At 36.5% G+C, this 57,671-nt stretch carries 56 protein-coding genes and 1 pseudogene (2 of these 57 only partly in view); 15 read left to right on the forward strand and 42 right to left on the reverse strand.

The features are described 5' to 3' along the window. The 8 genes from LF886_RS12785 to LF886_RS12820 form a co-directional block, all read right to left on the reverse strand. Positions 1–1,084, reverse strand: the 5' portion of a protein-coding gene (locus LF886_RS12785) for a TonB-dependent receptor (RefSeq protein WP_236854311.1). 317 nt of this gene lie to the left of the window's left edge; the window shows 1,084 of its 1,401 coding nt (coding positions 1–1,084); its start codon is at positions 1,082–1,084; its stop codon lies beyond the left edge, outside the window. Positions 1,085–1,359: 275 nt separating this feature from the next. Further along, entirely contained in the window at positions 1,360–2,166 is an 807-nt protein-coding gene (locus LF886_RS12790) for a GLPGLI family protein (protein ID WP_236849928.1), read from the reverse strand. 35 nt (positions 2,167–2,201) lie between these two features. Beyond that, positions 2,202–3,200, reverse strand: a complete 999-nt coding sequence (locus tag LF886_RS12795) for a hypothetical protein (RefSeq protein WP_236849929.1) — start codon at positions 3,198–3,200, stop codon at positions 2,202–2,204. Between the two features lie 168 nt (positions 3,201–3,368). Beyond that, entirely contained in the window at positions 3,369–4,055 is a 687-nt protein-coding gene (gwsG, locus tag LF886_RS12800) for a grasp-with-spasm system ATP-grasp peptide maturase (RefSeq protein WP_317207672.1), read from the reverse strand. After that, a complete protein-coding gene (locus tag LF886_RS12805; protein WP_236849930.1) occupies positions 3,998–4,333 on the reverse strand; it encodes an MvdC/MvdD family ATP grasp protein in 336 nt (111 codons plus the stop codon). Before LF886_RS12805 ends, gwsG begins: the two co-directional genes overlap by 58 nt. Before the next feature lie 1,324 nt (positions 4,334–5,657). Continuing rightward, a complete protein-coding gene (locus tag LF886_RS12810) occupies positions 5,658–6,044 on the reverse strand; it encodes a methyltransferase domain-containing protein (RefSeq protein WP_236849931.1) in 387 nt (128 codons plus the stop codon). 216 nt (positions 6,045–6,260) lie between these two features. Continuing rightward, complete coding sequence (locus LF886_RS12815) at positions 6,261–6,776, reverse strand: RidA family protein (protein ID WP_236849932.1); 516 nt, start codon at positions 6,774–6,776, stop codon at positions 6,261–6,263. A 184-nt stretch (positions 6,777–6,960) separates the two neighbouring features. Continuing rightward, positions 6,961–7,227 (reverse strand): hypothetical protein, encoded by a 267-nt coding sequence (locus LF886_RS12820; protein WP_236849933.1) that lies wholly within the window; start codon positions 7,225–7,227, stop codon positions 6,961–6,963. A 465-nt stretch (positions 7,228–7,692) separates the two neighbouring features. Between LF886_RS12820 and LF886_RS12825 the strand changes: the two genes are divergently transcribed. After that, positions 7,693–8,481, forward strand: a complete 789-nt coding sequence (locus LF886_RS12825; RefSeq protein ID WP_236849934.1) for an XRE family transcriptional regulator — start codon at positions 7,693–7,695, stop codon at positions 8,479–8,481. 200 nt (positions 8,482–8,681) lie between these two features. On the opposite strand, the gene LF886_RS12830 is transcribed toward LF886_RS12825, so the two are convergent. The 4 genes from LF886_RS12830 to msrB all read right to left on the reverse strand — a co-directional run bounded on the left by LF886_RS12830 (position 8,682) and on the right by msrB (position 11,514). Then, positions 8,682–9,494, reverse strand: a complete 813-nt coding sequence (locus LF886_RS12830) for a ferritin-like domain-containing protein (protein ID WP_236849935.1) — start codon at positions 9,492–9,494, stop codon at positions 8,682–8,684. Between the two features lie 23 nt (positions 9,495–9,517). Beyond that, on the reverse strand, positions 9,518–10,228 hold the full coding sequence (locus tag LF886_RS12835; RefSeq protein ID WP_236849936.1) for a ferritin-like domain-containing protein: 711 nt from the start codon (positions 10,226–10,228) through the stop codon (positions 9,518–9,520). 82 nt (positions 10,229–10,310) lie between these two features. Then, on the reverse strand, positions 10,311–10,880 hold the full coding sequence (locus tag LF886_RS12840; RefSeq protein WP_236849937.1) for a fasciclin domain-containing protein: 570 nt from the start codon (positions 10,878–10,880) through the stop codon (positions 10,311–10,313). Positions 10,881–10,998: 118 nt separating this feature from the next. Then, positions 10,999–11,514, reverse strand: a complete 516-nt coding sequence (msrB, locus tag LF886_RS12845) for a peptide-methionine (R)-S-oxide reductase MsrB (protein WP_236849938.1) — start codon at positions 11,512–11,514, stop codon at positions 10,999–11,001. 90 nt (positions 11,515–11,604) lie between these two features. Between msrB and LF886_RS12850 the strand changes: the two genes are divergently transcribed. Continuing rightward, the gene (locus LF886_RS12850) at positions 11,605–12,174 is read left to right on the forward strand and encodes an RNA polymerase sigma factor (RefSeq protein ID WP_236849939.1); all 570 of its coding nucleotides are present in this window, start codon (positions 11,605–11,607) and stop codon (positions 12,172–12,174) included. A gap of 1 nt (position 12,175) precedes the next feature. Next, complete coding sequence (locus LF886_RS12855) at positions 12,176–13,000, forward strand: anti-sigma factor domain-containing protein (RefSeq protein ID WP_236849940.1); 825 nt, start codon at positions 12,176–12,178, stop codon at positions 12,998–13,000. Positions 13,001–13,094: 94 nt separating this feature from the next. Here LF886_RS12855 and LF886_RS24125 read toward each other — a convergent pair. The 4 genes and pseudogenes from LF886_RS24125 to LF886_RS12875 all read right to left on the reverse strand — a co-directional run. Beyond that, positions 13,095–13,209 (reverse strand): annotated as a pseudogene (locus LF886_RS24125) (ABC transporter permease); the annotation flags it as partial. 89 nt (positions 13,210–13,298) lie between these two features. Next, on the reverse strand, positions 13,299–14,696 hold the full coding sequence (locus tag LF886_RS12865) for an alkaline phosphatase (RefSeq protein ID WP_236849941.1): 1,398 nt from the start codon (positions 14,694–14,696) through the stop codon (positions 13,299–13,301). Positions 14,697–14,774: 78 nt separating this feature from the next. After that, positions 14,775–15,977: a GTP-binding protein gene (locus LF886_RS12870; protein WP_236849942.1), complete on the reverse strand. Its 1,203-nt coding sequence runs from the start codon at positions 15,975–15,977 to the stop codon at positions 14,775–14,777. Between the two features lie 5 nt (positions 15,978–15,982). Continuing rightward, positions 15,983–16,321, reverse strand: coding sequence for a MerC domain-containing protein (locus LF886_RS12875; protein ID WP_236849943.1), 339 nt, complete (start codon positions 16,319–16,321; stop codon positions 15,983–15,985). Positions 16,322–16,408: 87 nt separating this feature from the next. Between LF886_RS12875 and LF886_RS12880 the strand changes: the two genes are divergently transcribed. Then, a complete protein-coding gene (locus LF886_RS12880; RefSeq protein ID WP_236849944.1) occupies positions 16,409–16,798 on the forward strand; it encodes a Fur family transcriptional regulator in 390 nt (129 codons plus the stop codon). Between the two features lie 67 nt (positions 16,799–16,865). On the opposite strand, the gene LF886_RS12885 is transcribed toward LF886_RS12880, so the two are convergent. Next, the gene (locus LF886_RS12885; RefSeq protein ID WP_236849945.1) at positions 16,866–17,351 is read right to left on the reverse strand and encodes a hypothetical protein; all 486 of its coding nucleotides are present in this window, start codon (positions 17,349–17,351) and stop codon (positions 16,866–16,868) included. A gap of 353 nt (positions 17,352–17,704) precedes the next feature. Then, complete coding sequence (locus LF886_RS12890; RefSeq protein ID WP_236849946.1) at positions 17,705–18,919, reverse strand: hypothetical protein; 1,215 nt, start codon at positions 18,917–18,919, stop codon at positions 17,705–17,707. A 214-nt stretch (positions 18,920–19,133) separates the two neighbouring features. Between LF886_RS12890 and LF886_RS12895 the strand changes: the two genes are divergently transcribed. Next, complete coding sequence (locus LF886_RS12895; RefSeq protein WP_236849947.1) at positions 19,134–19,625, forward strand: hypothetical protein; 492 nt, start codon at positions 19,134–19,136, stop codon at positions 19,623–19,625. A 34-nt stretch (positions 19,626–19,659) separates the two neighbouring features. On the opposite strand, the gene LF886_RS12900 is transcribed toward LF886_RS12895, so the two are convergent. Continuing rightward, positions 19,660–20,514: an AraC family transcriptional regulator gene (locus tag LF886_RS12900; RefSeq protein WP_236849948.1), complete on the reverse strand. Its 855-nt coding sequence runs from the start codon at positions 20,512–20,514 to the stop codon at positions 19,660–19,662. A gap of 90 nt (positions 20,515–20,604) precedes the next feature. Here LF886_RS12900 and LF886_RS12905 point away from each other — a divergent pair, with 90 nt between their 5' ends. The 3 genes from LF886_RS12905 to LF886_RS12915 all read left to right on the forward strand — a co-directional run bounded on the left by LF886_RS12905 (position 20,605) and on the right by LF886_RS12915 (position 23,152). Then, entirely contained in the window at positions 20,605–21,588 is a 984-nt protein-coding gene (locus LF886_RS12905; protein WP_236849949.1) for a polysaccharide deacetylase family protein, read from the forward strand. A gap of 106 nt (positions 21,589–21,694) precedes the next feature. Then, entirely contained in the window at positions 21,695–22,084 is a 390-nt protein-coding gene (locus LF886_RS12910) for a DoxX family protein (RefSeq protein ID WP_236849950.1), read from the forward strand. A 573-nt stretch (positions 22,085–22,657) separates the two neighbouring features. Next, on the forward strand, positions 22,658–23,152 hold the full coding sequence (locus LF886_RS12915; protein ID WP_236849951.1) for a DoxX family protein: 495 nt from the start codon (positions 22,658–22,660) through the stop codon (positions 23,150–23,152). Between the two features lie 655 nt (positions 23,153–23,807). On the opposite strand, the gene LF886_RS12920 is transcribed toward LF886_RS12915, so the two are convergent. From LF886_RS12920 to LF886_RS12975, 12 genes are all read right to left on the reverse strand, one after another. Next, positions 23,808–25,325: a TSUP family transporter gene (locus tag LF886_RS12920; RefSeq protein WP_236849952.1), complete on the reverse strand. Its 1,518-nt coding sequence runs from the start codon at positions 25,323–25,325 to the stop codon at positions 23,808–23,810. A gap of 5 nt (positions 25,326–25,330) precedes the next feature. After that, entirely contained in the window at positions 25,331–28,207 is a 2,877-nt protein-coding gene (locus tag LF886_RS12925) for a TonB-dependent receptor (RefSeq protein ID WP_236849953.1), read from the reverse strand. A gap of 386 nt (positions 28,208–28,593) precedes the next feature. Beyond that, the gene (locus tag LF886_RS12930; RefSeq protein WP_236849954.1) at positions 28,594–30,270 is read right to left on the reverse strand and encodes an NADPH-dependent assimilatory sulfite reductase hemoprotein subunit; all 1,677 of its coding nucleotides are present in this window, start codon (positions 30,268–30,270) and stop codon (positions 28,594–28,596) included. Positions 30,271–30,305: 35 nt separating this feature from the next. Continuing rightward, the gene (locus tag LF886_RS12935) at positions 30,306–32,018 is read right to left on the reverse strand and encodes a sulfite reductase flavoprotein subunit alpha (protein WP_236849955.1); all 1,713 of its coding nucleotides are present in this window, start codon (positions 32,016–32,018) and stop codon (positions 30,306–30,308) included. Further along, positions 32,008–32,853 carry a uroporphyrinogen-III C-methyltransferase gene (gene cobA, locus LF886_RS12940; RefSeq protein ID WP_236849956.1) on the reverse strand — a complete coding sequence of 282 codons (846 nt, stop codon included), beginning with the start codon at positions 32,851–32,853 and terminating at the stop codon, positions 32,008–32,010. Before cobA ends, LF886_RS12935 begins: the two co-directional genes overlap by 11 nt. A gap of 23 nt (positions 32,854–32,876) precedes the next feature. After that, the gene (gene cysK, locus LF886_RS12945) at positions 32,877–33,788 is read right to left on the reverse strand and encodes a cysteine synthase A (RefSeq protein ID WP_236849957.1); all 912 of its coding nucleotides are present in this window, start codon (positions 33,786–33,788) and stop codon (positions 32,877–32,879) included. A 30-nt stretch (positions 33,789–33,818) separates the two neighbouring features. Further along, positions 33,819–34,649, reverse strand: coding sequence for a serine O-acetyltransferase EpsC (gene epsC, locus LF886_RS12950; RefSeq protein WP_236849958.1), 831 nt, complete (start codon positions 34,647–34,649; stop codon positions 33,819–33,821). Between the two features lie 4 nt (positions 34,650–34,653). Beyond that, entirely contained in the window at positions 34,654–35,892 is a 1,239-nt protein-coding gene (locus LF886_RS12955; protein ID WP_236849959.1) for a sulfate adenylyltransferase subunit 1, read from the reverse strand. Positions 35,893–35,985: 93 nt separating this feature from the next. Further along, complete coding sequence (gene cysD, locus LF886_RS12960) at positions 35,986–36,894, reverse strand: sulfate adenylyltransferase subunit CysD (protein ID WP_236849960.1); 909 nt, start codon at positions 36,892–36,894, stop codon at positions 35,986–35,988. Between the two features lie 12 nt (positions 36,895–36,906). Next, the gene (locus LF886_RS12965; protein WP_236849961.1) at positions 36,907–37,620 is read right to left on the reverse strand and encodes a phosphoadenylyl-sulfate reductase; all 714 of its coding nucleotides are present in this window, start codon (positions 37,618–37,620) and stop codon (positions 36,907–36,909) included. Positions 37,621–37,702: 82 nt separating this feature from the next. Further along, entirely contained in the window at positions 37,703–38,119 is a 417-nt protein-coding gene (locus tag LF886_RS12970) for an RrF2 family transcriptional regulator (RefSeq protein WP_103234505.1), read from the reverse strand. Positions 38,120–38,409: 290 nt separating this feature from the next. Continuing rightward, positions 38,410–38,904, reverse strand: coding sequence for a GNAT family N-acetyltransferase (locus tag LF886_RS12975; RefSeq protein WP_236849962.1), 495 nt, complete (start codon positions 38,902–38,904; stop codon positions 38,410–38,412). 148 nt (positions 38,905–39,052) lie between these two features. Between LF886_RS12975 and LF886_RS12980 the strand changes: the two genes are divergently transcribed. From LF886_RS12980 to LF886_RS12990, 3 genes are all read left to right on the forward strand, one after another. Further along, positions 39,053–40,447, forward strand: coding sequence for an aminopeptidase P family protein (locus LF886_RS12980; RefSeq protein WP_236849963.1), 1,395 nt, complete (start codon positions 39,053–39,055; stop codon positions 40,445–40,447). Positions 40,448–40,461: 14 nt separating this feature from the next. Next, complete coding sequence (locus LF886_RS12985) at positions 40,462–42,633, forward strand: S9 family peptidase (RefSeq protein ID WP_236849964.1); 2,172 nt, start codon at positions 40,462–40,464, stop codon at positions 42,631–42,633. Positions 42,634–42,903: 270 nt separating this feature from the next. Then, entirely contained in the window at positions 42,904–43,509 is a 606-nt protein-coding gene (locus LF886_RS12990) for a DNA-3-methyladenine glycosylase (RefSeq protein ID WP_236849965.1), read from the forward strand. Between the two features lie 3 nt (positions 43,510–43,512). Here the strand turns inward: LF886_RS12990 and mug are convergent, their stop codons facing one another. Continuing rightward, the gene (mug, locus tag LF886_RS12995) at positions 43,513–44,016 is read right to left on the reverse strand and encodes a G/U mismatch-specific DNA glycosylase (protein ID WP_236849966.1); all 504 of its coding nucleotides are present in this window, start codon (positions 44,014–44,016) and stop codon (positions 43,513–43,515) included. A 276-nt stretch (positions 44,017–44,292) separates the two neighbouring features. Between mug and LF886_RS13000 the strand changes: the two genes are divergently transcribed. Beyond that, positions 44,293–44,610: a DMT family transporter gene (locus LF886_RS13000; RefSeq protein ID WP_103234005.1), complete on the forward strand. Its 318-nt coding sequence runs from the start codon at positions 44,293–44,295 to the stop codon at positions 44,608–44,610. 189 nt (positions 44,611–44,799) lie between these two features. Here LF886_RS13000 and LF886_RS13005 read toward each other — a convergent pair whose 3' ends face one another. The 6 genes from LF886_RS13005 to LF886_RS13030 form a co-directional block, all read right to left on the reverse strand. Further along, on the reverse strand, positions 44,800–45,501 hold the full coding sequence (locus tag LF886_RS13005; protein ID WP_236849967.1) for a LytR/AlgR family response regulator transcription factor: 702 nt from the start codon (positions 45,499–45,501) through the stop codon (positions 44,800–44,802). Beyond that, positions 45,482–46,555, reverse strand: coding sequence for a sensor histidine kinase (locus LF886_RS13010; protein ID WP_236849968.1), 1,074 nt, complete (start codon positions 46,553–46,555; stop codon positions 45,482–45,484). The genes LF886_RS13005 and LF886_RS13010 overlap by 20 nt, the downstream gene beginning before the upstream one ends. A gap of 151 nt (positions 46,556–46,706) precedes the next feature. Beyond that, positions 46,707–47,102 (reverse strand): DoxX family protein, encoded by a 396-nt coding sequence (locus tag LF886_RS13015; protein ID WP_236849969.1) that lies wholly within the window; start codon positions 47,100–47,102, stop codon positions 46,707–46,709. Between the two features lie 423 nt (positions 47,103–47,525). Beyond that, positions 47,526–48,029: a TlpA family protein disulfide reductase gene (locus tag LF886_RS13020; RefSeq protein ID WP_236849970.1), complete on the reverse strand. Its 504-nt coding sequence runs from the start codon at positions 48,027–48,029 to the stop codon at positions 47,526–47,528. A gap of 1 nt (position 48,030) precedes the next feature. Beyond that, entirely contained in the window at positions 48,031–48,459 is a 429-nt protein-coding gene (locus LF886_RS13025) for a rhodanese-like domain-containing protein (protein WP_236849971.1), read from the reverse strand. Positions 48,460–48,549: 90 nt separating this feature from the next. Next, complete coding sequence (locus LF886_RS13030) at positions 48,550–48,816, reverse strand: hypothetical protein (protein ID WP_236849972.1); 267 nt, start codon at positions 48,814–48,816, stop codon at positions 48,550–48,552. Positions 48,817–48,966: 150 nt separating this feature from the next. Between LF886_RS13030 and LF886_RS13035 the strand changes: the two genes are divergently transcribed. The 3 genes from LF886_RS13035 to LF886_RS13045 all read left to right on the forward strand — a co-directional run bounded on the left by LF886_RS13035 (position 48,967) and on the right by LF886_RS13045 (position 52,665). Beyond that, entirely contained in the window at positions 48,967–50,079 is a 1,113-nt protein-coding gene (locus LF886_RS13035) for a hypothetical protein (protein WP_236849973.1), read from the forward strand. 103 nt (positions 50,080–50,182) lie between these two features. Beyond that, positions 50,183–51,844, forward strand: coding sequence for an FAD-binding dehydrogenase (locus LF886_RS13040; RefSeq protein WP_236849974.1), 1,662 nt, complete (start codon positions 50,183–50,185; stop codon positions 51,842–51,844). Positions 51,845–51,861: 17 nt separating this feature from the next. After that, entirely contained in the window at positions 51,862–52,665 is an 804-nt protein-coding gene (locus LF886_RS13045; RefSeq protein ID WP_236849975.1) for an SDR family oxidoreductase, read from the forward strand. An 85-nt stretch (positions 52,666–52,750) separates the two neighbouring features. Here the strand turns inward: LF886_RS13045 and LF886_RS13050 are convergent, their stop codons facing one another. The 4 genes from LF886_RS13050 to LF886_RS13065 all read right to left on the reverse strand — a co-directional run. Continuing rightward, a complete protein-coding gene (locus LF886_RS13050) occupies positions 52,751–53,527 on the reverse strand; it encodes a phosphatase PAP2 family protein (protein WP_236849976.1) in 777 nt (258 codons plus the stop codon). 66 nt (positions 53,528–53,593) lie between these two features. Continuing rightward, positions 53,594–56,014 (reverse strand): TonB-dependent receptor domain-containing protein, encoded by a 2,421-nt coding sequence (locus tag LF886_RS13055; protein WP_236849977.1) that lies wholly within the window; start codon positions 56,012–56,014, stop codon positions 53,594–53,596. Positions 56,015–56,060: 46 nt separating this feature from the next. Beyond that, on the reverse strand, positions 56,061–56,816 hold the full coding sequence (locus LF886_RS13060) for a hypothetical protein (protein WP_236849978.1): 756 nt from the start codon (positions 56,814–56,816) through the stop codon (positions 56,061–56,063). Between the two features lie 25 nt (positions 56,817–56,841). Next, positions 56,842–57,671 carry the 3' portion of a sulfite exporter TauE/SafE family protein gene (locus LF886_RS13065; RefSeq protein WP_236849979.1) on the reverse strand. Its footprint extends 205 nt past the window's final position, so 830 of the gene's 1,035 nt are visible here — the last part of the coding sequence; its start codon lies beyond the right edge, outside the window; the stop codon is at positions 56,842–56,844.

Genomic DNA, 57,671 nt, shown 5'->3' on the forward strand with positions numbered 1-57,671 from the left:
GAGTATGTGTGGGTATTTTGGGTATTGCATACCCTGGGACTCCAAAATAGGAATAAGAGTTTTGATACGCCCCTCCTGCATAAAATGATTTCCCTATATAGCTGGTTCCGATATAAAATGAATTGCTTTCCGAATGACTGTTGGGGATTACTCCGTCTTTTGTCTCTACATAATCCCTGATTCCGTTTACTTCACTTTTATAACGGTCTTTCGAAGGATCCTGGCCGGGAACGTACAAATCATTCTTTGGATTGGGATAATTTTTACCGTCAGCAGGATTATAATAGGTAGAACTGAAGGTATAAAGATCATCTTCTGACAGTTCATAATCTATCATATGATCTTTAGCAAACTGACTGATGAATGGGAAAAGACTTTTGTTCAACACACGTCTTGAATCCACATCTACCTGACATAGTGACTGCAAAATACTGTTGAAGCCTACCAATGCAGGATCATAACATCTATCGTCTTTAGATTTTCCAGGAATTGTGACCCTATCCTGCTTATGATTGCTTCCTCCTACGGCCCATACCCAGTTTTTAGCAATAATTCCCCGGGCTGAAAATGCTTGTTTCTGTCCACTGTTGCTTCCCCCTTCAAGAAGTCCTCTTACATTTAGCTTTTTATCCGGTAGTTGTCTGGCGATATAATCAGTTTCAATATCAATAGCGCCTCCAATAGCCTTTCCTCCATATAAAACTGATGCAGAATTCTTGTAAACAGTAATGCTCTGAACATTGTTCATCTCTATATCCGTATTAAAATCGGGGCTTATCCCGGAAAGATCATTCACTGCCGTTCCATTTTCCAGTATTTTTACCCGGTTTCCACTCAGACTTCGGATAACAGGAGCTCCGGAATTGGGACCATATCCCGAATTTTGTATCCCGGGAATTTTACTCAATGTTTCTCCTAATGTATTGGATTGAATAAAATCCAGCTTTTTTCTTGAAATGTTTACAGAACTGTAATTGGTTTTCCCCTGTATCTGGATAGATTCTATGTCTTTTACGGTTTTTTTTTCAGGAGTGAGTTTCTGCGCCTTCAGAATGGATGAGGAATACATCAGCGTGCTTCCCATCAAAAATAAACGGTCTTTTTCATGTGCATATACTTTAATGATCCGGCAAAGCTAGATAATTAAATCTATTAATGCAACAATGTTGCTTTATTGGTTTGATTTGGAAACCGTGTAATTCAATTTAATGTATTGAATTACAGTGATTTATTTTTAATTCTCAGACTCTATGTTTTCTGTAAAAGCATAAAAAACCGCTCTTTCTAGAGCGGTTTTTTAAACCAATGCTTATGTATATCAATCTTTGTCGTCTGGTTTGTAAAGTTTTTAAACTTACATTATTTCGGATATTTTATAGCCTCCGACACCTCTATTGGGTTGTTGTATTGTTTCAAACGAGACTGGATTGTTTTTGTCATTTCTCTGAAATCAGGCTTTACCTCTTTACCTTTTTCATCTATAAATTTTGCTTGCACATTTTGTGATTTCATTTCTCTTAAAGGATCATTGTAATAATCTAAAAATACCTTCTGTAACTGCTTTTGTGGGATAGTAAGGGCTTCTTTATACATATTCTCAAAATCTAAAATATCAGATCTTTTCTTTATTGAATATAGGTTAAACTTATAAGAACCAGTAGAATCTTCCATCTGGACAATTAATCCGGGTAAATTTCTGAATATATATGGCCCTGCCTGAATGGGCACATCCTGAGTGTACCACGCCTCCCAAGTTCTTCCTTTGTATTTTAAAATAGCTTTTCTACATAAGTAAGTACCTATTTTTTTTGTTTCGGATTTTAATTCCCAATTTAGTTTTACCAATTCTTTTATTTTGTATACATCACTAATAAAAAAATAATATTTAAAACTTAAATTTTCCTCATAATTAATCACTGAAAAACTATTATCTCCTATAGCAGGTTCTTTAGATCCTGTACTTCGAAGTGAATCCACCTGGTATTGTTTTTCAGCCAAAAATTTAGATTTACCTCCCTGAACAAAAAGGATCATATTTTTATGGGTTGTCTCGGAACTTAAGGAATCTTCTTTATAAGTAAGCTGATAATCAATCCGGAAATTTTGGGCATAAAAACTAGAAGACAAAAAGATGAGTACTAAACTTTTTAAAACTTTATAATGCATAATAAATAGAGATTTATTATTTAATTTTTGATCTTTTAATTAAATTCTGTGGTGTAGGGATTATAATTGCAATCCACTGTATATCCGGTTTTACCTTTCACCGGAATATAAGTTGTTGTACAGCAATACCTGAATTCACAAACATTGCATGGCTCAATCTCCTCTCTTTTAATACTCCATAATTTTGATAATTTTTTCACAGTGTCTGTTCTTATTTTTTCAAAATCATCCAAAATATTTCCGTAGCTGTTTTTATCTGAAAAATTGTATTTTATATTTCCTTTTTCATCAATAAAAATAGTCTTAAACAATGCTAAATTGTAATTTTTTGCCACATTGTAGGCATTAATACCTATGGCGATATCGTACAGATTGAACCGTGTTAAAAATAATTTAGAATCATCACAGGTGATATAATTTTTAATAATATCATTATTTTTTAGAGATCGTTTTTTGGGAGAATTAAATAGGGTAATAGAGGTGATCCTTTTATTTTCATACACTTTCTTATTTATCTTTTGGTACGGAAAAGACAATGATATATTAGATACCCGCGAATATTCCAGGGATGATAATACTGTCATTAATTGTTCCATACAATTATCATTATCAATATGGAGATGCAGCCTTTTAATCCCTAATTGTTGAATGTTTTTCGAAAATACATCTATATTATCATAAATATGTTGTGATAATATAACCGTTGTAAAAAGGATCTCGGATGTATCTTCATTGTTGCTTATATCAGATAAATCGGGAAAAGATGAGTTGCTGGAATAAAAAATAAATTCTTTTTTTTCTAAAAAAGTCAAATATTCTTTTGCCGTTTTATGTCCTTGATATTCTTCCAAAACATCACTTACTTTTCTTCCTCTGATATCTTCTACAAAATCTATCAAGGTATTGGGTATGAATTCTATAGTTTCTCTTTGGATATCATATATAGTACTTCTCTCAAAACCCCTTACCAATATACAACAGGAAAAGAAGTGAATATATTTGTCTTTATTGTTCTGTATATAAATTGATCCCATCTTTGTATATTCTTAAACAGTGTATTTCTGATTGATGAATAGATGTCGTGATTTGTCTACTCAGATTATTTCTTCTTGCCTTTCTGGTATTGGGAAAAGGAAAGATATTTGAAAAAACAACAGGAAAGAATTCCTTTTTATGTTTTAATTCTTTTATTAAACTTTTTTTCATGTATTCATAGTTTTGAGACAATGAGCGACTTCATAATGAAGATTATAATTACAAGGTAATGAAGTCATTCTAAACTGACCGGAAGGATTCACTTCCAAAAAATAATACTCGCCGTCATCGGCTTTTATCATGTCTACAGAACCTGTATTCAATCCTATTTTTTTCATCAAAGCAGATATTTTTTTATCTACAGGATCTGGAAGACTATAAGACACATATCTGTTAGGACTCTCGTAGTTGACTTGTCTGTAATCTGTTTTTGTTTGAGCATCATTTTGAGAAAAGATAGCCATACTGTAATTCTTCCCGTTCAGGTGGAAAATCCTAAGCTCATATTCTTTGTTTATCATTTCCTGAAATAAACTTGGAAAGAAATTTTTATAGCTTTTGATTTTTTTCTCGCTTAATTGAGTGGTGAAAAAAAAGAAAGCTTTATCATCAATACCGATGACTGATCCTTCATTGATCGATTTAGTAATATAAGGCTGGTCGTAGTTTAAATTATCTGAATTGTTGGTTATATACGTTTTAGGAATTTTAATGCCTATTTCATGTGCCGCCATTAAAGTTCCTATTTTAGTCATTGACTCTAGCTTTTGATAATGATTAAGCCATTTTTTATCTTTTAAAAATTCAAAAAAATATTTAATGTTGATATATATTCTGATTCCAGATAATTTAATAGTTCTATATTTTTTTCTGTTTTTATATTTTCTTTATACCTGTTAAAGAAACCGAATTTCCTAAACCAAACACATTTGACTTCTGACATGTCCACTTTTCCAAAAAAATTATTCTCTACAATCAGTTTAGGATGTGGCTGTAATTCAACATACATTTTTGTTTTTCCGTTAAATAAATCTAAATCGTTGATTCTTATATGCTTTTCGCCAAGAATAGACAAATGTTCCATTACCCAATTCGTATCATCATCATTGGGAGTAGATAAAATTAAAATCATGTTATAATAATTTGAAAAAACTATTTGGGAAGTAAATTAGTTGGATTGAGATTGGCCCATTTGAAAAAGACCCTTCCCTATGGAATACAAAAAAAGACAAAAAAAGTCACCTCAATACATTTGAGGTGACCATTTTTAGCTTGTTACTACTTACGATCCCAAGATGAATCATCAGCTGTACCACCATTATAAATAAGGGTAATACATTTTGCCATTTCAGCATCTAGAACAGCTTGGTTTTGTAATCCTGCATAAACAGTTTTTAAATCACCCAATTTTTTACCTTTTAAGGATTCTAGGGATTTTTAGAATTTTGATTTTCTTTTTTCATGGTTAAAATGTTAAAGATTAGATTTCAAATGTATAGAAAAAAATATACTAACTCTAATAAAGTGTGATCTTTTTTATTATGTTAAATCCTTTTACACAAGGGTTTTGCGGGATAATTCAAAAATAAGTGATCTTTTTTATCAAAGTTTAAAATGGATGTTTAGACACCAAAAAGTGTGTTATAATAAGGGTTAAACACAAAATACGATCATGTGAAAATACTTCGTTTTTTAGATTAATTTTCTATTAGTAAAAGCTAATAACTGGATAAAAAAATTTCATAAACAAAGTATTTTTTCCATTTTTATTGTTATTCTTTAGTAATAAATGCTCAGAATTTTAAATGTAAATCTGCATATATTGGAAAATTTCAGGTAAATAATAGCGAATATGGAATTACAGTCATTGAAAGAAACAGTATATTCCAGATTGAGACTAACAAAAATGGGTTTTAAAGCACGATATAACATCAGCTGGGTTAATGACTGTAGTACAAATCAAGAAACAGAAAAGTTATAAATGGCAAATCCCATGAAGGAAGTGCTCCTGATAATATATTAATAGCTAAAACCCTTAAAGTTGTGAATGAAAAGGTTTTCTTAAGACTTAGTTCGAATTTTTCTGACGAAGTAATGGAATGTGAGATGGTTAAAATTAAATAATGTAGATTCTTACATTTAAAACCTTTCGGGTTTGTTTCAATATTAAATTTTTTTGAATAAAATGAAATTTGCTAAATGAAGAAATGTTTAGAAATGGGGGTTATTTCTTTTTTAATTATAGAGGAGGTTCTATTTTTCCCAAAAGTTTAATAATCCATTACAGTCTGTTGCAATTAGATTAAAACTACTTGGAATTTCATCCCATTTGCTCCAATACGTTACTAAACGTGTGCCTGCAGGTGTTTTGTCGAGCTGTTCTTTTACATACTCTGAATAAGCAAAATATAAATCTTTGTCCGTAGTTACTGTATTATCAATTACAGATAACGTATCTATATTTTCGTAAAAAGAATTAAAAAATAGAATGCATCGTAGTCGGAAAAAGAGATTTCATTGATATTGGAGTGTATAAATTCTACATTAGTAATTTTATGTTTGTCTGCAATTTTTTTTGATATTTTGGTAAGAGATGCCCTTTGCTCTACTCCAAAAAACATTCCTTTTGTAGAAGCCGCTCCAATCAGACAAAATTTTCCGACACCAGAGCCAATATCCAGTATTTTACTATTAGGCTTCTCCGCAAGATACTCAGCTGCCATTTTTGCTATGGCAATTGGAGTCCAATGCTGGCCTGCCAGTTCTTTGATGTGTACGGGATATAGGTCATTAAAGGTACTGTCTTTAACATCAATATTTAATTTGATATCATTAAAAATCATGTGATAAGGTATATATATTCTTCATTGGTAGAAAATTCATTGGTATGAATCAAAAAACATACAATCCCATGAAATCTATTGTATAGAATTCAAAAAGAATTATAATAGGCAAAGTTACTCTAAAATATTACAAAGCCTTGAGATCTAAGAATTTTTCAGAATAACTTATGGTATATACACTACAGATCTCTCTCTTTCGAGATTTTATATAAGCGCTTATTCTGTTTTGTCTTTTTTCATAAAAGCTACAGCATCTACTTCTATCAACATATTATCCAGTGCTAATTTTGGAACCGGAATTAAGGTACTTGCCGGAAATTGATGACCCTTCCATACTTTATGAATTTCTTCTGACCATATTGTAAGTTTTTCCTGGTTATGATCTACAATCAGAATGGTAATTTTCAGTACGTCTTTCACTTCTAATCCATAGTCAGCCAGTACCGTTTTTAAGTTCTGCAGTGAGATTTTAACCTGGGTTCTGAAATCTTTAGACAGATGATGATTCAAGCCTTCACCTCCGCTTTGTCCGGATATGAATACATATTTTCCTTCACATTCAGCAGGTGCTGCAGAGTGAGAAAAAGCATAAGGTGTCGGATCAAAAAGAGTTTTGGGATTTTTGTATTGGATTGTATTCATATTGGTTTGCTGAGTGTTGTTGACTGTATTTTGTGAAAATGCCAGAAAACTCATACAGAGCGCCGGCAGACTTAATACTATAGATTTCATTGTATTTCTCTTAAAATTATTAAAGCAAAAGTAGACTGCTAAATTGTAAGAAACCTTTACATATGTTGATAGTATTTATTTTTAAGGAAAGTAAATTTGCAGATTTTCATAGTATGTACTAGCTGTACATAAAAATACCGCTCTTTTCAGAGCGGTAGAATTTTTTAATGTCAAAACTTACTGATTAGCAAGTAGAACCACACTCAAGTAATTTGATGTGGATTACACCATTCACAACACATTGTGTTTGGCATAAAGCGTTAGTTACGATAGTGCTTACACCACCTACTACTCCACCTACTGTAGAACCTACACCGCCAACAACACCGCCAACGACTGTTCCTACACCTCCTACTACACCTCCGATAACACCACCTAGTCCACCTAGTAGTCCACCGATTGGATCTAGTAATCCGTTACCTGAAATAGTTTTTAATTCGTTTCTGTCCAATTTTTTTAAGTTTTTCATAACTATAATTTTATATGATTATTACATCACGAATATATGAATAATAAATATATGATTGCAAGTTTTTTTGAATAAATTAATTAAATATTTATATAATTTAATATTTCATTAATATAAAGTATTTTTAATGAAAATATCATTTTTATTTATATCTGATTGATTTTCTAAATGTTAAAAATAATAACTCAATTTGTGAAATTTAGAGTTATTATTTTTGCATCATATTCTATTTATTTGTGCTTATTATTTAAATTTTACAATACCCTCTTTATTTACCCAAAAACAAGATTCCTGTGCCTTGAAAATTGATTGTATGAAGCCCTTAAATTCTCTTTTTTTGAAAAACGGGAACAATGAAGTTAAATTTCTTTACTTATGATGGTAAAACCTGTCATAGTTATTGATAACGAATTCAAATTTTGTATTTTTGCTGACATACTTTTTTCAATGTCAATTTTTTCAAATAATATACGCTTTTTAAGAGCTAAGAGAAAGCTCTCTCAACAGAATGTAGCTGACGAACTGTTGATCTCAAGAGTCCGTTATTCCAAATATGAGAACGGGATATCAGAACCGCCTATCGAACTGCTGGTAAAAATTTCCAAATATTTTCATGTAAGTATTGATCTTATGCTGTCTGTAGATATTCAGAAATATCCGATAGATGAAATGCTGAAACTTCCGGATAACAGAATCGTTCTTCCTGTGGCTGTAGATACTCATGGGAATGATACCATAGAAATTATTCCTCAAAAAGCTTCCATGGGATATCTTGAGGGGTACAGTGATGTAGATTATATTGAGAGCCTGCAACGTATTGCCCTTCCCTTTCTTAACAATGGGAAATATAGAGCTTTCCCTGCAGATGGAGACTCTATGCCGCCATTCAGAAATGGTTCCTATATTGTAGGAAAATATGTAGAAGGAATCAACGAACTGAAACCGGGTAAAACCTATGTTTTTGTAACCCTGAATGATGGTATTACTTATAAACGTTTTAAGGAAACAAAAGAAAATACAATCTCTGTAAGCGCTGATAACTCTTTCTATGAGCCTTATGATATTCCTTTTGAAGAAGTGGTGGAAATCTGGCAATATGCTTCAGGAATTTTCCCGGAAGACTTTGAGCCTGGTGATTATGAAAGTTATAATTTTAAAGAAATGTTCCGTGAACTGAGACAGGATATCAAAGATCTTGATAAAAAAGTTTCAGGCCGCCGCCGTAAGCAGTCTTAATATTGATATAAATCTTACTTACTTATATAATAAAAAAAGTACCGTATCATCAGATACGGTACTTTAAGTATGAATTCGGGTGAATTGAAGTAGTTAATGATGTGTTTTTTTAAGGCCTGACGAATGATTTTTTTTGAAAAGTCCATTTCCGGGGGCATCTCCGGAAATGGACACACCACTTTACATCATCCAAATCACAACTAAACTATGAACAGGGAAGCGATAGTTTGTGCATCGCTACCACTTAAAACTTCGTCGTATGCTGCAGAACCTGCTGCTGCGCCAAATAAAGTTGATGTATTGTAACCTGCTTGGTTTACAATGTCTTCTCCGGCGTAAACCGGATTGGTGGCTGAAGGCATATTTCCTCCATCGGCAAGCTCAATCCATCCTTTATTAGCTCTCATTCTTCTTACCTGTGAAGCATGTCTTGCTTCAACGGAATGAATCTGTAATGCAGCCTGAAGCACTACTTTATTGGACATAACGTTTCCGGCCTGTCCTTTATAAGCTCTTACTCCGGTATCTTCAAAAGCCTGAGCAAGAATAAGAAATTGATTATAACTTGTAAAAGGGGTAAAATTTCCGCCTGCTGTAAAATCGAAAGTAGGTTTATTCCCCGGAGTTGTTCCTAAAGAAGTGAGGGTGCTTTTCAGGAAGCTGACATGAGCTGATTCATGTTTTGAGATCTGCATAAAGACAGTTCTGTCACCGTTGGGAATCAATCCCGGTGTAGATAATCCTATGCTGTAATATTCATTTTCAAGATATTCCAGTACCAATGCTAATTGTAAAGCATCTGTCAGTGTACTTTTTAGTGCAGCACTTGTTAATGTTTTCGTAGTTTCTGCTTTGGCAGGAGTAGCCATCAGCGCTCCCAATCCAAGGGGTACCGCTGCTGTAGCTGCTTTTTTTCCGAATAATGACATATTCGTAATGGTTTCCAGCCTTGAAGCTTCTGTTGTGAAAAACTTATCATAAGAAAGTTTATCCAGTAATCTAAGAATATTCATAATGTGAGTTTTAAGGTGAATGATTAGTTGATCCCTCTTTCTTTCCAGGTAAAAGGTGTTTTGATAAATGCTCCGGCAGCCATTACAATGTCTTTAGGCTCTTTCGCCAGATCAAGTCCGTTGGCATCAATGACATCATCTCCTGAGAAGTCAGCAGATCCGGGATTGATTAGATTTCTGATTGCAGAAGCATGTCTTGCTTCCACTGAAACTATTTTACCGGCAATGACAAGGTAAGCGGGATTGGTAATGTATTTTCCAGCACCATTATAGGCTGCAACCCCTGTATCTTCTAATGCTTTTGCAGTAGCCAGTACCGAGTTTCGGTCATTAAAATTCACATTAGGATATTGGAATTCCAGCTTAGGCAGCACATGATCTGTAGCTCCGCTTATCGCTGCTTTGAAAAAATCCCTGTGTATCACTTCATGATGATAGAGATCTGTAAAAACTTCTTTTTCAATGCTGGAAATTCCGGTGTAAAAATTATTCACCACTTTCGTGTAGAAATCCGCTTCCAGCTGCTCAAGGGCGTAGGCATAATTTAAAATTCCTACATCTCCTGTTCCAAGATCATACTTGGATTCTTCTATAATCTGAAAATCATCATTGTCATCACAGCCTATTAAAGTCAGACCTGCGACAGCCAATCCTACTCCACTTAGTTTTAAAAAGTTTCTTCTGCTGGTATCGAGAGTTACTCCCTGATTAGAAACCTGAATTGGTTTTTTCATAATATTAATTTTTTAGTGTTAGGATAAATAAAAGAAAGAAAAACAGCATATTGAAATATGCTGTTTGAAATCTTACAAATTGTTATGGCATTAAAACTGTATCTATTACATGAATAACCCCATTAGATTGGTTCACATCAGCAATGGTTACTTTTGCGCTGTTTCCTTTGGCATCTTTTATATAAAGATCTTTTCCTTTTGTCCAGAAAGTAAGCTCCTCACCCTGTACTGTTTTCATCATGCTTTTTCCGTTTCCTGCTTTTACAGCAGCCCATATATCTTTAGCATTGTATTTTCCAGACAAAACATGATACGTTAGTATGGAAGTAAGCATTGCTTTATTTTCCGGTTTTACAAGGTTTTCAACCGTTCCTTTCGGAAGTTTTGCAAAGGCAGCATCTGTAGGTGCCAATACCGTAAAAGGTCCTGCTCCCTGTAATGTTTCTACCAGACCGGCAGCTTTTACTGCAGCGACAAGAGTTTTGTGATCCTTGGAGTTGACAGCATTTTCAATGATATTTTTAGAAGGATACATAGGAGCTCCTCCTACCATTACTGTTTTTTCTTTCATCGTTTGTGCAGTTACCTTTCCGCTGAAAGCAAATGATAAAGCTACCATTGCTAAAACTGTGATTTTTGATTGTGTGTTCATTGTGTGATTATTTTTTAATTAATATATTTAGTTGTGCTTTTAATGTCATTTACGAGGTTGGTTTTGTTTTAGATTGAAAAAAAGCAAAATTTATTTTAAACATCTGTAAATCAGTCTATTATTTTTTACCGGGAACAAATTCAAGACAAACAGAATTCATACAGAAACGTTTTCCTGTGGGTTTTGGACCATCATCGAAAACATGTCCGAGATGAGAATCACATCTGCCACACAGAACCTCTGTACGTTCCATATGATAAGAAGTATCTTTTCTGTATTTGACACTATTTTTACGAATAGGCTGATAAAAAGAAGGCCATCCGCAGGTGGTTGCAAATTTGGAAGTCGAAATAAATAGAGCATTTCCACACACGGCGCAATAATAAGTGCCTTTTTCATCAAATTCATTATATTTCCCGGTAAAAGCCGTTTCTGTGGCTCCTTCTCTGGCGACCTGATAGAGTTCGGGTTTTAAAATCTTTTTCCATTCACTATTGCTTACTTTCAGCGTGTTTTCTGCGGTACGTGAGTAATAGGGATTTTTAATTTTAAAAAGGTTGCTTTGTGCTTTGTAGGTCGCTAAGGATAATGTAAGACAAAAAGCAAGTATGGTTTTTGAAACGAATGTTTTCATATTGACTATTTTTTAATTATTTTCTTAAAATCATGTACGAAATAAAAGTTGATATAGATTTTTTTGGGAATATGTTTTATTTTATTACATTTGGAAAGAAAAATAAACGCTATTAAAACAACCTATTCTGAAGAAGAACTTATCGTTTTACTAAAAGAAAAAAACGAAAATGGTTTTCATTACCTGTATGACCACTATTCTGGTGCGCTGTACGGGATTATTCTTCGAATCGTTCAGTCTAAAGAATATACAGAAGAAATTATTCAGGATGTTTTTGTTAAAATATGGAACTCTATTCATCAGTACGATGCTTCTAAAGGAAGATTTTATACCTGGATGATCAATATTGCAAGGAATACAGCCATCGATTATTTAAAATCGAAAGCATTCCAGAATGAACTTAAAAACCAATCACTTCCCGATTTCGTATATAATACTGCAGAGCTTTCAACAACTAATAATTCTTCCGATTATATCGGATTCAATAATGTACTTGAAGGCCTTGAAGTAGACAAGCAGGAGCTTATAAATCTTGCTTATTATCAGGGATATACCCAACATGAAATATCCGAAAAACTGAAAATACCGCTGGGAACGGTAAAAACGAAAATGCGTAATGCATTGATAAAATTAAAAGATTTGTTAAAAGATTATCAATAAATTGAACACTAAAGAATACATATCATCCGGAATTATAGAATCTTATATTCTAGGCCATGCTTCTCCTGAGGAAGCAGGGATTTTGGAGTGTGTGATGAAGAATAATGCTGAAGTAAAGGCGGCTTTTGAAGAAGCACAGAAAACTTTGGAAAGTCTTGCTACAGCACAGGCTGTAACACCTCCAAGCGATTTGAAATCTAAGATTTGGAATAAAATTCAACAGGAACAAACTGTTGAAGAAGTACCTCCTGTTCTTTCGGCGGATATTACTGAGGCAAAAGATCAGACAGAAATTAGCACAGACAGGCAGAATATTCAGGGAAATACCCATTGGAAAACCTATGCAATAGCGGCTTCCGTATTGTTCCTTTTGAGTGTTGCCGGAAATTTATTCTGGATGAATACTCAATCTGACAATCAAAAGGAAATGTCTCTGCTGGTTGCAGATAAACAAGCTAAGGATCAGGAAATGCAAAAAATGAATCAGAAGCTTGATATGTTCTCCAATCCTGATATGCAGATGGTGATGCTGAAAGGAGTAGAAAAGCATACGGATGCAAAAGCAATGGTTTTCTGGGATAAAAAAACAAAAGAAGTCTATCTGAATGCAGAAAAGCTTCCTAAAGCTCCTACTGGAATGCAGTATCAGCTTTGGGCTATTGAAGATGGAAAACCGGTAAGTGCAGGAATGTACACTGAGGATAAAGACAGTAGGATTGCTTTGGCCAGTATATCAAAAGCTCAGGCTTTTGCAATTACTCTTGAAAAAGAAGGCGGAAGTACAGTACCTACTATGGAAAATATGTTTGTAATGGGTGGAATTTAATTCCACCCATTTTAATTTGTCTTTCTGTAATTATAGATCGCAAGACTGTTCAGAACAACTGCAAAGCCAATCAGGTAGAAGAATTCAATAACAGTCATACCAACAATCCAGAACGGAATCAGTTTGCCCAGGATCAACTGCCGTTTCTTCATAGGATTCACATTGATTTGCTCAATAGTTCCTATTTCTTTCTCTTTTACATTTGTTAATATAAAATAAAGCAGAGTGAATAAAATTCACTCTGCTTCCTCAACCTGTTAAAAATGTAAAATATGAATATGAAAAAATATTGTATCGTTTATATTGGAGACGCCTTCAGCATCAAATCATGCAAATCTGTATTTTTAATAAAGGGCTGTAAAAGTTCATTTCCAGGACCATAGGCTACTACTTCCACATAATCTCCGGAATGATCCATACTGATCCATCCTACAGAATTTCTGCTTTTCTGTATTTCTGAATAGAGTTTGAAAGGCAGTTTTTTATAATTATACAGCCCTGCGTCTTCTTTTTCAAGACCGTTGTAAAAACTCATCAGATGCTTGGCTTCATCATCATTCAAAATAATTTTATTGCCCTCATAAATCCAGTCTTTAATATCTTTCATCGAATACTCTTTCTGAATCTTATTCAGAATATATTCATTGGTGTATTGATAATCTGAAATGCTGTTAAAATTCTTTGTAGCATCGTTTCCGTAGATGGTTCCCGGATTGGCATTTCCATGATCTGTCGTGATGATTACCAGGGTGTTTCCATCTTTTTCTGCAAAATCAATTACCGCTTTTACGGCTTCATCAAATGCCAACTGATCATGGATGAGTGCGGCTACATCATTAGCATGTGCAGACCAGTCTACTTTTCCGCCTTCTACCTGAAGAACAAAGCCATTGGGGTGTTCTTTCATCTGATCAATGGCTGTTTTTGCCATTTCAGCAAGAGTGGGTGTATTTTTATATTCCGGAAGATGAGCTCTGTCAATACTATAAGGTAAAGCACCTGTGTTAAAAATTCCTAAAAGCTTCTCCCCTTTTTTGATCTCTTTCAAGTCATTTTGTGTTTTCAGAACCCTGTATCCTTTTTTACTGTAGACAGAATAAAGATCTTTTTTGTCTTCTCTTTTTGCGGGATTAAAGAATTCATCTCCACCTCCTAACAAAACATCCAGTTCCAGTTCGGCATACATTTCTGCTATTTGAGGTTCTGCATTTCTTTTGGCAGAATTTATACAGAAACCTGCAGGAGTGGCATGGGTAATGGTTACTGTGGTCACACAGCCTGCTTTTTTCCCTGCTTTTTTATATTTCTGCCATATGGGAAGGTGCTTTTCGCCATTGACTCCCATGTTCAGAACTCCGTTTTTAACTCTTATTCCGCCGCCGAAAGCTGAACTTGCCGCCGCAGAATCTGTGACAATAGAGCTGGCTGAGGCTGTGTCCATCAGAGCACGTGTCACTTTTTTCTCATGATACAGATTCATCCAGTTACTTCCTTTTCCCAAAATATTACGGGAATACAAATCTGCCATAGAGAGGGTCCCGAGACTCATCCCGTCACTTACCATAAAGATGATGTTCTTTGCTTTTCCGGTATGCGGTTTTTCAATATTCCTCCCAAAACTCCAGAGATCTGATGGTGATAAGGTCAATAATCCTGAAAGTAATGCTGAACCTTTTAGAAATTTTCTTCTGTCCATATTGCTGTAAAAATAATGCGGTAAGTTATGGTATTTAGATTTTTATCGTAACATTGTTGCATTAATTAAAGGTTAATTTTAAATATTCTCTGGAAATGGATCTTCAAAATCCTGTTTCTTATCAAACTGCTCTTTTTCCTGATCATTAATAAGGCAGCTTTGAAGGTCGGATAACATTTGATCTTTATCCAGATTCTGACCAATAAATACAAGTTCATTGATTCTATCCCCCCAATTTTTATCCCATCTGCTTTCAATGAATTTCTGATTTTCTTCAAAAGAAGAATACTGTACTCTCTGATGCATCGGCATACTGCTCCACCAGACACCTGCCTTTTCCAGACGGAAAGAACCTCCTGCCTGAGAAAAATTCAAGGCATCATCGGGTCTCGACGCCAGCCAAAACAAGCCTTTCGCTCTGATGGCCCCTTCCGGATAATGATGAGTAAGATATTGCCATAGTCTAACCGGATGAAAAGGTTTTTTGTCCCTGAATACAAAAGAACTTATGCCATACTCTTCTGTTTCAGGAGTATGATGATCAGCCTGTAATTCCTTTTGCCAGCCGGCAGAAGATTGTGCTTTATCAAAATCAAAGAGCTGGGTATTTAAAATCTGCTGTGGATTGATCTTGCCAAATTCCGAATGAAGAATAGCAGCATCTGGATTTAATTTCTTTATAGCAGCTGTTAAAAAGCCAAGTGTTTCAACATTGATAAGATCTGTTTTGTTTAAAATAATAACATTGGCAAACTCTATCTGATCTGTAAGAAGATTGACAATTGTTCTGTAATCTCCCTCCATATCAGTAAGGTCACGATCTGTCAGAAGTTCATTAGAACCAAAATCTTTCATAAAGTTGAAACAATCAACCACCGTAACCATCGTATCTACATAGCTGAAACGGGAAAGATCAATACCGCTTTCTTCGTCGATATAAGTAAAGGTTTGGGCAACCGGAATGGGTTCACTTATTCCGGTACTTTCAATCAGAAGATAATCAAAACGATTTTCGTGAGCGAGACGTTCTACTTCCACCATCAGGTCTTCCCGAAGTGTACAGCAGATGCATCCGTTGCTCATTTCTACCAGCTTTTCTTCTGTTCTTGAAAGCGTGTTTTGATTTTCAATAAGACGTGCATCAATATTGACCTCACTCATGTCATTCACAATCACAGCTACTTTTAAGCCTTGCTTATTATGCAGGATGTGGTTCAGTAATGTGGTTTTACCAGCTCCCAAAAAGCCACTGAGTACCGTTACAGGTAGTTTCTTAGTCATGTATCTTAATGTTTATGATGTTTAAAATTGATGATATGACCTGCAATTAAACCAGCAGCTCCCACATAAATCAGAGGAATATGAATCTCAAATATCAGATCTGTGAGTACAGAGATGGAGATAAGGCTCACAGATATCCAGAATAAAAATTTCAACCAGCGGCTTTCCATTTTTTTAGTTACCCGGAATACAACCACAGCACCTATACAAAGGAAAGTCAGATCAATGTAAGGATTATGCGATATTCCCAAAGGAACAATCAGTAATAATGGAAAGACAATACAATGAATCAGGCATAAAACGGCAGCGGAGATTCCTACAGCATCAAGAATTTTTGATTTCATAATAGTATGGGATTAATTTTCTTATCGTAACTTTGTTGCAAAAGTATAGATAAAAATTTAAATAACGCAACTTTGTTGCATTAAAATATGAAACAGGTCAGAAACACCCATGCTAAAACTGAGATTTTAAACCTTATTAATGGTTCAGATATAGCGCTTACCCACTCTGATATTCAGAAAAAATTGGGAGATCTCTGCAATAGAGTAACCATTTACAGAGTATTAGAAAGGCTTGAAAATGAAGGGGCTATACATAAGATCGTCAATATTGACGGAGTGGTGAATTTTGCAAAATGCAGTGGGAAATGTACACATGAAAAGCATTTTCACAATCATGTTCATTTCAATTGTAAGGAATGTCACTCTGTAACATGCATAGAAAATGCGATTCCAGAAATCAGCTTACCTGAGCATTTTATTGCGCAGGAGTATAACTTTATTATCAGCGGAATTTGTCCGAAGTGTGCTGATGCTTAGAGATATAAAAAGTAAAAAGGCAGAAAAGCGAATTTGCTGATCTGTCTTTTTACTTTTTAGACTCTTGTTATAAAGAAGAGATGTATACTTCTATTTTGGTACCGTCATAAGTGAAAGTGCCGTCAGAATTCTTTTTACCTAATACCCATTTCATATCTACGGGTACAGACCATGCAGATCCTAATGAAAATCCATTAACAGATCTTATTTCATTTCCGTTTCCTGTGGTAATTGCTGAATGAAAAAAAGTTTTATCGATAAGTCTGTAGAAACCAATCGCTTTTCCTGCAGGAATAGGTGAATATCCGTCCCATTTTTCTCCTGCCGGATAATTAAATAAGGTTAACCATTTTTGTCCGGCTGATTCTGCCAGTTGAGAAGGACTTATCCTGGCTCCACGCATATACAAAGCGTAGGCAACCACGTCATGACATACTCCACTGTTATATTTCGAGATATTCTCTGCTCCTGAGAGAACGGCATGAGCAACGGGTGCTCTTTCGGCAAGGGATAGCTGAGCCTTCCTGGCTCCTTCCGGTGTTATAAATGACATATTGTAATATTTTGTTTGGTAGTGTAAAGATACAGCTTTAAAATTTAATCACGATTGTAGGAAAATTATACCTGTCTATTAAGTTTTGGCTAAAGCTTTTGTTGTGAACAATAATAAAAATAAACGGGTTGAAGCCCGTCTCTATTGATATATAAATAATCTGAAAATTTTACTCTTAATAATTGTAAATATTCAATAGGAATGAGCTTTAGCCCGTTTTAATAATAAGAATAAAATCCTATGGCTTCAGCCAAAACTTAATACCTGCTAAGTAGTGGTTAAAGTCTTTATTGAAAACAAAAAATAAGCGGGCTAACGCCCGCTTCTATTGATAAGGATGATTAAAAATTTATTTAACAATAAAACATGCATTCGTAGCTGAAAAGCTTTCCATCTTTAAAAGTGAAAATAAAGAGTCCTGCATCCCCATTCTGAATCTGATATTCGTGTGGGGAGGAAATCCATCGGGCAGAAAGCATATCACCAAAACGGGTTACAAAATTCTTTTCATCATAATTGGAATCCATACGCTCATTTCCCAAAACCAAAGCTTCCCCATTGCTGAAGGACATTTTGTAAATACTCCCGGAAACTTTCCCTTTATATTCTTCAAAAGCAACAATGATATTAGGGTTCTTATAAAAATATTGAGGTTCCCAGCCGCATTCCGGCATATTGGGAATATCTTTAGCTTTCTGCATCTCCAGCTGTTTCATCTGTGCATCCGTGATTTTCCCATCAAAGAGTTGGGTATCCTTCCATATGAAATGCATATTCAAGGCTTTCAGCTTTTTTTCATAAGCTTCTGTTCCAGGCTTTTTTGCAAATTGATCTGCCAGAAGAAGTTCAAAGTCAATATCTATTTTGGGATTTTCTACCCCTGCATTTGCATAAGATTCTTTCCAATATTGCAAGGCTTGTTTAAGGTTTTTCTCTTCCAGCCATGCAATTTCACGCAATCTTCCAACCTGAGTGAGTTCCTTTTCTTTGTTTTTGCCTTTCGCTGCCAGATATTCTTTCAGAACTTTATCGTAAGTAAGTTCACTACCCAGATATTTCATTTGGATATATTCAGGATTTTCGTGGAAATGATCTCCAATATAGACCCAGCCATCCTGATATAATGGAACATAATCTATACAGGCCATTTCATTTAAAGCAGCCCTCCGTGTTGCTGTACTTTCGGTTGTAGGGGCTTTCCGTACACGAAGTTCAGACACTTGTATATAAAAATGCGGACATTGCTGTCCTTGTGATCCACGATAGAAATACTGAACCGGTTCACTGGAAGATTTTTTGCCACGCATGGTCTTTTGCAAAGGCTGGCGGTCTATAAAGCCAATATCACCATTACTTACCTGCACTTTGTATTGTGTTTGGGTAGAATCTAATAGGTAAACAGGAGCCTCGGTAGAAAATATTCCTAAGAGATCCTTATTATTTCCATTTTCGCGATAGAGATGTCCCCATTCTGAGGTATAGACCGGATGTGCTCCGGCACTCTGAGCCTTGATATTGTAAAAGCAGCACTGAATAATACCGGCTGCCAATAGTATCTTATTCAACATATTGTAATTTGTATTCGCGAAAAATTTCATGTCTTTCGCAGGTGGATTTGTTATTGTTTGTATGGTTATTCCTTCAAAAATACTGAAAAAAGAGAGCTTGTCCTAAAGTTATCGTTATTCAGAATGGGTATAAATTCCATCCTATTCACTGGCTTCCGTTGGGTAACGCAAATAAAAATACTATTTTTATCGGCCAAAAAAGGAAATACTAATTATGCCGACTGATGCTTCTCATAAGCTGATTCCGATGACCACTTTCGTGCTTGAATATTATTCACACGAAGGATATGCCGATCTTCAGATTTTAAATCTGATGAATAACTATGCCAATTTTTTAAAGAAGAATTTGACTCTTGGGATGTTTGTTCCTGTAGACCGTGAAGGAAATGTCCTGAAAGAACCTAAAAATTATGCTGAATGGAAATCTCTTGATCATAATGATGGAAAAAGAGATGATATAGCGGGGTTTGAAGAATATGGCGAATACCAGAAGGCTGAACAGAACTGTATGTTTGAAGGCTTTAAAGTGGATTATAACGGCTATTCAAAGGTGCGTATCATTGCTTCTTATGATCCTTCTATCGAATTGTCTTTTAATAAAAGTGACCTGATCCCTTCAGGATTCGTTGATGTAGAATCACTTACTATTTTTGATGATATCTTTTTAACTTCCAGTGCATTAGGCGCAATTGGTATCAAAAGATAAATTGAATTTTTGCCCCTATATATTTATTAACCAATTACTTTACTGTTGATTTCTTCTTAAACTCAGAAGGAGACATTTCTTTATACCCTTTGAAAATTTTATTGAAGTGGCTGGAATCATTAAACCCCAGTTTATCTGCAATTTCAGTGATGTTATAATGACTTTGGAGTAAAAGTTTTTCCGCTGTTTTTATTTTATGCTGCATCATATGCTGCTGTATGGAAAAACCTGTCTGTTTTTTAATGTAAATACTGATATAATTCGGGGAAAGCATAAATTCTCTGGCAAGGTTTTCAATTTTCATTTTATCCGCATCCAAAGCATTCACATTGATATAATACAAGATCCTTTCAATTCTGCTTACATTTTGTGTGATCCAGTTTTTGGTGGTGCTATTGTCCATCGTATTTCGGATCAGAATGGTAATGATGCTTGAAAAAAGATCGGAGGTAATCTCTTTATTATACGTGTTTTTATGGCTGAACTCATACAAAAGAATCCGGGCCAGCTGCAGTAGGTGCTGTCTATCCGTTTTGCACTTGATCACTGATTCATAAACAAAAGATTGGTCTTCCATCAAAAGTTGAATAACCTTTTTTAGCTCATTCTTTTTATGAGATAAAAGGTTCTCCCAGATATACTGTTCTGTAAATTTTATGTAGATGAAGCGTGTTTTACTTGTAATGGAAAATTCATGACCATCACTGGGCCTGAGAAGAAAAACATCTCCTTTTTTGTAAGGGAAAGTAACACTGTTGAGATGATGAAATCCTTTTCCATTTTCTATAATAATCAGTTCATAAAAGTTATGATTGTGATATTCCACATCCCAAATTTCTTTTTCGATACTGAAAACATTAAAAGAATTGAAATTGACGATTCGTTTCATAAAAGAATGGATTTTTACAAATTTACCATTAATTCTTACAATATATACGGATAGATTATTGATCAATTTTGTCCTATCAATCCATTACAAATGAAATACATAAAACAATCCGTATTGTTGCTTGCTTCAACAATCGTTCTGATGTCCTTTTCTGATCGTCATGATAAAAATAAAAGACAGAAAAAAGCTGAGCATGAAACACAGATTTCAAACAAAAAATACTGGCCTAATGGGGCTCAATTGGTTATTTCTGTCTCTATGCAGTTTGAAACAGGAGGACAGCCTGAAGGTGCTGAGAGTCCTTTCAGTGGAACTCCCCTTCCCAAGGGACAACCGGATCTTCCGGCAGAAAGCTGGTACCGCTATGGAGGAAATGAAGGAATTTACCGGATGCTGGATCTATGGAAAAAATATGATATCAAGGTAACTTCTCATGTGGTAGGAACAGCTGCAGAAAGATATCCTGAAGTGGCCAGAGCCATTGCAAACGGAGGGCATGAGATTGCAGCTCATGGTATTGCCTGGGACAATCAATGGAACAAAAATTACGCAGACGAACTGAATTTTGTGAAGCAAGGTGTAGATGTTGTTGAAAAGATTACAGGACAGAAAGCAGTGGGTTATAACTGCAATTGGCTGAGAAGAGGCCCCAACACCCTTAAAGTATTACAGGAGCTTGGTTTTCTGTATCATATAGATGACTTAAGCTACGATGAACCTTTCGTTACCAAAGTAAAGGGTAAAAATTTTGTTGTCATTCCTTATACCCTTCGCAACAATGATATTGTCAATATTGAAGGGAAACACTGGAGTCCTGATCAGTTTTTGGCACAATTGAAATTTGAGTTTGACCGCCTTTATGAAGAAGGAACTTCTAAAAGAAGAATGATGAGCATCAGCTTTCATGACAGAATTGGAGGAACACCTGCAATGGTGCATGCTATGGAGGAATTCATCAAATATACTAAAGAAAAACAAGGCGTAGTCTTCATGAGAAAAGATGATATTGCCAAAATGGTGATGAATGATCCCAATACTCCTGTTGATAATAGCGAAGAAAAGTTTAACAAGTAAGGAAGTTGGAAGCTGGAGGAAGGAAGTTATTGAAGTCTGCAAAGTATTTTTATGACCTGTATAACTTCCATCTTCACGCTTCGATCTTCCATCCAAAAATATCTTTATGAATAATACAAAAACAGCTTATTTTTTCCTCCGTGTGTCGATGGGAATCAACCTTTTAGGACACGGATTGGTTCGTCTCGTAAAACTACAGGACTTTGCATCAGGAATGATGAAAGGTTTTGAAACAAGCTGGCTTCCACTGCCATTGGTACATCTGTTTGGAGTTACACTTCCCTTTTTTGAATTTCTCATCGGATTACTGTTAATGCTTGGTTTTAAAACCCGTATTGCCACTATAGCTGGAGCTTCTCTGATTATTCTGCTGCTTTTTGGATGCAGTACTGTTGAAAACTGGGAAGCAATGGGCATTCAGATGATCTATGCAGGGTTGTTTTATATTCTGATCAGCAGAATGGAGGACAATTATCTGGCATTAGATAAGAAATAAAAGATAATACCAACCCTATCTAGCTCAAAGGCAAGTATAAATATTTTATTATATTTGCCTTAATTCTATGGGGTTTATGGTGAGAAAAAACGGATTATCGCATTATATACAGGTATTTAATATATGTTTAATGCTCATCCATTTGTTGATCCTAAAAACAGAAAACACCAGCTTTTTTACGGTAGAAATAAAGAGCCAATACAGTCTGAAAGAGACTTCACATAAAAAATGCAACAAGATTTTTCTTGAAGAAAATAACAAGACTCCAATAAAATGCAATAGTAATTATTGTTCCAATTTTTCTCTGTTTTTTACCGCTTCATTTCACTCTTTTGCATTTGAAAAATTTATGGATCAGGAAATAAGAAATCGCCATTTTCTGTATGATGATCCACCCTATTCTTCATTTTTAATTCTATCTGGATTCCTCCGAAAATATAATTTCAGATCGTGTTATTGTACCGATCACTGAAATTTATATAACAATCCTATTATCTAAACTAGAATTACATGACCAGCTGCTGTTCATGGCTTTGCCGTGGTGATGTAATCAAAAAATGAATTAAAAAAATAATGAAAACAACAATATCAAACCTCGAAAAGAATACTCATAACATTTATGTAATTTGCAGAATATTAATTGGATTATTCTTCTTTATAGCAGGTTTCAACAAACTTTTCCATCCTATTTTCCAAGGGTATATGTTCAATACCATCAGTACGATAGGATTTCCTTTTCCTCAGTTTACCGCCAATTTCACCGCTTTTTGCGAATGCATATTTGGCTTATTTTTAATGCTCGGTTTTTGCACAAGAATAAGTTCAGTATTTCTGATCATCATTATCCTTGTCGCGTTATTCACGCATGATCTGAGTTCCATTCCTAAGGAACTTATTCCCATCAAACCTGAAGCCGGAGTGTATGAAATGGATACTTTTACATGGCTGAGCTATTTTCTATATCTGCCTCAGACCCTGTATCTTTTATTTTTACTCCTGTTCTTATTTCAGGGATGTACAGGATTTGGACTTGATACTTTTAGGAAAACAAAATCTGGAAATAGTTAATGATGATAAACAGCTCTTTTTTTGGGAGCTGTTTTTTTGTTGGAAATCGCAAAGGCGCAAGGATTTTCTAAATTTTATTTATGATTTTTAAGGAGAAAGAAAATCGAAGATTTTCAGCAAGTGAAATGTTAACAGATAAAGGATATTTTGCAGACTTTTTCTTTGCTATCTGCTTAGTTTACATTATCTATGTTAGACTTAAAAATATACAGGTTTCAATTTTATCGCAGATAAAATCCTTGCGCCTTAATATAATCCTTGTTTAATATCATTTTTGCGCCTTTGCGTATCCAAAACATTTTTATTAAAAAAACGCAAAGTTTTAATGGTTTCAGATTTTTACTAAAAATGAGTAATGATATAATGTCAACAGACTGTATCATTGATTTTCCCCTATGATGCCTCAAAATAAAGTAAAACATTAAAATCTTTGCGTTAAAAAATATGTATAAAGGCATTCAACGATTTAAGCCTTTTATTAAAGTGCGTAAAGGTGAAGACAATATCACTGATTAAGCTTTATGCATATGAATATGCTTAGAAAAATCAATGCAATTGATTCAAGCTTTGCACCCTTAAAATAATAAGAATTTATAAATTAAATCTTTGCGTTAAAAAAATATGCTTTTTACGAAGCTTGATTATAATTGGTTTCTTATGACAGAATTGATTTTGTTATGGTAACAAGACTCATAAGGATTACCACTACTCCTACCACAACAAACATTTTCTTCGTTGGAAGTTTTGAGGTAAGCATCGCCGAAAAAGGAGCCGTAAAAACACCGCCCAGCAAAAGCCCCAACACAATATTCCAGTGATGGATGCCTATTGTGAAGATGAATGTAATAGCACTGGTAATGGTCAGTAAAAACTTGGCAACAGTAGAACTTCCCACTACATAACGGGGAATCCTCCCCTCTTTGATCAGGGTTCCGGTCACCAATGGTCCCCATCCGCCACCTGCAAAGGAATCAATAAAGCCACCTATCAAACCTAATACTCTGAGATTGGTTCTTCGTTTGGTTTTACCTTGCCCTGATTTTTTATCTTTGAATGCATTTTTTAAGATGTTTATGCCTAAATACAGTGTGTAGCAGGCAATAATAGGTTTTACAATATGTGCATATTCTTCGCCATAATGAGACAGCGTTAATGCACCAATAACAGACCCTACAATAGCCAGCGGGAACAAGACCCATACCATTTTTTTATTGACATTTCCCAGTTTATAATGACTGAAACTTCCGGCCGCAGTAGTAAAAGACTCTGCAGAATGAATGCTTGCACTGACAACGGGTGGTGGAACATTCAGCAGTAAAAGGATTGTGGTACATATGACTCCATAGCCCATTCCCATTGATCCGGCAACAATTTCTGCCATAAAACCGGCAAACAGCATCCAGTAAAAAATATGTCCGTCCTTATTCAGAAAATACTGAATATCACCGGAAAGATTGAACTGGTACACCACAAGCCCGAATAATCCAAAAAGAAGCAAAACTCCAATAATGGCAAGGTAAATATTAGCTTTTCTCTGTGCGATTTTGGTAATATTGATCAGTTTTTCAATTTCCATATCTGGTTTTGAAGAAGCTTTTCCGTCAGACAGATATTCTGTAGTAATTTTGTTGAGTTCTTTCACCTTATAATTGAAATCTCCGGTAAGCTGATTACGGATATTCTGCATATTATCCAATACATGATCCATTTCGTCAGGAATGACTTCTGTAAAGGTTTCCCTTAATCTTTTAGCAATAGTCGGGGATTTTCCGTTGGTGGAAATGGCAATTTTTAGACTTCCCTTTTTGACAATGGAACCTAAATAAAAATCACACAAATCCGGCTTGTCTGCAATATTGACCAGTATATTTTTTTTCTGGGCTTTTTCTCTGATTTCCCCTGCTAATTCAATATCATTTACCGCAATAATGGCAAGATCAGTATCATTAAAATCAAGATCATCATAGGCTCTCTCATACAGGGTTATATTGGAAAACTGACTTTGTAAGGTTCTTACCTCAGGAATAATTTCTTTGGCTACCAGTTTGATGGACGTTTCCGGTGAATTGCCCAGTACAGATTCTAATTTTTCAAGAGCAACCTTGCCACCACCGATGATCAGCAGTGACAGGTTTTCAAGTTTTAAGAATATGGGGTATAGTGAATTGCTCATCCTGATTACAATTTTAAATCATACGTAAAAGCGAGATAATACAGTCCTCCGATTTCAGGGCCTGCTGCGTACTGGAAATAACGGCGGTTCAGCAAATTGGTTGCCCCAATTTTAATATTCGCACGAATTTCAGGAAGTTTCCATGTAGCCTGAGCATCAATCGTGTAATAAGCCGGAATTGCTCCTGATGCTAAAGGACTTTCCCACATAAAGCCACTCTGCCATCTTGCCACAAGGGTAAACCCTATATTTTTAACAATTTCTCTGTTTCCTACACTTACATTTACCATCCATTTCGGGGTATTGAAAGCAGTAATAAACAGGTCTGAAGAATTGTTGGAAGCAAGATCATTATAGGAAACATTTGTGTTGACATTATAATTTCCTGTAATATTATAACGAATCCCTAAAGATGTCCCATAGCTTTTGTAGGTACTATTGCTGTTCGTATAAACCCTGTATCGGTCCTGTTTGCTTCTATCGAGCATTGCAAGAACAGCAGTATTGCTTCCTACCTGGCTGTTTTTTGGAACCGCTACTTCTACCTGCCCAAGGAATCCTTCATAAATGTTGTAATAGAAATCCCAGTCCAGTACCAGTTTATTATTGAAAAAAGTAGACTTATATCCTACTTCAAATGAATTGATTTTTTCCGGCTGTAACTTCTGCAGATTGGCTACAGTTAAAAGCTGTTTGTTATCCTGAGCTGCCTGAGCCTGGGTTTTTCCGGCGTCTACATCTGCATTTACTGCTGAAGTGAATCTATCAATGGAAGCTAATGTGTAGGAATTCTCCAGATAGCCTAATCCATCGTTTACTTTTGAAAGACCTCCCACTCTTCTTACATTTCCGTTGTTTACGAAAGAAAGTGCTTCAAATAGTGATGGAAAACGATATCCGTTCTGAAAAGAAGCTCTGAAATTATGCTCTTTAACCGGAGAATAGACAACACTGATTCTCGGATTTAATTTGGCTTCAAATTCCGGGTTTCTGTCGATCCGTAAAGCAGCGTTGATTTTTAATTTATCATCAAAGAAAAGCTTGGTAATCTGTGCAAAAACTCCATATTTCTGATAAATAACATCTTTCCCGAAGGTGCCGTTGGCTAAAGGAATGTTTCTTTCATTCACCGGACGGTCGAAATCAACAAAATTGTTTCCATCCGGAGTAATGCTGTACAAACGGTAATCTACACCAGCGAGAAGGTTGAATATTTTCACAAACCTGCTGAAATCATAGGTAAGTTCACCCTGATAAAAGCGAGATTTCTGTTCAAGTTTAGCTCCTCCTGTTGCCGGAGCTCCCGCTACTCCTCCATTGGCTGAATCCCAGTTGTTTATTCCGATAATGGTATTTTTTAACTGTTCAAAAGCTGCAGTTCCCGGTACAGCTCTGTTTTTATCTGCTTGCTGGCGGGCAAGAATAAACGCGTCATTAAGATTGGCTCCGGCATTCAGGTTATTCTGAAGAGCCGTTTGGAATATATTTCTCCAGTTGGTATTGGAAAGATTGGTCAGATCAAGATTATCTGCCAAAGGTTTCAGATTATAAGAATCTCCTGTATTTTCTATCGATACATAAGCCCTGAAGGTCAGTTCTTTTCCTGTCAGTTCTATTTTATGGTTCTGAACAGTGGCATTCTGCAAACGGATTTTATTTCCCCTTTGGAAAGTTCCGTCCAGCAAGCCATAGCGGTATACGTAAGATGTTCTCCACTGATCCCCGAAACGGTAGTATAATCCTGCATCGAACTTGATGTTTTTTACATCCGGACTTACAAGATCTTTCTCAAGATATCCCGTTCTTGAAACATTGAATGTGGTAGGTTTCCCATTATAATCTACTTTTACGGCTACACGGTTATTTCTTTCATCACCGTATTTATTCCAAAGGTCTTCAGCCGGATTATTGGAAAGAGCAAAATTAGGGTTGGCAGTGATTAATGATCCAGGATTCTGATCGGTCAGATTGTTGGAGATCCAGTCTGTTCCGCTGAAATAAGAGGCATTCACTTTTACCGCAAAGTTTTTATTGATCACTTTTGCAAAACGGATGGCACTTTCTCCCAGAGAACTTATTTTATGATTGACATTGTCTACATGATTCACCCCGCCACGAAAATAAAGGCTTATTCCTTCAGACGTAAAAGGATCTTTGGTCTGTAAACTTGCCAATCCGTTGATGGCATTCATTCCGTACAACGCTGAAGCCGCTCCGGGAGTGACTTCCATAGACTGGATATCCAGTTCGGTAGGACCTATTGCATTTCCCAATGGTACTCCCAACGTTGCAGATTGTACATCTACTCCGTCTACCAACTGCATGAATCGGAAATTATTAGGCGAATTGAAACCTCTCGAATTAGGAATTTTCAACGTAAGACTTGATGTTAAAAGCTGTAACCCCTTTACATTTTCCAATGTTTCATAGAATGAGGCTGCAGGACTTTCCCTGATGGTTTTAATATCAATTTTTTCAATAGCAATCGGAGATCTTAATATCTTTTCCGGAACTCTGGAGGCTGAGATTACGACATCATCGATGATTGTATTCTGAGGGTTTAGTCCTATGGTTATTTTGTTAGAAGGAGAAAGTATTTCAACGGTTTGACCGGTAAAACCATCTTTTTGAATCACCACACGGAATGGAATGGTAACTCTTGTTCTGAGTTTAAAATTTCCTAACTGATCCGTTAATGCGGTATCCTGTGTATTTTCGATCTGCACCTTTACAGAGTCGAGACCTTTGCGTGTACCTGTATTTTTGATGCTTCCGCTAAGCTCTATAAGCTGCTGCTGTGCTTCTGCCAGGTTAAAAAATAGAAATGTGAATGCGATAATGCCTGCTTTAGGTAGAATATTTCCCTGCTTTTTGTTTTTCATTTTTTCTTCATTTTTTAGGTTGAGAATGAAGCTGTCTGAACTTTTACCTTGATTATTTTTACCACAAAAGGCACAAAAGTTTTTATTTTGAAACACTTTAGTTCACTTAAATAAGTTTAAAATGATGCCGCAGAAAAGCTTTCATTTAAATGAAAATCAAAAAATTTCACAAAACTTAAGTGTACTTATTATGCACAAAGTTTGGCTCTTTAAAAAACTTAAGTGTTTAAAAACTTTTGTGACTTTTGTGGTTTGATCGAAAAGTTGAAACAGCTTTGATTGTATTGTTACTTGAAAATCAACAACACATACACATTCGTCTGCCTAAAAGAAGAGGTTGAGTTTTTTTGTTTTTTTTCAGATCATAATGAAAATTAGCCATATAATTAATTTAAGGTGTGTAAATAACGGTATGAAAAATCGCCAAATGTTTCTTCTGCAAGTCTTTTCTGAACATAAATCCCGAAAAGTTCATCCAGAGTGGTAAGAATGTCTTCCTCACCAATATTTTCTTTAAATTTTGTGTTCAGTCGCATTCCTAAACGGTCTCCGCCGATGTGGAGATTGTATTTTCCGTAAGCTGTACCTACAAATCCTATTTCGGCATTGGGAGACCTTCCGCAGCCGTTAGGACAGCCGGTCATACGGATGGTGATATCTTCTTCCAGCAGACCATATTTTTCAAGAATAGGTTCTATTTTGGTAACCAAGGATGGCAGATAACGCTGAGCTTCTGCTAAAGCTAGAGAACACGTGTTCAAAGCCACGCAGGCAACAGAGTTTTTACGCAGGGCACTTGCTTCATTCGTATACTCTGAAATTCCGTGATCTTTTAAAATATGTTCAATTTCAAGTTTATCTTTTTCGTCAATATCAGCCAGAATAAGGTTCTGGTTACAGGTAAAACGGAAGTTGGCTTTACCGGTTTGTGCGATTTTTAATAACCCTGATTTTAAAGGATATTCAGCCGTATTAAGGATTCTTCCATGCTCTACAAATACGGTATAAAACCATTTTCCTTCATGGTTCTGAATCCAGCCATAGCGGTCTTTTCGCTGTTCAAACTTAAATTCTCTGGCAGGTTCAAAGCTGAATCTTGTTCTTTTTTCGACTTCAGCTCTGTACTGATCAATACCAAGTTTATCAATGGTGTATTTTAATCTTGATAATTTTCGGTCGCTTCTGTTTCCGAAGTCTCTTTGAACCGTGATGATTTCGTAGACAGCCTTCAAAACTTTTTCTTCCGTATCTACAAATCCAAGAATGGAGGCAAGACGGGCATAAGTGGCTTCATTTCCGTGGGTTGCTCCCAGTCCTCCTCCGGCAGCAATATTATATCCAACGATTGTATCATTTTCTATAATAGCAATTAAGGCAATATCATTGATGAATACATCTACATCATTATTGGGTGGAACGGCAATTCCTATTTTCAGCTTTCTCGGAAGATATCTGTCCTGATACAGTGGATCTTCTTCTGCTTTACGGTCTACCAGAAGTTCATCATCAATCCAGATGTCGTAATAGGATTTGGTTTTGGGAAGACACATTTCACTGATTTTTCCAGCGAGTTCGTAAGCTTCCTTGTGCAAGGGTGATTCCGAAGGATTCGCTGTACAGGTTACATTTCTGTTGACGTCCCCACAAGCTGCAATCGAATCCAGATGCTGAAGATTGAAGCTCTGAATGGTAGGTCTTAAATGTGATTTTAAAATACCATGAAGCTGAATCGTTTGTCTTGTCGTTACTTTAATGGTTCCTGTGGAATGATCTTCTGCAGTTTCATTCAGTCCTACCCATTGTTCCGGAGTTAAAAAGCCACCGGGAAGCCTTAATCTGATCATATAAGAATACAGCCATTCCAGTTTTTTGGAGACACGCTCTTCCCTTCGGTCTCTGTCGTCCTGTTGGTACATTCCATGAAATTTGATGACCGTTTGATCATCTTCCCTTATGGCTCCGGTAATAGTATCAGCAAGGCTCTCTTTTAAAGATCCTCTGAGCCCGTTACTGCTGGTTTTAATCCTTTCTACCGGTGAAAGGTTTTCTTTATCGTTGTTCATAACTGTTTCCTTTAATTTTTACGAGTACTTCTTTTTTAATACACATCTTTGGCATATCTGCCGCTCAGCTCCATATCTTCCAGATAAAGTACAGCGTCTTCTTTGCTGCGCTTTCCTTCCTTTTGGATAATTGTTAGAAGCGTTTGTTCTACGTCGTAGGCCATTGGTTCTTTGGCTCCACATACATACACAGATGCTCCACCTTCCAGCCAGTAAAATACTTCCTGAGCTTTTTGTTCTAACCTGTGCTGAACATATACTTTCTCGGCTGTATCTCTGGAAAAAGCAAGATCTAAATGCGTTAAGCTGCCCGTTTTAAGAAAATCCTGAAGTTCTGCCTGATAAAGGAAGTCTGATATGAAGTTTCTGTCTCCGAAGAACAGCCAGTTTCTACCTTCTGCCCCTGTGGCATCACGTTCCCAAAGGAATGATCTGAAAGGAGCTATCCCTGTTCCGGGACCAATCATAATGATATCTTTATCGGCGTCCGGAAGTTTGAAATGTCCTGCATCCTGAATATAAAATTCCACCTCTTCTCCTTCTTTGAATTCACTCAGAAAACCACTGCATAATCCGTTGTGTTTCTGATGATCAATAAAGAATTCTGATCTTGCAACCGTAATATGAATTTCTGTATCACCATGCGCTTCCACAGAGGAAGAAATTGAGTAAAGACGGGGTGCCTGAGCAGTTAATATCTGAATGATTTCTTCAAATTCATCTGCATTTTTCACCGGATAAATTCTAAGCAGATCAAGAAGACTTAATCTTACTTCCGGAATGGAGTGTACTGTTATTTTTGCATATTGTGCTACCACAGATTTAAGCAGATAACTAATGTTAAGATGTTTGTACAAGAGTTCTTCTACGGTATCCGTAATTTTTGTCGTTTCGATCTGTTTCTGAGGATCAATTCCTGTCAGGGTAATAATTTCATGCACTGCCGCTTTTGAATTGAATGGAATTACTCCCAAAGATGCACCGGGCTGATACGCAAGTGCTTCTTCTGTTTCAATTTCAATGTGATACGTTTCTTTTCCAGACGTAATATCATTCAGATTAATGATGGTTGAAACTTTTCCTTGAAACTTTTTTCTTCCGGTAGAAGCCTTTGGAGCTAAAACATTTTTTGTACTCTGACCAGCATTTTTATTAACGGTTTCAAATACATGTTCTATCCAATGGGAAGCTTCCTGCTCATAGTCAATATCACATTTCTTTAATGGAATGATGCGCTGAGCTCCCAATATTTCAAAACGAGAATCTACATCTTCTCCGGTTTGGCAAAACAAAGGATAACTGCTGTCTCCCAAAGCCAGTACCCCGAATTTTAGCCCGTTAAGATTTATCTCATTTTCATAGATATAATCGTAGAATTTTTTGGCAAGAGCTGGTGGTTCGCCTTCTCCCTGGGTACTGATGACTACAAAAAAGAACTCTTCTTTAGCCAAATCTTTGGGCTTGTATTGGGAAAGGTCAGCCAATTTTACCTGAATGCCCTTTTTCTTGATAATTCCGGCAAGTGTTGTTGCTAATTTTTTACTGTTTCCGGTTTCTGTACCATAAGCCAGCGTTATTTTCTTTACGGCATTCTGGACAATAGTCTTTGTCTCTTGTGGTGGCAGAACGGCTGTAAGTGACGATCCTCCGGCAATACCGGCAAGATATCCGCTCGCCCAGATGGCTTCGTCTCTGGAGAGGTCTCCGGATATTTGTTTTAATACATTTAATTTAGTTTCAGACAGCATATTCAAAGAAATTTTGAGTGGTAGGGATTAGACTTCCGTTTTCTACTGATTTGAAATAAAGACCTTCCTGTTCTGCATTTTCAAGCCATGAAAACTCTTCGTGGAGATTCACAATTTTACCCACAACCACCAAAGAAGGGGAAGCAAAGTTCTTATCTCCGAATTTTTCATTAAAATCATCAAATGATGATGTGTATACTTTTTGGAAAGGCGTTGTAGCCTGTTCAATGACTGCAATTTTCTTATCACCTGAAATATGAAGTGCTTTCAATTTTTCCACTAGAGGGGTAAGATTTCCTTTAGACATATAGAAAACAAGGGTATCATTGGTTAAAGCAAGCTCTTTCCAGTATTCTTCACTTACGATCTCTGATTTATAATACGTCAGAAAACGAACGGATGTGGAATATCCTCTTGCTGTTAAAGGCATCCCTGCAAATGCTGCTGCTCCTAAAGCTGCTGTAATTCCCGGAATAATTTCGTAGGGAATATTATTCTGTTTTAAAGCCTGCAATTCATCCAGAATGTTGGAAAATATAGAAACATCGCCTCCTTTCAGTCTTACAATGGTTTTGTTCTGAAGGGCATATTCCACCATCAAAGTATTGATATGAGACTGAGGCGTAGACGCATTTTTACTGCATTCTTTTCCTACATAAATGATTTCTGTATTTTCATTAACGTAGGTTTCCAGAATTTCCGGACTTACAAGGCGGTCACATAAAATAACGTCCGCTTTTGCGATAGCTTTTACTGCTTTTACAGTGATCAGTTCAGGGTTGCCGGGCCCTGCACCGATAAGGTAAACCTTTGGTGATTTTATATTTGTTTTCATTGAAGTAGGTGTTAATTAAGGATTTAGAAGAGTCCTTCTACAGACAGATATCTTTCCCCGGTATCGTAATTGATGGTAAGGATTTTAGCGTTAGGTTGTATTTCCGGTAAATGTTTTGCAATGGCTGCTAAAGCGGCTCCAGTGGAAACTCCAACAAAAAGGCCTTCTTTTTTAGCGGCATTAAGGGTATATTCATAAGCCTCTTCCTTACCTACCGTGATCACTCCATCCAAAAGGGTAATATCCAGAATGGATGGTACAAAGCCGGCTCCTAATCCCTGTAATGGGTGTGGCGCTGGGCTTCCTCCGCTTAATACAGGAGATAATTCAGGTTCTACGGCAATTACTTTTACGTTAGGATATTTTTCTTTTACTGTTTTTGCAATTCCGGTGATGTGTCCTCCGGTTCCTACTCCTGTAATGATGTAATCCAGACCGTCCGGAAAGTCTTTTAAAATTTCCTGAGCGGTGGTTTCTACGTGTACTTTTACATTGGCAGGATTGTCAAACTGTCTTGGAATCCATGAATTGGGTGTTTCTTCAGCAAGCTCATTAGCTTTTTCAATGGCACCTTTCATTCCTTTTTCTCTTGGAGTCAATACGAATTCTGCTCCGTAAGCCTCCATGATTTTTCGGCGTTCTATACTCATGCTTTCCGGCATGACAAGGACGAGTTTGTATCCTTTTACAGCAGCTACCAAAGCCAGTCCTATTCCCGTATTTCCGCTTGTAGGTTCTATAATGACGCTGTCTTTATTTAATAATCCTTTGGCTTCTGCATCTTCAATCATGGCCAGTGCAATTCTGTCTTTAATGCTTCCGCCAGGATTGCTTTTTTCAAGTTTGATCCAGATTTCATGATCTGAATTGAAGAGTTTATTAATTTTTACGATGGGTGTATTTCCAATCGTTTCTAATGCATTCTGAAACTTCATATCAATGTACTTTTTATTTTTGTTTTTTTCTTAAATCACAAAGGTTAATGATTCCGGTAATGAACTATTATCCTTTATTTTTATTTCACTTTTATGATAGACCAGTGAGTTGGCAGGAACATCCTGCGTAACCCAGACATTTCCTCCTATGACACTTTCTCTGCCAATGGTTGTTTCACCTCCCAGAATAGTGGCTCCCGAATAGATAATCACATCATCTTCAATGTTGGGATGTCTTTTCTGATGGGCTTTTTCTTTGGAAACATTCAAAGCTCCGAGGGTTACTCCCTGATAGATTTTGACATTGTTCCCGATAACGGTAGTTTCTCCAATCACGATTCCTGTTCCGTGGTCAATGAAAAAAGACTTTCCGATGGTGGCTCCCGGATGAATATCAATTCCGGTTTTACTGTGGGCATATTCAGAAATGACACGGGGCAAAATTTTCACTTCCTGAGTCCACAACTGGTGCGAAATACGGTAGACATAGGTGGCAAAAAAGCCGGGATATGCCAGGTATATTTCTTCCAGAGAATCGGCGGCAGGATCAAATTCCAAAATGGATTTTGCATCCAGAACCAGCTGATTGTATAATTCCGGTAGAGCTTCAAAAAACTGACTGACCTGTTTTTCAGTAAGGTTTTTATCTCCTGTTACTGTATTGATCTGATCAGAAAGTGTTTCCTGAAGTACTTCAAAATTTCTTTTCAGCTGATCTTCAGTATTGTCATTCTGAGGGAGGAAGAGCGCTTCATACAAATCCTTCACCCATTTTTTGGTCTTTATTTTATCAAAAAATCCATGAATATTATTTTGTTTGGTCTGATGAATTCTTTGTATTAATTGATCGGAAATTGCCATTTTTCTATTGAATTATACAGGCTGCTACCGTTGAATTGGACGTTTCATCTACCAAAATAGCTGAGCCGGTTGTTTTATTATTGGTAAAGCTGTCATACACCAGAGGCTGTGCTGTACGGAGTGTAACTTTTACAATTTCGTTTAGCTTAATTTCGCCATCGGTCTGTTCCCGGATCAGGGTGTTGACATTGATCTTATAATCTACCTCTTTTACAACTGCTTTTACAAGTCTGCTGTTTTGCTGCAGAAGGTATTTATTCCCTGGTTGCAGCGGTTTCTGATCAAGCCAGCATAAAAGAACTTCAAGGTCTTTTTCAACGGCAGGAACATCTTCTTCCGTAGCAAAAACATCTCCCCGGCTGATATCTACATCATGGGCAACGTGAATAACGGCTGGCTGGCCTTCAAAAGCTTCTTCTTTTTCAATGCCATTGATCTCTATTTTTGTGATTTCAGTGGTCAGATCTGCGGGAAGAATATGAATTTTGTCTCCTTTTGTAAATTTTCCGCTTAAAATCTGTCCTGCATATCCTCTGTAATCATGCAGCTCTTCCGTTTGAGGACGGATTACATACTGAACCTGAAAACGGCTTCCGTTATTTGTTTCTTCATTTAACGTTACTTCTTCAAGATATTCGAGAAGTGAATTTCCTTCGTACCAGTCTGTTCTGGACGATTTTGAAACAATATTATCTCCTTTTAATGCTGAGATCGGGAAATAACTGACATCGTTTAATCCCAGGTTTTCTGCAATTTTTGCATATTCTGATTTAATGTTTTCAAAAACTTCTTCGGAATAATCTACCATATCCATTTTGTTGATGGCTACAGCAACTTTTTTCAACTGTAATAAAGAAGCGATGATGGAATGTCTTCTGGTTTGTTCAATCACTCCTTTTCGGGCATCGATCAGAATAACCATCAGATCAGAGTTGGACGCTCCGGTGATCATATTGCGGGTATACTGCACATGTCCCGGAGCATCAGCAATGATAAATTTTCTTTTTGCGGTTGAAAAATAGCGGTAGGCAACATCAATGGTGATTCCCTGTTCTCTTTCTGCGCGCAGACCGTCCGTTAAAAGGGCAAGGTCAACTCCGTCTTCATTTTTGTTTTTTGAATGTTTTTCAAGGACTTCCAACTGGTCCTGTAAAATACTTTTGCTATCGTAAAGCAGCCTACCGATAAGGGTACTTTTACCGTCATCTACGCTTCCTGCTGTTATAAATCTTAATATATCCATCCGATTTTTGTTATAAATGATAAGTGATAAATTATGAATGATAATTGATGAAATATTTTGTGTAATCATTGATCAATTATCTTTTATCATTGATTAAAAATAGCCCCCTTTTTTCCGGTCTTCCATTGCGGCTTCTGTTACCCTGTCGTCAATTCTCGTTTCTCCGCGTTCAGAAATTCTGGTTGCTACAATTTCTTCGATGACGGCATCTATTGTTATGGCATGAGATTCTACAGCTGCAGTGCAGGTCATATCTCCTACGGTACGGTAACGGATTTTCTTTGTGGTGATGATATCTTCCGGCTCTAGGAAAACGTGTGACGAATTAGCAAGCCACTGTCCATTAAAATCTACCACTTCTCTTTCGTGCGAAAAATAAATGGAAGGGAGTGCAATTTTTTCTCTGCGGATATAGTTCCAGATATCAAGCTCTGTCCAGTTACTGATCGGGAATACTCTTACATTTTCTCCTTTATGGATTTTTCCGTTAAAAATATTCCAAAGCTCTGGACGTTGAAGTTTGGGTTCCCACTGCCCGAATTCATCACGTACTGAGAATATTCTTTCTTTTGCGCGGGCTTTTTCTTCATCTCTCCGGGCTCCTCCTATACAGGCATCAAATTCAAATTCTTCAATAGTATCAAGAAGTGTGTAGGTTTGCAGCCAGTTTCTGCTTGGAAATTTACCTTTAGCCTCAGTCAATTTTTTACTTTTAATAGTGTCTTCCACTTTTCTGACCGCCAGATTGACATCCAACTGTTTTACGAGTTGATCACGGAAATCTAACACTTCCGGAAAATTGTGCCCGGTATCTACATGAACAAATGTGAATGGGATTTTTCCGTGAAAGAATGCTTTTCTTGCGAGATGAGCCAGTACAATACTGTCTTTTCCCCCGCTGAATAATAAGGCAGGACGTTCAAACTGGCCTGCTACTTCTCTTAATATGTAAATAGATTCGGCTTCTAACTGATCTAAATAGTTTAACTGATGTATTGACATTTTTTTCTTTTTTTATTGATGAATATGCAGACCGCATTCTTTTTTGTTGGCATCTTCCCACCACCAGCGGCCGGCTCTGAAATCTTCCCCTTCTTTGATTGCTCTGGTACAGGGTTCACATCCTATGCTCACAAATCCTTTTTTATGAAGATGATTGTAAGGCAAATGATGATCTTTTACATACGTTATTACCTGTTCAGAAGTCCAGTGAAGGATGGGATGATACTTAATGATTTTGTTATCCGGATCCCATTCCAACTGGGGCATATTCTGTCTGTTGGTAGAATGTTCAGCTCTCAGCCCTGTAATCCATACTTCATAGCCTTCCAGTGCTTTTTTTAAAGGATGAACTTTTCGGATGGCACAGCATGCTTTCCTCTTTTCTACGGATTGATAAAAAGAATCTGGTCCATTTTCTGTTACAAATTCCCTGAGCTCTTTCATATCCGGATAATAGGCTTTGATTTTCTTTTTAAAGAAAGCCTTTGTGGATGTCCAGGTTTCGTAGGTCTGTTCAAAAAGTCTTCCCGTATCCAGGGTGAATATTTCAATAGGTAAATCTTTTATCAGATGAGTGATGACCTGATCTTCATAGCTGAAGCTGGTTGAAAAGATCACTTTACCCGGGAATTTTTCAGTCAGTATTTCTAGTCCATTGGTTTGAAAAGAAGCTTCAGAAGCCACTTTCAATAGATTTTCGTATTCATTTTCAAGACTGTTTTCCATGTCGAATTGAGATTTTAGTCTTGCAAATATATATAAAATTCTATAACTCCTATCAAAATAGTAGAATTTAAATGAAAAAAAATTATTTGTTGTTGATAAACTTAGTCAGAGTGGCTTCCATCATGCTTGTTCTGGTCTTTTCGCGAACGATCATTAATTCTTTTCTCAGATAGCAGACTGCTTCATCTACACAGTCATCACAGGCTTCGTAAAAGTTTAAAGATACACAAGGGGTAAGAGCGATAGGTCCATCGAAAATACGGTAAATATCTGCTAATGAAACATCATCAGGAGATTTTAATAAGTAATAACCTCCTACTTTGCCCTGCTTACTGTTAACCAGTTTTGCTCTTTTCAGTTCAAGAAGAATTTGTTCCAGAAATTTCTTAGGGATGTTCTCATCTTGTGCAATAATAGAAGTCGCCAGAAAGCCCTGGTTATAATTCCTTGCTAATCTGACCATTGCTTTGAGTGCGTATTTGCAACGTTTCGACATCATAATCTCTGCAAGTTATGATAAATTATCTGATAAATGAAATGTTTTCGGTGAATGGCTTTGATTATTCTTTAACCACAAATCGAAGATTCAACGAAGTTAAAAGTCACAAAAGATGAATAAACACTTAAGTTGATTTTAAGTGACAATGAAACTCCTGAGAAGTCCACTAAAGGTTAAAAATCAAAGATTTTTATGGATACTTTATGCTTAGTTTTGGTAAGAAGAATATATCTGTGAGGTCTGTGGGAAACAAATTCAAAAATGTGGCGTCCCTCAATTTTTCTTTTAATTTACTCTTTTTGTAAAATAAAGTAAGCCAATTCTTTATCCTCACGTGCCAGATTTTCAGTTCTAATGAAGCCGCTTTTTAGAAGAACTTTTTGAGATCCAATATTATCCAGATCGGTTACCGCTACGATATCTTTTTTATGATTTAATGAATAGCAATAGTCAACAAGCGCTTTGCATACCTCAGTTCCGAGTCCTTTACCCCAGTAATTTTCTCCTAAGGTATACCCTATTTCTATTTGTTCAGGGTTGTCTAGAAAAACTCTTGCAAGGCACATTCCAACAAAATCCTGAGTCTGAGCATCAAATATTCCCCATCTGCTGAATGGACCTTCTTTATAATCTGCTAATGCTTTGTCGAACATTTCCTTATATTCCTCAGGAGTTTTGTAAGGAAGATACCGGGTAACGTTCTCATTTTGAAAAAGAGTGGAAAACAACGAAAATTCTTCAGGAGTAAATTCGCGGATGATGATGGTGTCGTTTTTATAATGCATTGAAATTTTTTAATGAAATTACGCAATATCATAAAATTACATAAATAAAGTAAGACTCTATCACAAAAATCTAAACTTTATTGTAACAAAGACGTCTTTCAACGATACAAATCGTACATTAAAGCTTAAATTAAAAAGTATTCATAATATGTTTTCAACACAAACCTATCAAGATAGAAGAACAGTATTACAACGTAATGTAGCCAGCGGAATTTTATTGTTTTTGGGAAATATAGAGAACCCTGTGAATTTTGAACACAATCCTTATTATTTCCGTCAGGACAGTACTTATTTATATTATTTCGGTATCCAGGAACCTCGTATTGCTGCCATTATTGATATTGATGAGAATAAGACCATTATTTTCGGAGATGAACTAAGTATAGACGACATTGTATGGATGGGCAGACAGGAAACCCTTAAAGAGAAAAGCCTGAAATCCGGTGTACAAGAAACGCGTCCTTATGCGGAACTTTCTCAATATATAGTGAAAGCACAGACTTCGGGCAGAAAAGTACACTATCTTCCTCCGTATCAGTCTTCCAATAAAATTTTGCTGGCGGATCTTCTTGGGATTAGAATTGCTGAATTACAGCCTTCCGTAGAGATGATTAAAGCCATTGTAAAGCAACGTTCCATCAAAGAATCTCAGGAAATTGTACAGATAGAACAGGCCGTGAATGTCTCCAATGAAATGCATTTGCTGGCGATGCTTGCAGCAAAACCGGGGATGAAAGAATATGAAATTGCCAATGCCATCCAGCATCTTGCTGCCAATAAAGAATGCCAGATGTCTTATCCTCCGATTGTAACGATAAACGGTGGTATTCTGCATAATCATTACCGCCTTAATACGATGAAAGAAGGTGATCTATTCCTGAACGATTCCGGAGCGGAAACAGCGATGGGATATGCTGGAGATCTTACCAGAACTTTTCCTGTGAGCAAGACTTTTACGACAAAGCAAAAGGAAATGTATGAAGTCGTTCTGAATGCTTTTAATCAAGCTCAAAACCTTCTGAAACCAGGAATACGATTTAAAGATATCCACTTGAAGGCTGCACAGCATTTGGTAGAAGGACTTATTGATCTTGGACTAATGAAAGGAAATCCTGAAGACGCTGTAAAAAAACATGCCCATACCCTGTTTTTCCAATGCGGACTGGGGCATATGATGGGACTTGATGTACACGATATGGAAGACCTTGGAGAACAATATATTGGCTATACTGATGCAGAACCAAAAGATACCAAAACATTCGGATTGAAATCTTTACGTTTAGGAAAAGAACTGGAATCCGGTTTTGTAGTAACCGTTGAGCCTGGTATTTATATGATCCCGGAACTGATCGATATGTGGCAGGCTGAAAATAAAAATGCAGACTTTATTAATTATGATAAAGTAAATGAATACCGAAATTTCGGAGGAATCCGTGTTGAAGATGATTTCCTGATTACACATGACGGTTATAGACTTCTCGGAGACGGATTGATCAAAACAGTTGAAGAAATTGAAAATTACAGAGCTGAGCATTTAGCTTAATCCAAATAATATCTATGAAGAATATCAAAAAACTAACTATTATTGCATTGTATTTCCTGTGTCTGTCGCCATTGGCAGCACAAAAAACACAGTGGACTCCTGATGGCAATGCGTATTATTCATTTACTAAAAAAGGGGTTGAAATTGTTGACGTACTGCATCCCGGAAAAGATCAGACACTTTTAAGCAGCAGTGAACTGGTTCCAGCCGGAAGTTCTGAAGCACTGCAGGTACAAAGTTTTCAGGTATCTCCTGATGATAAAAGTTTATTACTCTTTGCCAATACTAAGAAAGTATGGAGAGACAACACCCGTGGGGATTACTGGATTTTTGATAAAAACACTAAAAAGCTTACCCAGCTTGGAAAAGGCTTGCCGGCTTCATCCCTAATGTTTGCGAAGTACTCACCAGACGGTAAAAAAGTAGCTTATGTGTCTAAGCATAATATTTATGTGGAAGATCTTTCCAACAATCAGCTTACCAAAATTACTACAGACGGAACGGATGGAATGATTAACGGTACTTTCGACTGGGTGTACGAAGAAGAATTCGGAACTCAAGATGGTTTCCGATGGTCTCCTGATGGAAACAAAATCGCTTATTGGAAACTGGATGCACGAGGAACGAAAAACTTCCTGATGATCAATAATACCGACAGTCTGTATTCATTTACTATTCCGGTAGAATATCCAAAGGTGGGCGAAAATCCTTCCGGATGCAGTATCTGGTTTTATGATCTGGCTTCCAAATCTTCAAAGAAAGCTGATATTGCAGGTGATGAAATGCAAAATTATATCCCAAGGATGGAATGGGTACTGGATTCTAAATCCGTTATTCTTCAGCAGCTGAACAGAAAACAGAATCAAAGTAAAATTATCGTAGCAGATGCGGGTTCTGGAAGCAGTAAAACTATTTATACAGAAACAGATGCTGCATGGATTGATATCAAATCCCGTTGGAATGACAATGACCCAAGCGGCTGGGACTGGATCGATAATGGAAAAGAGTTCCTATGGCTTTCTGAAAAAGACGGATGGAGACATATTTATAAAATAGATATGAACGGTAAAGAAACATTGATTACGAAAGATGCTTTCGATGTGATTAAGCCGGAGTTTTTTGATGTTCAGAACAAACAGATCTACTTTTTGGCTTCACCGAATAATGCTACTCAGAAATATCTGTACAAAGTAAGCATGAAAGGAGGAAATGCCCAAAAAGTAACGCCTGGAGCTTTTACAGGTTCTAATCAGTATACAATATCGCCCAATGGGAAGATTGCGATGTTTACGAATAACAGCATCAATACCATTTCAATAGGCTCTGTAGTTTCGCTTCCTGAACATAAAGAATTGGTTGCCGCCAAGAGATCAGCAAAAGCAGATCCTGCAAGATCTAAGGCAGAGTTTTTTCAGGTTACGACTCAGGATGGGGTTACATTGGACGGATGGGTAGTAAAGCCTAAAAATTTTGATCCTAATAAAAAATACCCGATTGTTTTCATGGTATATGGAGAACCGGCAACACAAACGGTAACAGATAGTTTCTATACAGGCTGGAACGAATTATATGTCGGAGATATGACTGAAGACGGCTACTTATATGTTTCCCTTGAAAACCGCGGAACGCCCGCACCAAGAGGCCGTGAATGGAGAAAATCTGTCTACCGAAAAATAGGACAGTTGAATATCCGCGACCAGGCAATGGGAGCCAAAGCTTTATTTGCAAAATGGCCGTATGCCGATACTTCAAGAGTTGCTGTATGGGGCTGGAGCGGTGGCGGTTCTTCTACCCTGAACCTTTTAGGACAGTACCCTGATATTTACCAGACAGGAATTGCTATTGCTCCGGTTGCCAATCAGTTGTTCTACGACAATATCTATCAGGAACGTTATATGGGACTTCCACAGGAGAACAGAGAAGATTTTGTAAACGGATCTCCACTGGCTTATGCTAAAAATCTAAAAGGAAATCTTCTACTCGTTCACGGAACAGGTGACGACAATGTACATTATCAGAATACTGAGGTTTATATCAATGAACTGGTAAAATACAACAAACAGTTTCAGCTGATGTCTTATCCTAACCGTACCCACTCTATTGATGAAGGAGAAGGAACATCATTGCACCTGGCGACCATGTTCACCAAGTATTTGAAAGAACACTGTCCTCCGGGAGGAAAATAATAATGAAAGTCTCACATAATGTGGGACTTTCTTGTTTCAGAATTAAACAAAAAATCCCCCGGATTGCTCCGGGGAATAATAGTGTCAAAAACCGATATTTTTTATTGTGATGTAAAGTGATGTTATATTGACAACAACAATGGATATGCCAAATTAATCACTATTTTATGAAATGTGACTTTTTGTGGTACCTTTTTTACTTAATTCTTCAGCTCTTCTATTTTTACAAGACTATCACTAAATTTGAGTGAATAATGTCTAAAACCATTCATGAAACTACCACACTCCTATTATTCCAATCAGGATGTTCTTTTTTTAGCTCAGGATCTTTTGGGGAAGGTTCTCTTTACGGAACTCAATGGTGAAACCACAGCCGGAATCATTGTTGAAACAGAAGCCTATTTTGGCGTTCAGGATAAAGCTTCCCATGCCTATGGCGGCAGGCGTACAGACCGAACTGAAATCCTGTACAACAGTGGCGGAGTTTCTTATGTGTATCTATGCTATGGAATTCATCATCTTTTCAATATAGTGACTTCCGTGGAAGGCGATCCTCACGCAGTTCTGGTAAGAGCTGTTGAACCTTTGATCGGTAAAGAAATCATGGAGTTAAGGAGAAATATGCCTGCTTCTAAAGCTGCTATTTCTGCCGGCCCGGGATCTGCTGCCAAAGCATTAGGAATTGACAGGTCATTCAACAAAAAAGATTTAGCGGAAAATGAAATCTGGATTGAGGATCAGGGTATTTCGTATACTAAGGATGAAATTGTTACAGGACCTCGTATTGGCGTTGCTTATGCACAGGAAGATGCGCTTTTGCCATGGCGTTTTTTTGTGAAAGGGAATAAATATGTAAGCAAACCCAATAAAGCATAACCATCAGGATTCGTGAACAGAATCATAAAACTCTTTATAGTACATAATCAGACTTTCAAGAGAGAAACCACGGTTCAGACCACTGGTGTTGGGTAAAACCCAGACTTTTGCTCCACAGAAATCTTCAGGCTGTTCTCCCCACAGAATTTCTTTCTTTTTAGAAAATCCTTTGTAAGCAGCTTTACCAAGAAAAGCGATATATTTCGGTTGATATTTTGTTATTTTTAATGTAAAACTTTCAAGAGATTCATCAAATTCCTCCTTCGAAAGCTCATCAGCGCGGGAAGTTGCTCTTGCTACAGCAGTCGTCAGTCCATATCCGAAATCCAGAAGAGAAACATCATTCACCGCCTCAATCTCATGGGGTGTAAACCCTGACTGATGAAGTACCTTCCAAAAACGGTTGCTCCTTCCAGAAAAATGATGTCCGTCATTGGATGATTTTAAACCGGGATTGATTCCACAAAAAATAACATCGAGTTGGAGTGAAATAATGTCTGTCAGCATAATTAAAATGAATTGGCTATATAAGTATTTTCATTGCTTAAAGATATTAATATTCATAATATTCAGAGACCCATTTTATTTTAAAATGTTGAACGTTTCACGGTCTATATACTCCGTTTTATCTTTGATTTTTGCTGTGTCACTCAGTTTATATTATTGGATATGAACAGATAGCGGTAATTTTGCAACAGTAATTAAGATGTTGTATTCTATTGTAAAGAACTCATTTTTAACTCTATTCTTTCAACAGTAGAAAACATCATTAAAATAAATAGTATGAACTGGATTGCATTAATTATCGCAGGAATTTTTGAAATAGGCTGGCCTTTAGGGCTTAAACTCTCTCAACAGCCGGAAAATAATAAATGGAGCTGGATCATGTTTTCAGTATTGTGTATGACTATTAGCGGTGGATTTCTCTGGTATGCTCAGAAAAGTATTCCTATCGGAACAGCATATGCGGTCTGGACAGGAATTGGTGCCGTAGGAACTTTATTGGTAGGGATTCTGTTTTTTCAGGACTCTGCAAGTATTTTAAGATTACTTTCTGCCTTACTGATTGTTGTTGGGATCGTTGGTCTTAAACTATTTTAAAAAAGAAATTGGCTTAAGATTATTGCTAATCATTAAGCCAAATCATTATTCAACATTGAAATAATACACTAACTCTATTTATAATTGCAAACCTTTGGATTGAATGGTTGAGAATTCCCTTCCTTTGGAGGGGTGGCGAAAATTCAAAGAATTTTTGACGGGGTGGTTTTAAACAATTTCATTCCAATCTTAAAGCTCCAGCAACGGTTTATAAGTCCTTCCTACAGGCAGTTTTTTTCCATTGATCTGAACAACATTAGCAGACTTTACTTCGATTTTTGATTTGGATATGATATATGATTTATGAATGCGGGCAAACATTTTAGGAGGCAACGTTTCCTCCATTTTGCTGATGGGCATTTTGAAAGTAAAAGTTTCTGTCTTTGTATGAATATTAATGTATTCCCTTAAGCTTTCGATGTAAAAAATATCCTCTAAAATGATTTTAACCTGTTTTTTACCACTGTTGATAAAAATATAATCACGTTCAGATATTTCCAGTAAAGCATCTTCTGCTTCCATTAAATGCTTGAATTTTTCGATGGCCGTCAGAAAACGGTCATACGGGATAGGTTTCATCAGATAATCAGCAATATCCAGCTCATAACCCTCTACTGCATACTGATGATAAGCTGTTGTAACGATAACAAATGGAGGATTTTTTATCTTCCTCAGAAAATCAAAACCTTTTACCACCGGAAGATGAAGATCCAGAAACATCAGATCCACCCCATGAATACTCAAAAGATTGCTGGCATATACGGCATCGGCACATTTTCCTACCAAATTCAGTTCCGGATCCCGGGATACAAAGCTCTCCAGAATTTCTGCGGCAATAGGTTCATCTTCTACAATAATGCAGTTGTATTTTTTAGAGGCTGAGTGTATCATGGAAATCTATAGTTAGTTTTACAGTATAGTGGTCATTATAATCCTCTACAGAAAGGGTATGCAAAGGATAAAGGAGTTCAAGCTGTCTGCGGATATTTTTCAGACCTATCTTCGTAGAATGCTCGTGAGGTCTTCCTTCTTTGGAATTTTCTATAAAATACGTAAGGGTTTTGTTTCTCAACTGAATATCAATGGTAATAAATGTATCTCCTAAACTTTCGGAAACTCCATGTTTGAAAGCATTTTCTACAAACTGTATCAATATCAGCGGTGAAATTTCCTGAGAAGGATTATCAATATCCTCTTTAAAATTCACCGTAAGCTGGCGGTGTCGTATTTTCTGGATCTGTATAAAATCCTTAATATTTTCAATATCCTTCGCTATGGAAATGGTTTTTTCTGCCGCTTCATAGATATTATACCGCATTACCTTGGAAAGCTGAAGGATAACATCCGGAGTTTCGTCAGCCTTTTTGAGAGCCATTCCGTAGATGTTATTGAGCGTATTGAAAAGAAAATGTGGATTGATCTGCGCCTTCAGCATCGTCAGTTCCTGATCCAGTTTTTCCGATTTTAATTGTGAGATCTGTTCTTTTAAAAGATTCTTCTGCCTTGTAATCTCAACCCCGAAAATAAGACCTACCATAAAAATAAGATCCATAAAAGAATTGAATGCCACATAACCATTGATAAATCCAGATGGCTGCTTACCATCCAACGTTTCTGTGACGTCATAAATGTAAGGATAAATGATATTATGGGCTAAAAACCGATGTCCTAAAACAGCGATTATCACAATAAAAATATAGCACAGATATTTTAAAAACTCTTTAAACCGAACTTTTTCATATACATACAGCAAAGCATACGCTAATGGAATTTTAACCAAAAAATACCCCAGCTCCAGAATAAGAGTATTCTGAAGTCTTATTTGCCATTTGAAATCCGGAAACTGATACCTGGACCAATAAAAGTCAAGGTAAGCCTCCAGAATATAATACAATATCCAAAAAAGCAAATGAATGCGCAGCTTAGATCTAGGGTCTGATTTCAAGCTTATGATGATTTAATAGCACAAAGTACTGATTGTTCAATCAAATATAGAAATATAAGTCTACCTAATGAACGCACTGATCTATAAACTACCGGTTTTGAGCTGTTATTAAGGAAAAAGTAAGAGAAAACTAAAGATTTTTGTTGGAAATCTAAGTATTCTTTTTATTCAGAAATTTAAAATAAACTTCAGGATACATGAGATTGAAAAAACTGAAGATCAGTAAGATATTAAACTCAATCCCATTAGTCCCACCCCCTACTACAAACCAGCCGTTCTGCCAGTGGACATAATAGATTCCGAAAGCAAAAATGATAATATTAGAAATAGCCACTGGTTTGATGCATTTATCGATCCAAATCAATGGAACTGAGACGAGATGCGTCAGTTTCAATGCCCAGGCTATATAAACCCCAGCAGGATAGAATCCTATATTGTCCAGATAAATATGTCCAAAATTATTGACATCTCCACTAAATATAGAAATCACACTATGCATCATCAAAATAACTGAAAGTGCCGAACGAAGGAAGAAATTCTTTTTCATAAGACCAAAATTAGTAGTTGAAGAGAAAACCTCTTTAATTTTGTATATCAACAGCTTTGAAACAGATACGAAATTATATTCTTTGTGTATGAACAGCATTTTAATGAAATAGAGCTAATAATAAATATTTTTTAATATTTCATATTTTGGTGATATAATTGAAATAATTTATTATATTTACAATCATAATAACAATATGCATGAAAAATACTCGATCAATTTTAATTACAGCTACTCATAGAACTTAAATAGAATATTTTATCGGACACAATGATTTATTCCCTCATGATCATTTGTCTGTTTTCACAATGATGCTTTCAAATTATTTTGTACACAAGATTCTAATACACAAATACTTCTTTTCAACCAAAAAGAGCAGTAATTTATTTACTGCTCTTTTTAAATATCTATAAGATTTTATCTTTAATTCTGACTTAAACTTTTCTTTAAAAATTCATCCAGATCCTTACCATGAAGGTTTTTGGCTACAATAGTTCCCTGTCCATCAATGATGACATTAAAGGGAAGTTCATCAATCTCGTAAAGTTTAGCAACAGGACTTTTCCAGAATTTTAAATCACTGACCTGTATCCAGTTGATACCGAATCTATTGATGGCTTTCTGCCAGCTTTCTTTATTCTTATCTAAAGAAACCCCCAGAATTTCAAACGTATTGTTTTTTATCTGCTCTGAATAAGTATTATAAATTACTTTCAGTTGGGGCTGTTCTTCTACACAGGGGGCACACCATGTAGCCCAGAAATCGATCAGAACCAGCTTCCCCTTTAACGTTGAAAGTGAAAATAAAGCTCCGTCTGCCTTAGTCATTGTAATTTCAGGAGCCTTCTTTCCTATTTCTATTTTAGTTTGAGAAAAAATAGTTCCTGAGAAAATCGTTAAAAATAATACGATAAAACCGGTCTTCATATTAATCATTTGTAGGGTAATCTTTGTCTAGCCAATCTGTTTTGATATTTTTCGGAAGATTTAATAGTTTCGTATTTTTGAATCCCATTTCCATCAGCAATGCAAAAGCAGGGCGTATATTAGGACATTTCACGAAAGGACAGCATCCACAGTAGATGACAATTTCTTTGTCTTTGGGAACATTTTTAAGATAGTTTCTTAGTTTTTCCAGATTTTCAGGCTCGTGGGTAGGTCCGATATCTACAGAACCTTTGATGATGGCTTCAGGTCCTACTGAAATGATAACCACATCTTTTGTTTTATTTTTTACAATTCTGGAAGCCAGCAGCGCCGGGTCCATCAGCTGGCTGTCTTTCCATGGATCCTGTTTTTGCTGTGCCTGGCTGAAAAAAGAACAGACAAAACAAGCAATGATAAACAAATACTTCATACTTCTATTTTTCACAAAGATAAAAATGTTTTGCTGAGCGATCTGTACGGGATACAGGAAAATTAGTATCCATGGTCTATTTTGTAGAAATCATAACTTTTTTGGAGTGACATGAATCACATTTGAAGCTCCCGGTTCTATGACAAATTGAGTTCCTCCTTCCCTTTCATTCTCCCTGCCTTGTATGGCTGATCCTGTAATCAGAGTTAATTTCCCCTGAAAAACTGGATGTAGCTGTGACAGTGGAATTTCAATTTCCTCTTCCTCAAGCTGTATAATAATAGATTCTGCGTCAATACGCTGACGTGTTCCGTCCTTTGCAACAGCGAATGCTTGATATGTATGGGATGTATTCATTTTTTGTTTTTAAAAAGTGTCTATTTAAAACCTTCACAAATATAAAAATACGGTTCTTATTGATCAGAGCTAAGAGTTTTTTGTATTTTAGTGGTAAGATTGATGAAAATCCTTTGTTGATCATGGTTTCCTAAAAAGTAATATTGTTTTATGAAAGTAAATTTTCCGGCTCATTGGTGTGAATTTATAAAAGTTTTCACAAAAAAATTTGAAAATGAGATCGTGTATGATATTGTGCGCGTATTTCGAAGCAAAGAAGATGTTCAGGAACGATATGATACGTATCAGTTTGAAGAGTTTCTTCCTGGTTATATTCCTGTTGCTGATGATTCGGGGGGACAAGTTGCTTTAATTTCCAAAAAAGAAAATGATACCAAGGTTTATATAAGCTCCTACGGTGTTTTGCAGGAAGAATTACTGAAAGTATTGGATCGCGATTTAATGCACTGGATGCAGCAAAGGTTTCCATTTGAGAGAAAACAGATTTCTCTATCAACCGAAGATTTGGAGAAAAGAGCAATCGAAAATAAGAATCTGTTTCAACGGATTTCTTCTTATCCTGCTATTATACAGTTTCTTAAAAAGGCAGTTGCTTCAGAAATTCTCCTATTCCCTGAAAATTATGCGGTGGCAGATCAAATCTATTATTTTCAGGATGGCTATCACTATAATTCAGTTGAAAATAAAATATACAGCAGTAATGCTTCCGGTGATTTTAAGCTTGACTGGGTTGTATTGGGAACCAATTATTTTGCAGATCCCTTCTTTATTGATTTAAATGAACATGCTTCAGGTTTCCCAGTGTATTTTGCTTATCATGGACAAGGTTTCTGGGAACCTATAAAAGTGGCTGAAAATTTAATTTCCTTTCAAAAAATGTTAGATGATGTTTATGCTATAAAATTTGATAAAGAGGCACTGACAGATTATTTCAGTCAGTATGAAGATATTAATAATCCTTTCTGGGAAGAAGTTTGTGAAGCCATAGAAAATATGGAAGAAACTGCAGAGAACACTGTGGATGAGGAAATCACAGCACCATACTGGCAAAAGGCCAATTTATACATTACTGATATCGGACCCAATAAAATGAAAATTATTGCTTTGCTGAAAAAAGAACACAAACTGTCTGGATCAGAAGCATTGGAGCGGAGTAAAAGTAACAGAATTCTATTCCGAACAGGGTATTACCAATGGTTGCAGCATGATGGTAAAGACCTGGAAGATTTAGGAGCTCAGGTTGAATTTGAAATCTTAGAATAAAAGACCTGCAAATGATATGCTATTGATAGTTCTTTTATCTCATTGGAGAACAAATATTTTATACATTTATATCAAAGTATCATTCAATAAAAATACCTGAAAAATGGAAGAAAAATTCCAGCCTGATGCCATTATCATAGGAACCGGACTGGCAGGGCTTACCGCTGCGATGGAAATTACCAATGCAGGAAAAAAAGTACTGCTTTTGGATCAGGAAACGGAGCAGAATATAGGTGGACAGGCCTTCTGGTCTTTTGGAGGCTTATTCCTGATTAATTCTCCACAACAAAGGAAAGTAGGAATCAAAGATTCTTATGAACTGGCTTTGCAGGACTGGAAAGGGACTGCAGGCTTTGACCGACCGGAAGATTACTGGCCCCGCCAATGGGCTGAAGCTTACCTGAAATTTGCTGCAGGTGAAAAATATGAATACATTTCTAAACTGGGAATCAAGCTAATGTTTATGGTAGGCTGGGCAGAACGCGGTGATGGCTCTGCAACAGGTCATGGAAACTCTGTACCCCGCTTTCATGTCAGCTGGGGAACCGGTACAGGCGTTGTAAAACCTTTTGTAGAAAAGGCGTACAAAGCTCAGGAAAAAGGATTGCTGCAAATGAAGTTCAGGCACAGGGTAACAGAATTATTAGTGGAAAATGGAAAAATAAAAGGTCTTAAAGGAGATATTCTTGAAAATGACACTCATGAAAGAGGGGCTCCTACCAACAGAAATGTGATCTCACAGTTTGAATATACAGCGCCAAATATTATTATAGCTTCCGGAGGTATTGGTGCCAATCATGATTTGGTCAGGAAAAACTGGCCCGAAAGATTGGGGAAAGCACCGGAAAATATGGTGTGCGGAGTTCCCGCCTATGTGGATGGGAAAATGATTGGTATTGCTGAAAATGCAGGTGCTCATATCATTAATCCTGACAGAATGTGGCATTATACGGAAGGTATACAGAACTGGAATCCCATCTGGCCCAAGCACGGAATCCGGATATTGCCGGGACCTTCTTCCTTATGGTTTGATGCAAAAGGTAAACGCCTACCCGCTCCTTTTCTTCCCGGGTTTGATACGTTGGGGACTTTAAAATATATCCAGGATACTGGTTTTTCTTATTCGTGGTTTATCCTGACCCAGAAAATTATCAAAAAAGAATTTGCCCTTTCAGGATCAGAACAGAATCCGGATATTACAAATAAAGACTATGTTCTTTTCCTAAAAAGGATTTTCGGTAAAAAGGCACCAGGACCGGTAGAAGCTTTTAAAGAGCATGGAAAAGACTTTATTGTATCAGATAATCTGGAAGATTTGGTTAAAAGGATGAATGAATTAACGGGTAATAATCTTTTGGATTATGAAAAGATAAAATCTCAAATTGAAGCCAGAGACAGAGAATTAGATAATAAATTTTCAAAAGACACTCAGGTCAATTATATCCGGAATACCCGTAATTATTTAGGGGATAAACTGGGGCGTGTGGCCTCTCCTCATAAAATTCTAGCTCCTGAAAATGGACCTTTAATTGCGGTACGCCTTAATATTTTAACCCGTAAAACACTGGGCGGAATAAAAACCAATCTGAACGGACAGGTATTAAGAGATGATGACAGTATCATTGAAGGATTGTATGCGGCCGGGGAAGTCGCTGGTTTTGGCGGTGGCGGAATGCATGGCTACCGGGCATTAGAAGGAACTTTTTTGGGAGGCTGTATTTTTTCAGGAATGAAAGCCGGGAAATATATTGCCGGACTTCAATAAGATAATTAAGTAAAAATATGAGTAATTATTTTGATCATAAAGTCATTTGGATAACCGGAGCTTCATCAGGTATTGGAGAAGCGTTGGTGAAAGATCTGGCAAAGAACAGCAGTGCAAAAATAATCCTTTCTTCCAGGAAAGAAGAACAGCTTCATTCAGTAGCTAAAAATTCAGGATTGAACTCTGACCGATATGCTGTAATTGCTTTAGACCTGAAGAATTATAAGGAAATGCCGGAGATGACAGCGAAAGCAGCAGAACAGTTCGGAAAGATTGATATTCTGATTAATAATGCAGGGTTATCACAACGTTCTTTGGCTATGGAAACTGATATTGAGGTAGATAAACAGCTTATAGATATTGATTATATCGGAACTGTAGCCCTTACTAAGGCGGTTGTACCGTATATGATCAGAAACAAAGGAGGACAGATTGCAGTTGTATCCAGCCTGATGGGGATATTCGGGGCTCCTATGCGAAGCGGATACGCTGGTGCCAAACATGCACTGCATGGTTTTTTCGATGCGCTCCGGGCAGAATTATTTGATAAGAATATTAAAATCACCATTATTTGCCCAGGATTTATTCAAACGGATATTTCTGTACATGCCGTTACCGGAAATGGTTCTGTGCAGGGAACAATGGATGATGCCACAATGAACGGAATGCCTGCTGATGTTTTTGCAAAAAAGATGTTGCATGCCATTGAAAAGCAGAAAATACAAAAAGCGATAGGAGGTAAAGAAGTCATGGCTGTTTATCTGAAAAGATTCTTACCCAATCTTCTGGCAAAAATAATCCGTAAAGCGAAAGTAGTTTGATAAAATATAAGATTAAAAAGCACGGTCCAGTCATGAAACGTGCTTTTTAATCAATAAAATAACAGGAGGAAGCTTTATGGTAATACTAAAAGGTTTTCACCCATCCTATCCCCACGGTTTTATTTTGGTAAAATGGCATTACCATGTTGGATGAAAATGTATTTTTACTTTTATTTTTTCCTCTCAGCAAATTATCGATTCTTGGAAACAGCCAATAAGCCAGTTCTGTAGAAAGAATTCCAAAACCGGCTCCTGCAACCACATCTCCCAGCCAATGCTTGTCATTCAACATTCTGTATACTCCTGTAAATACAGCAAAAGGATATCCTGAAAGACTCAGCCAGAAATTGGTGTCTTTATATTCCCGGAACATAAACTGCGCTGAGGAAAATGCTGTAGCAGCATGCCCTGAGGGAAAAGATAACGTATTGGAACCGTCAGGCCTTTCTTCCTTCACAAGATATTTTAATGGCATAGTAAATGCTGCCGCAATCAGTTGTGAAGAAGCATAGATAATGGTACGGTCTCTGAGGTTATGTTTCCCTTTTATCCCTATAGCATTCAGCCCATATACCATCGCAGCAGGAGCATATTGGGTATAATTATCCAGGTTCATACGGGTAGGCTGATGCTCATTGATTTCAAATCTTGTGGATTGATTAAGCTGTTTCAGATTATTCATCGTTAAACCTGCCACCCCATAAGCAATAAATGCTCCAGGGATGATCAGACTTTTGTAATTTAGCGTGTTTTTTTGCCTTCCGGAAGTCATCGTGCTGTCCTGTACAGGTGTCTGAACTGTTATCGTGTCATTGGTATTCTGAGCATTGACTCTGCTGATCAATGAACTCAAAACCATCATATAAATAAGTGTTTTTTGAAAGTGCTTTTTCATCCTAAATCACATTTATAGTTTTTCAATTCTGTATTAAAATTTATAGCTGTACCCCAGTCGAACGACCTGAGTTTCATAATAATCATTGCTGGTATAAGCGAATCCATTTCCCTGGATAGATTTTTTTATGACCATTGTATTCAATACATCTGAAGCATTCAAAAACAATTCACCCTTCCCTTTCTGAATGGCTTTTTTCACTCCTATATCCATCGAGAATCTCGATTGTATCTTTCCCTGCGGAATAATATCCGGAGCCAGATAAACAAGGGTAAACTGAGCATCTAATCCTTTTGTAAAATGAAAAATATTATTCATCTTGATATTTCCTGAAATGGCCGTCTGCTGATCTGCCGAGAACGTATTGGGCTCAGGATACAGGTTTTGTACGGTAAATGCATTGATCTGATTTCGGTAAATATTTCCATTCACATTAAAGGAATAGACACCGGATATCTTTTGGTTCCATATGGTTTCGATTCCTGTATTATAGCTTTTTCCTGCATTCTGGAATAGGGCATAAATAAGATTGCTGTTCGGTACAATACTTGAGATTCGGGTGATTGTTCCATTAGCAAAACGATGGTATAATGCAGAATACAGATACCCATTATCCCAATTGTGTTTATATCCAAGTTCAACAGAATTAGTAAACTGGGGCCTTAATGCCGGATTCCCTACTTTAATGATTTCAGCATCATCATACTTTGGAAAAATCCTGATATCTACTTCATTGGGGCGGTCTACCCTTCTGTTATAAAAGATAGAGAATTTATTACGGTCATCCAGCTTGTAAGCCAGCCTGAAATTCGGGAAAGGCTGCGTATAATTATATCCATCACTTTTATAAGTAGGATGATTTGGATTGACGTCATATTGAATTCTTACATATTCCAGCCTGAGTCCCAGTTCTGCTTCCCATTTCTCATTTTCGAAAATGTAGTTTCCATACACCGCAGGAATAAATTCTTTATAATCAGCTTTCCCTCCGGCAGAAACATCCAAAACGGAATTGACCCCGGGAATAAAATTCATATTCGTAGGAATACTTCTGCTTCTCAGCTTAATCCCTGTTTCTATTCTCCCGTATTTCAACGGTTTTACATAATCTACATTGAAATCATAAACCTGTTCGTCAGATAATAATTTGAAGGCATCAGTCCCTGTAGAAGCGGGAAGATAGTTATCATAAAAATATTTTTCATCCTCTCTGTGGAATGTATAATTGAAACCTACATTCAGAACATGCCCTGCATCTTTGAATTTATGCTGATAGGAAGCGGTTCCCATCACGGTTGTTTTCAATTCGTCTTCCAAAAACTGCCACAGACGGAGACGCTGGGAGAAATCTCCATTAAAAAAAGGCTGATCTCCCCTGTCAATGATCTTTTCACTTCCATACATTCCTGAAACAGTTATTGTATTTTGTGAATCAATAGTCCAGTCTATTCCGGCTTTGGTAGTAAAGAAATTGGTATTTCTGTTTCTTTTCAGCTGGGAATTAATAACGGTTCCATTATCATAAGTACGCGTTACAAATTCATTTTTGTTAAGTGTTTCAGTATATAGATTATCGGCTTGTAAAAATATATTTATTTTATCTTTCCTGTAATTGACAGATAATGAAGGATTAATCTTTGGTGTCAGCGTATACTGCGGTCTTATCGTGGGAAGATTTTCTTTTCTTACCCAAAGAGAACCTAAGCCTGTGGTAAACCCTGCTTTTCCATTCCATCCGTTCTGCTTATTCTTTTTCATGATAATATTGATGATCCCTGCATTCCCATTGGCATCGTATTTCGATGAAGGATTGTTGATGATTTCAATTTTATCAATTGCAGAAGCAGGAATATTATCCAATCCAGTCTGGCTTCCAAAACCTGTAAGAGCGGTCTGTTTCCCATCAATCAATACTGTTACCTTATCATTTCCTCTTAGCTGTACTTTACCATCCTGTACAGTTATTCCAGGAAGATTTTGCATGCTTTGTAGTACAGATCCTCCACTTTGGCTGATGTTATCTGCTACAGAATATGTTTTTTTGTCTAGCCGGCTGTCTATTTCATTCTTTTTGGAAGCAGTAATAGTGATAGCTTCTATCGTAGTCTCACCATCCTGTTTCTGAGCGAGTTCAATAGCAGGGATTTCAAGAAATTCAGAAAGGCTTCCTATAAAAACAGGCTGTACTTGTGAATGATATCCTGCAATGGAGGTTTCCAGAAGATAGTGATCCGGCTTGATGCCTGTAAGAGAAAATCGTCCTTCTTCATTGGTAATCGTTCCCACTGTAAATGCGCTGTCTTTTTCTTTTTTTAAAATGATGTGGGCATAAGGTAATGCGGTCTTATCTTTATTGGCAACTTTTCCTGATAACGTTACAGAGGTTGTCTGTGCAGAAACCATGGAGGAAATTACCATGCAGGTTGGAAAAAATAACAGTTTTGTTCTATTCATTTTACTCATCTTTATTTTCTTAATAATCTTCTTCGGTATAGGGGAATTATTCGTGCTGAAAGGGTAACTCCCTGTTGTGCTTTCTTTGAGAAATAATAATCAACAGAACCATCAATGTGAGGGATATCAGAGATGCATTGAGTGTTCCAAGGTCAAGTCCCCCTTTGGCTAAAGGTTTGGTTAAAAGATCCCCGAAGGTTGCACCAAATGGTCTTGTAAATACAAAAGCAATCCAAAACAGGACAACGTGATTGATTTTCGTAAAGTAATGCATCACTACCACGACTAATATAATCAGTCCGGTTACCAAGGCTCCCGTCAGATATCCAAGTCCTAGATTATCGCTCAGAAAATCCCCAAACGCAGTCCCCAGGCTATTGGAAAATAGTATTGCTGTCCAATAATAGAATTCTTTATTTCTTTCAAAAATCGGATATACTTCAAGGTTGCCATACTTTTTGTACCATAAGAACAAGGAAATCAAAAGTCCCGAAAGAAGGATTAGGCTCCCTGCAAAATATCCGGTTTTTAAAGTTCTGTCGATAAAATCAGAAATTTCGGTTCCTAACGTTGTGGTTCCTATAATCACCATCCAGTACACCGAGGGAATATTTTTTTTCACCTGAAGCTGTATTGTTAGAATGATGATAAAAAATAGCAGGGTAACCAAAATTCCTATGACATATCCTAGATTAAGTGTCATGGATATAAAATCACCAAGCGTTTCTCCTAACGTGGTCGCTATGATTTTCATCAACCAGAAAAGCAGAGTGACTGCTGCAACTTTGTTTGCTGTTCTCATGTCTTATTTTTTTATAGGTGAATGATCAGGCTTTAAATTTGGTAAGTACATTGTCTTTGTAACAATAGAATTCATGAGTGGTCTCTTTTCCCAGAGCATACACTTTTTCTATATGAACTTCATCGTAGTATTCCATCAGGGAATGGTATTTCTCTTTAAGGTTTCCTGATAATTCTTCAGGCTGCACAGTCTTTTCAACTTCAAGCCCTTTACTTGCCTTATATTCGAATACCATACGGCTATTTTTCCAGGACATGGAATAGACATTTTCATGTGGTGTAGAGGAAGTCTTTACCACAATATTATCCTGTTGAATGATTTTTCCGGAAGTACTCGTGAATAAAGTGACTCCTGATACCACCATTGCTCCATATCCTATTTTTTTAAACAGGTTTTCGCTAAGGTGCGGAAGAATATATTTTACCGTATATGAGGAAACTATAGCGGCTCCTGCAATGGCAATCCCCAGCCATAATGCTGTATTGGAATATAATCCTAATGAAATGTAAATAATAAGCTTAATAAAGTGAAGAAAAACCTCATTGGCTGCCCGTGTAGCTACAATTTCCTCCTTTTTAAGACCGAATTTTAGATAAAAACGATTGAAAAGAAGTCCAACGGCTCCGGTAATTCCTGAAATAAAACCGGCAGAAAAACCAATAAGTGCCAATGCAGATTTCGGATATTCTTTGCCTGTTTCTTCAATCTTATTTTTAGAAGCAAAAAGTTGTGGAAGATTGGCAATAAGGAAAAAAGCAACAGCCAGCTGAAGATAGTTTGGGTTGACATATTTGATCAGGTAAGCTCCCAATAATACCGCCGGAATAGAGAAAGGAACAAACCATAAAAATATTT

Source organism: Chryseobacterium sp. MEBOG07 (assembly GCF_021869745.1).
Lineage (GTDB): Bacteria > Bacteroidota > Bacteroidia > Flavobacteriales > Weeksellaceae > Chryseobacterium > Chryseobacterium viscerum.

Excerpts from the sequence above, each read along its gene's own strand:
- LF886_RS12790 (WP_236849928.1), bottom strand. The coding sequence starts at position 2,166 with ATGCATTATAAAGTTTTAAAAAGTTTAGTACTCATCTTTTTGTCTTCT.
- LF886_RS12795 (WP_236849929.1), bottom strand. The coding sequence starts at position 3,200 with ATGGGATCAATTTATATACAGAACAATAAAGACAAATATATTCACTTC.
- LF886_RS12805 (WP_236849930.1), bottom strand. The coding sequence starts at position 4,333 with ATGATTTTAATTTTATCTACTCCCAATGATGATGATACGAATTGGGTA.
- LF886_RS12810 (WP_236849931.1), bottom strand. The coding sequence starts at position 6,044 with ATGATTTTTAATGATATCAAATTAAATATTGATGTTAAAGACAGTACC.
- LF886_RS12815 (WP_236849932.1), bottom strand. The coding sequence starts at position 6,776 with ATGAAATCTATAGTATTAAGTCTGCCGGCGCTCTGTATGAGTTTTCTG.
- LF886_RS12825 (WP_236849934.1), top strand. The coding sequence starts at position 7,693 with ATGTCAATTTTTTCAAATAATATACGCTTTTTAAGAGCTAAGAGAAAG.
- LF886_RS12830 (WP_236849935.1), bottom strand. The coding sequence starts at position 9,494 with ATGAATATTCTTAGATTACTGGATAAACTTTCTTATGATAAGTTTTTC.
- LF886_RS12835 (WP_236849936.1), bottom strand. The coding sequence starts at position 10,228 with ATGAAAAAACCAATTCAGGTTTCTAATCAGGGAGTAACTCTCGATACC.
- LF886_RS12840 (WP_236849937.1), bottom strand. The coding sequence starts at position 10,880 with ATGAACACACAATCAAAAATCACAGTTTTAGCAATGGTAGCTTTATCA.
- msrB (WP_236849938.1), bottom strand. The coding sequence starts at position 11,514 with ATGAAAACATTCGTTTCAAAAACCATACTTGCTTTTTGTCTTACATTA.
- LF886_RS12865 (WP_236849941.1), bottom strand. The coding sequence starts at position 14,696 with ATGGACAGAAGAAAATTTCTAAAAGGTTCAGCATTACTTTCAGGATTA.
- LF886_RS12870 (WP_236849942.1), bottom strand. The coding sequence starts at position 15,977 with ATGACTAAGAAACTACCTGTAACGGTACTCAGTGGCTTTTTGGGAGCT.
- LF886_RS12875 (WP_236849943.1), bottom strand. The coding sequence starts at position 16,321 with ATGAAATCAAAAATTCTTGATGCTGTAGGAATCTCCGCTGCCGTTTTA.
- LF886_RS12880 (WP_236849944.1), top strand. The coding sequence starts at position 16,409 with ATGAAACAGGTCAGAAACACCCATGCTAAAACTGAGATTTTAAACCTT.
- LF886_RS12885 (WP_236849945.1), bottom strand. The coding sequence starts at position 17,351 with ATGTCATTTATAACACCGGAAGGAGCCAGGAAGGCTCAGCTATCCCTT.
- LF886_RS12890 (WP_236849946.1), bottom strand. The coding sequence starts at position 18,919 with ATGTTGAATAAGATACTATTGGCAGCCGGTATTATTCAGTGCTGCTTT.
- LF886_RS12895 (WP_236849947.1), top strand. The coding sequence starts at position 19,134 with ATGCCGACTGATGCTTCTCATAAGCTGATTCCGATGACCACTTTCGTG.
- LF886_RS12900 (WP_236849948.1), bottom strand. The coding sequence starts at position 20,514 with ATGAAACGAATCGTCAATTTCAATTCTTTTAATGTTTTCAGTATCGAA.
- LF886_RS12905 (WP_236849949.1), top strand. The coding sequence starts at position 20,605 with ATGAAATACATAAAACAATCCGTATTGTTGCTTGCTTCAACAATCGTT.
- LF886_RS12910 (WP_236849950.1), top strand. The coding sequence starts at position 21,695 with ATGAATAATACAAAAACAGCTTATTTTTTCCTCCGTGTGTCGATGGGA.
- LF886_RS12915 (WP_236849951.1), top strand. The coding sequence starts at position 22,658 with ATGAAAACAACAATATCAAACCTCGAAAAGAATACTCATAACATTTAT.
- LF886_RS12920 (WP_236849952.1), bottom strand. The coding sequence starts at position 25,325 with ATGAGCAATTCACTATACCCCATATTCTTAAAACTTGAAAACCTGTCA.
- LF886_RS12925 (WP_236849953.1), bottom strand. The coding sequence starts at position 28,207 with ATGAAAAACAAAAAGCAGGGAAATATTCTACCTAAAGCAGGCATTATC.
- LF886_RS12930 (WP_236849954.1), bottom strand. The coding sequence starts at position 30,270 with ATGAACAACGATAAAGAAAACCTTTCACCGGTAGAAAGGATTAAAACC.
- LF886_RS12935 (WP_236849955.1), bottom strand. The coding sequence starts at position 32,018 with ATGCTGTCTGAAACTAAATTAAATGTATTAAAACAAATATCCGGAGAC.
- cobA (WP_236849956.1), bottom strand. The coding sequence starts at position 32,853 with ATGAAAACAAATATAAAATCACCAAAGGTTTACCTTATCGGTGCAGGG.
- cysK (WP_236849957.1), bottom strand. The coding sequence starts at position 33,788 with ATGAAGTTTCAGAATGCATTAGAAACGATTGGAAATACACCCATCGTA.
- epsC (WP_236849958.1), bottom strand. The coding sequence starts at position 34,649 with ATGGCAATTTCCGATCAATTAATACAAAGAATTCATCAGACCAAACAA.
- LF886_RS12955 (WP_236849959.1), bottom strand. The coding sequence starts at position 35,892 with ATGGATATATTAAGATTTATAACAGCAGGAAGCGTAGATGACGGTAAA.
- cysD (WP_236849960.1), bottom strand. The coding sequence starts at position 36,894 with ATGTCAATACATCAGTTAAACTATTTAGATCAGTTAGAAGCCGAATCT.
- LF886_RS12965 (WP_236849961.1), bottom strand. The coding sequence starts at position 37,620 with ATGGAAAACAGTCTTGAAAATGAATACGAAAATCTATTGAAAGTGGCT.
- LF886_RS12970 (WP_103234505.1), bottom strand. The coding sequence starts at position 38,119 with ATGATGTCGAAACGTTGCAAATACGCACTCAAAGCAATGGTCAGATTA.
- LF886_RS12975 (WP_236849962.1), bottom strand. The coding sequence starts at position 38,904 with ATGCATTATAAAAACGACACCATCATCATCCGCGAATTTACTCCTGAA.
- LF886_RS12980 (WP_236849963.1), top strand. The coding sequence starts at position 39,053 with ATGTTTTCAACACAAACCTATCAAGATAGAAGAACAGTATTACAACGT.
- LF886_RS12985 (WP_236849964.1), top strand. The coding sequence starts at position 40,462 with ATGAAGAATATCAAAAAACTAACTATTATTGCATTGTATTTCCTGTGT.
- LF886_RS12990 (WP_236849965.1), top strand. The coding sequence starts at position 42,904 with ATGAAACTACCACACTCCTATTATTCCAATCAGGATGTTCTTTTTTTA.
- mug (WP_236849966.1), bottom strand. The coding sequence starts at position 44,016 with ATGCTGACAGACATTATTTCACTCCAACTCGATGTTATTTTTTGTGGA.
- LF886_RS13000 (WP_103234005.1), top strand. The coding sequence starts at position 44,293 with ATGAACTGGATTGCATTAATTATCGCAGGAATTTTTGAAATAGGCTGG.
- LF886_RS13005 (WP_236849967.1), bottom strand. The coding sequence starts at position 45,501 with ATGATACACTCAGCCTCTAAAAAATACAACTGCATTATTGTAGAAGAT.
- LF886_RS13015 (WP_236849969.1), bottom strand. The coding sequence starts at position 47,102 with ATGAAAAAGAATTTCTTCCTTCGTTCGGCACTTTCAGTTATTTTGATG.
- LF886_RS13020 (WP_236849970.1), bottom strand. The coding sequence starts at position 48,029 with ATGAAGACCGGTTTTATCGTATTATTTTTAACGATTTTCTCAGGAACT.
- LF886_RS13025 (WP_236849971.1), bottom strand. The coding sequence starts at position 48,459 with ATGAAGTATTTGTTTATCATTGCTTGTTTTGTCTGTTCTTTTTTCAGC.
- LF886_RS13030 (WP_236849972.1), bottom strand. The coding sequence starts at position 48,816 with ATGAATACATCCCATACATATCAAGCATTCGCTGTTGCAAAGGACGGA.
- LF886_RS13035 (WP_236849973.1), top strand. The coding sequence starts at position 48,967 with ATGAAAGTAAATTTTCCGGCTCATTGGTGTGAATTTATAAAAGTTTTC.
- LF886_RS13040 (WP_236849974.1), top strand. The coding sequence starts at position 50,183 with ATGGAAGAAAAATTCCAGCCTGATGCCATTATCATAGGAACCGGACTG.
- LF886_RS13045 (WP_236849975.1), top strand. The coding sequence starts at position 51,862 with ATGAGTAATTATTTTGATCATAAAGTCATTTGGATAACCGGAGCTTCA.
- LF886_RS13050 (WP_236849976.1), bottom strand. The coding sequence starts at position 53,527 with ATGATGGTTTTGAGTTCATTGATCAGCAGAGTCAATGCTCAGAATACC.
- LF886_RS13055 (WP_236849977.1), bottom strand. The coding sequence starts at position 56,014 with ATGAATAGAACAAAACTGTTATTTTTTCCAACCTGCATGGTAATTTCC.
- LF886_RS13060 (WP_236849978.1), bottom strand. The coding sequence starts at position 56,816 with ATGAGAACAGCAAACAAAGTTGCAGCAGTCACTCTGCTTTTCTGGTTG.